The sequence below is a fragment of the Streptomyces sp. NPDC001732 genome, assembly GCF_053596315.1.
Genome location: NZ_JBSFFY010000009.1, coordinates 1 through 57,671 on the forward strand (window position 1 = coordinate 1; position 57,671 = coordinate 57,671).

At 71.1% G+C, this 57,671-nt stretch carries 45 protein-coding genes; 29 read left to right on the forward strand and 16 right to left on the reverse strand.

The genetic code is table 11. The features are described 5' to 3' along the window. Positions 1-156 precede the first annotated feature (156 nt). The gene (locus ACWCXX_RS12150) at positions 157-1,743 is read right to left on the reverse strand and encodes a S8 family serine peptidase (RefSeq protein WP_451126241.1); all 1,587 of its coding nucleotides are present in this window, start codon (positions 1,741-1,743) and stop codon (positions 157-159) included. 220 nt (positions 1,744-1,963) lie between these two features. On the opposite strand from ACWCXX_RS12150, the gene ACWCXX_RS12155 reads away from it, so the two are divergent. Both ACWCXX_RS12155 and ACWCXX_RS12160 read left to right on the forward strand, forming a co-directional pair. Beyond that, positions 1,964-3,073: a threonine synthase gene (locus ACWCXX_RS12155; protein ID WP_451126242.1), complete on the forward strand. Its 1,110-nt coding sequence runs from the start codon at positions 1,964-1,966 to the stop codon at positions 3,071-3,073. Positions 3,074-3,330: 257 nt separating this feature from the next. Then, entirely contained in the window at positions 3,331-5,994 is a 2,664-nt protein-coding gene (locus tag ACWCXX_RS12160) for a discoidin domain-containing protein (protein ID WP_451126243.1), read from the forward strand. A gap of 142 nt (positions 5,995-6,136) precedes the next feature. On the opposite strand, the gene ACWCXX_RS12165 is transcribed toward ACWCXX_RS12160, so the two are convergent. Together ACWCXX_RS12165 and ACWCXX_RS12170 are read right to left on the reverse strand one after the other, a co-directional pair. Continuing rightward, positions 6,137-7,024, reverse strand: a complete 888-nt coding sequence (locus ACWCXX_RS12165; protein WP_451126244.1) for a peptidoglycan recognition protein family protein — start codon at positions 7,022-7,024, stop codon at positions 6,137-6,139. A gap of 88 nt (positions 7,025-7,112) precedes the next feature. Then, complete coding sequence (locus ACWCXX_RS12170) at positions 7,113-7,283, reverse strand: hypothetical protein (protein ID WP_451126245.1); 171 nt, start codon at positions 7,281-7,283, stop codon at positions 7,113-7,115. Positions 7,284-7,320: 37 nt separating this feature from the next. Here ACWCXX_RS12170 and ACWCXX_RS12175 point away from each other — a divergent pair, with 37 nt between their 5' ends. The 3 genes from ACWCXX_RS12175 (at position 7,321) to ACWCXX_RS12185 (ending at position 11,045) form a co-directional block, all read left to right on the forward strand. Continuing rightward, positions 7,321-8,874, forward strand: coding sequence for an alpha/beta fold hydrolase (locus ACWCXX_RS12175; RefSeq protein WP_451126246.1), 1,554 nt, complete (start codon positions 7,321-7,323; stop codon positions 8,872-8,874). Between the two features lie 124 nt (positions 8,875-8,998). Next, a complete protein-coding gene (locus ACWCXX_RS12180; RefSeq protein ID WP_451126247.1) occupies positions 8,999-9,802 on the forward strand; it encodes a class I SAM-dependent methyltransferase in 804 nt (267 codons plus the stop codon). A 79-nt stretch (positions 9,803-9,881) separates the two neighbouring features. Then, positions 9,882-11,045, forward strand: a complete 1,164-nt coding sequence (locus tag ACWCXX_RS12185) for a hypothetical protein (protein WP_451126248.1) — start codon at positions 9,882-9,884, stop codon at positions 11,043-11,045. A 131-nt stretch (positions 11,046-11,176) separates the two neighbouring features. On the opposite strand, the gene ACWCXX_RS12190 is transcribed toward ACWCXX_RS12185, so the two are convergent. Then, entirely contained in the window at positions 11,177-12,595 is a 1,419-nt protein-coding gene (locus ACWCXX_RS12190) for an ATP-binding protein (RefSeq protein WP_451126249.1), read from the reverse strand. 620 nt (positions 12,596-13,215) lie between these two features. On the opposite strand from ACWCXX_RS12190, the gene ACWCXX_RS12195 reads away from it, so the two are divergent. The 4 genes from ACWCXX_RS12195 (at position 13,216) to ACWCXX_RS12210 (ending at position 18,867) form a co-directional block, all read left to right on the forward strand. After that, positions 13,216-14,460, forward strand: coding sequence for a helix-turn-helix domain-containing protein (locus ACWCXX_RS12195; protein WP_451126250.1), 1,245 nt, complete (start codon positions 13,216-13,218; stop codon positions 14,458-14,460). 317 nt (positions 14,461-14,777) lie between these two features. Beyond that, positions 14,778-15,569 carry a TIR domain-containing protein gene (locus tag ACWCXX_RS12200; protein ID WP_451126251.1) on the forward strand — a complete coding sequence of 264 codons (792 nt, stop codon included), beginning with the start codon at positions 14,778-14,780 and terminating at the stop codon, positions 15,567-15,569. Beyond that, complete coding sequence (locus ACWCXX_RS12205) at positions 15,566-17,542, forward strand: hypothetical protein (protein ID WP_451126252.1); 1,977 nt, start codon at positions 15,566-15,568, stop codon at positions 17,540-17,542. The genes ACWCXX_RS12200 and ACWCXX_RS12205 overlap by 4 nt, the downstream gene beginning before the upstream one ends. Beyond that, positions 17,539-18,867, forward strand: coding sequence for a hypothetical protein (locus ACWCXX_RS12210; protein ID WP_451126253.1), 1,329 nt, complete (start codon positions 17,539-17,541; stop codon positions 18,865-18,867). Before ACWCXX_RS12205 ends, ACWCXX_RS12210 begins: the two co-directional genes overlap by 4 nt. A gap of 440 nt (positions 18,868-19,307) precedes the next feature. On the opposite strand, the gene ychF is transcribed toward ACWCXX_RS12210, so the two are convergent. Further along, positions 19,308-20,396: a redox-regulated ATPase YchF gene (ychF, locus tag ACWCXX_RS12215; RefSeq protein ID WP_451126254.1), complete on the reverse strand. Its 1,089-nt coding sequence runs from the start codon at positions 20,394-20,396 to the stop codon at positions 19,308-19,310. Between the two features lie 416 nt (positions 20,397-20,812). Here ychF and ACWCXX_RS12220 point away from each other — a divergent pair, with 416 nt between their 5' ends. Beyond that, the gene (locus tag ACWCXX_RS12220) at positions 20,813-21,373 is read left to right on the forward strand and encodes a DUF6542 domain-containing protein (RefSeq protein WP_451126447.1); all 561 of its coding nucleotides are present in this window, start codon (positions 20,813-20,815) and stop codon (positions 21,371-21,373) included. A gap of 132 nt (positions 21,374-21,505) precedes the next feature. Here the strand turns inward: ACWCXX_RS12220 and ppgK are convergent, their stop codons facing one another. Both ppgK and ACWCXX_RS12230 read right to left on the reverse strand, forming a co-directional pair. Beyond that, the gene (gene ppgK / locus ACWCXX_RS12225) at positions 21,506-22,243 is read right to left on the reverse strand and encodes a polyphosphate--glucose phosphotransferase (RefSeq protein WP_451126255.1); all 738 of its coding nucleotides are present in this window, start codon (positions 22,241-22,243) and stop codon (positions 21,506-21,508) included. A 218-nt stretch (positions 22,244-22,461) separates the two neighbouring features. Next, positions 22,462-23,460 carry a 4-hydroxy-3-methylbut-2-enyl diphosphate reductase gene (locus ACWCXX_RS12230; RefSeq protein WP_451126256.1) on the reverse strand — a complete coding sequence of 333 codons (999 nt, stop codon included), beginning with the start codon at positions 23,458-23,460 and terminating at the stop codon, positions 22,462-22,464. Between the two features lie 74 nt (positions 23,461-23,534). Between ACWCXX_RS12230 and ACWCXX_RS12235 the strand changes: the two genes are divergently transcribed. From ACWCXX_RS12235 to ACWCXX_RS12250, 4 genes are all read left to right on the forward strand, one after another. Beyond that, positions 23,535-24,953 carry an APC family permease gene (locus ACWCXX_RS12235; RefSeq protein ID WP_451126257.1) on the forward strand — a complete coding sequence of 473 codons (1,419 nt, stop codon included), beginning with the start codon at positions 23,535-23,537 and terminating at the stop codon, positions 24,951-24,953. 221 nt (positions 24,954-25,174) lie between these two features. After that, the gene (gene xseA / locus ACWCXX_RS12240; protein WP_451126258.1) at positions 25,175-26,386 is read left to right on the forward strand and encodes an exodeoxyribonuclease VII large subunit; all 1,212 of its coding nucleotides are present in this window, start codon (positions 25,175-25,177) and stop codon (positions 26,384-26,386) included. Positions 26,387-26,498: 112 nt separating this feature from the next. Further along, positions 26,499-26,759, forward strand: a complete 261-nt coding sequence (locus tag ACWCXX_RS12245) for an exodeoxyribonuclease VII small subunit (protein WP_451126259.1) — start codon at positions 26,499-26,501, stop codon at positions 26,757-26,759. Between the two features lie 240 nt (positions 26,760-26,999). Then, positions 27,000-27,590 carry a malonic semialdehyde reductase gene (locus ACWCXX_RS12250; RefSeq protein ID WP_451126260.1) on the forward strand — a complete coding sequence of 197 codons (591 nt, stop codon included), beginning with the start codon at positions 27,000-27,002 and terminating at the stop codon, positions 27,588-27,590. Between the two features lie 135 nt (positions 27,591-27,725). Here the strand turns inward: ACWCXX_RS12250 and ACWCXX_RS12255 are convergent, their stop codons facing one another. Then, positions 27,726-28,244, reverse strand: a complete 519-nt coding sequence (locus tag ACWCXX_RS12255) for a DUF4245 domain-containing protein (RefSeq protein ID WP_451126261.1) — start codon at positions 28,242-28,244, stop codon at positions 27,726-27,728. A 145-nt stretch (positions 28,245-28,389) separates the two neighbouring features. On the opposite strand from ACWCXX_RS12255, the gene glpX reads away from it, so the two are divergent. Further along, a complete protein-coding gene (gene glpX / locus ACWCXX_RS12260; protein WP_124716631.1) occupies positions 28,390-29,421 on the forward strand; it encodes a class II fructose-bisphosphatase in 1,032 nt (343 codons plus the stop codon). A gap of 243 nt (positions 29,422-29,664) precedes the next feature. Here glpX and ACWCXX_RS12265 read toward each other — a convergent pair whose 3' ends face one another. Then, the gene (locus tag ACWCXX_RS12265) at positions 29,665-30,048 is read right to left on the reverse strand and encodes a WhiB family transcriptional regulator (protein WP_451126262.1); all 384 of its coding nucleotides are present in this window, start codon (positions 30,046-30,048) and stop codon (positions 29,665-29,667) included. Between the two features lie 373 nt (positions 30,049-30,421). Further along, positions 30,422-31,081: a DUF1707 SHOCT-like domain-containing protein gene (locus ACWCXX_RS12270; protein ID WP_451126263.1), complete on the reverse strand. Its 660-nt coding sequence runs from the start codon at positions 31,079-31,081 to the stop codon at positions 30,422-30,424. Positions 31,082-31,306: 225 nt separating this feature from the next. On the opposite strand from ACWCXX_RS12270, the gene ACWCXX_RS12275 reads away from it, so the two are divergent. Further along, the gene (locus ACWCXX_RS12275) at positions 31,307-32,971 is read left to right on the forward strand and encodes a fumarate hydratase (RefSeq protein WP_451126264.1); all 1,665 of its coding nucleotides are present in this window, start codon (positions 31,307-31,309) and stop codon (positions 32,969-32,971) included. Between the two features lie 91 nt (positions 32,972-33,062). Here ACWCXX_RS12275 and ACWCXX_RS12280 read toward each other — a convergent pair whose 3' ends face one another. Next, positions 33,063-34,061, reverse strand: a complete 999-nt coding sequence (locus ACWCXX_RS12280) for a LuxR C-terminal-related transcriptional regulator (RefSeq protein ID WP_451126449.1) — start codon at positions 34,059-34,061, stop codon at positions 33,063-33,065. Between the two features lie 211 nt (positions 34,062-34,272). Here ACWCXX_RS12280 and ACWCXX_RS12285 point away from each other — a divergent pair, with 211 nt between their 5' ends. Then, on the forward strand, positions 34,273-35,568 hold the full coding sequence (locus ACWCXX_RS12285; RefSeq protein ID WP_451126451.1) for an MFS transporter: 1,296 nt from the start codon (positions 34,273-34,275) through the stop codon (positions 35,566-35,568). Positions 35,569-36,040: 472 nt separating this feature from the next. Next, positions 36,041-37,342: a M18 family aminopeptidase gene (locus ACWCXX_RS12290; RefSeq protein WP_451126265.1), complete on the forward strand. Its 1,302-nt coding sequence runs from the start codon at positions 36,041-36,043 to the stop codon at positions 37,340-37,342. A 100-nt stretch (positions 37,343-37,442) separates the two neighbouring features. Here ACWCXX_RS12290 and ACWCXX_RS12295 read toward each other — a convergent pair whose 3' ends face one another. Further along, on the reverse strand, positions 37,443-38,972 hold the full coding sequence (locus ACWCXX_RS12295; RefSeq protein WP_451126266.1) for a ricin-type beta-trefoil lectin domain protein: 1,530 nt from the start codon (positions 38,970-38,972) through the stop codon (positions 37,443-37,445). A 104-nt stretch (positions 38,973-39,076) separates the two neighbouring features. Here ACWCXX_RS12295 and ACWCXX_RS12300 point away from each other — a divergent pair, with 104 nt between their 5' ends. The 4 genes from ACWCXX_RS12300 (at position 39,077) to ACWCXX_RS12315 (ending at position 45,120) form a co-directional block, all read left to right on the forward strand. Beyond that, the gene (locus tag ACWCXX_RS12300) at positions 39,077-40,501 is read left to right on the forward strand and encodes a class II fumarate hydratase (RefSeq protein WP_451126267.1); all 1,425 of its coding nucleotides are present in this window, start codon (positions 39,077-39,079) and stop codon (positions 40,499-40,501) included. 24 nt (positions 40,502-40,525) lie between these two features. Then, positions 40,526-41,227: a cytidylyl-2-hydroxypropylphosphonate hydrolase gene (gene fomD, locus ACWCXX_RS12305; protein WP_451126268.1), complete on the forward strand. Its 702-nt coding sequence runs from the start codon at positions 40,526-40,528 to the stop codon at positions 41,225-41,227. A gap of 371 nt (positions 41,228-41,598) precedes the next feature. Beyond that, positions 41,599-43,509, forward strand: a complete 1,911-nt coding sequence (locus ACWCXX_RS12310) for a SpoIIE family protein phosphatase (RefSeq protein WP_451126269.1) — start codon at positions 41,599-41,601, stop codon at positions 43,507-43,509. 141 nt (positions 43,510-43,650) lie between these two features. Then, positions 43,651-45,120 (forward strand): catalase, encoded by a 1,470-nt coding sequence (locus tag ACWCXX_RS12315; RefSeq protein ID WP_451126270.1) that lies wholly within the window; start codon positions 43,651-43,653, stop codon positions 45,118-45,120. Positions 45,121-45,209: 89 nt separating this feature from the next. On the opposite strand, the gene ACWCXX_RS12320 is transcribed toward ACWCXX_RS12315, so the two are convergent. Beyond that, positions 45,210-47,444, reverse strand: coding sequence for a transglycosylase domain-containing protein (locus tag ACWCXX_RS12320; protein ID WP_451126271.1), 2,235 nt, complete (start codon positions 47,442-47,444; stop codon positions 45,210-45,212). Positions 47,445-47,734: 290 nt separating this feature from the next. Between ACWCXX_RS12320 and ACWCXX_RS12325 the strand changes: the two genes are divergently transcribed. The 5 genes from ACWCXX_RS12325 to ACWCXX_RS12345 all read left to right on the forward strand — a co-directional run bounded on the left by ACWCXX_RS12325 (position 47,735) and on the right by ACWCXX_RS12345 (position 52,614). Continuing rightward, on the forward strand, positions 47,735-48,637 hold the full coding sequence (locus tag ACWCXX_RS12325) for an SPFH domain-containing protein (RefSeq protein ID WP_451126453.1): 903 nt from the start codon (positions 47,735-47,737) through the stop codon (positions 48,635-48,637). After that, the gene (locus ACWCXX_RS12330) at positions 48,634-48,924 is read left to right on the forward strand and encodes a hypothetical protein (protein ID WP_451126272.1); all 291 of its coding nucleotides are present in this window, start codon (positions 48,634-48,636) and stop codon (positions 48,922-48,924) included. The genes ACWCXX_RS12325 and ACWCXX_RS12330 overlap by 4 nt, the downstream gene beginning before the upstream one ends. 83 nt (positions 48,925-49,007) lie before the next feature. Continuing rightward, a complete protein-coding gene (locus ACWCXX_RS12335; protein WP_451126273.1) occupies positions 49,008-49,532 on the forward strand; it encodes a PadR family transcriptional regulator in 525 nt (174 codons plus the stop codon). Further along, the gene (locus ACWCXX_RS12340; protein ID WP_451126274.1) at positions 49,529-50,215 is read left to right on the forward strand and encodes an ABC transporter ATP-binding protein; all 687 of its coding nucleotides are present in this window, start codon (positions 49,529-49,531) and stop codon (positions 50,213-50,215) included. Before ACWCXX_RS12335 ends, ACWCXX_RS12340 begins: the two co-directional genes overlap by 4 nt. Then, complete coding sequence (locus ACWCXX_RS12345) at positions 50,212-52,614, forward strand: ABC transporter permease (RefSeq protein WP_451126275.1); 2,403 nt, start codon at positions 50,212-50,214, stop codon at positions 52,612-52,614. The genes ACWCXX_RS12340 and ACWCXX_RS12345 overlap by 4 nt, the downstream gene beginning before the upstream one ends. A gap of 102 nt (positions 52,615-52,716) precedes the next feature. Here the strand turns inward: ACWCXX_RS12345 and ACWCXX_RS12350 are convergent, their stop codons facing one another. Then, entirely contained in the window at positions 52,717-53,694 is a 978-nt protein-coding gene (locus ACWCXX_RS12350) for a hydrogen peroxide-inducible genes activator (RefSeq protein ID WP_451126276.1), read from the reverse strand. A gap of 132 nt (positions 53,695-53,826) precedes the next feature. On the opposite strand from ACWCXX_RS12350, the gene ACWCXX_RS12355 reads away from it, so the two are divergent. Together ACWCXX_RS12355 and ACWCXX_RS12360 are read left to right on the forward strand one after the other, a co-directional pair. Beyond that, positions 53,827-54,381: a peroxiredoxin gene (locus ACWCXX_RS12355; RefSeq protein ID WP_451126277.1), complete on the forward strand. Its 555-nt coding sequence runs from the start codon at positions 53,827-53,829 to the stop codon at positions 54,379-54,381. A 12-nt stretch (positions 54,382-54,393) separates the two neighbouring features. Then, entirely contained in the window at positions 54,394-54,927 is a 534-nt protein-coding gene (locus tag ACWCXX_RS12360; RefSeq protein ID WP_283853696.1) for an alkyl hydroperoxide reductase, read from the forward strand. A gap of 165 nt (positions 54,928-55,092) precedes the next feature. On the opposite strand, the gene ACWCXX_RS12365 is transcribed toward ACWCXX_RS12360, so the two are convergent. Beyond that, positions 55,093-56,526 (reverse strand): AI-2E family transporter, encoded by a 1,434-nt coding sequence (locus tag ACWCXX_RS12365; protein WP_451126278.1) that lies wholly within the window; start codon positions 56,524-56,526, stop codon positions 55,093-55,095. A gap of 139 nt (positions 56,527-56,665) precedes the next feature. Then, positions 56,666-57,370, reverse strand: a complete 705-nt coding sequence (locus ACWCXX_RS12370) for an aggregation-promoting factor C-terminal-like domain-containing protein (RefSeq protein ID WP_451126279.1) — start codon at positions 57,368-57,370, stop codon at positions 56,666-56,668. Positions 57,371-57,671: the final 301 nt, after the last annotated feature.

The following is a 57,671-nucleotide window of genomic DNA, read 5'->3' on the forward strand; positions in this document are numbered from 1 at the left end:
CTTTTCCCCCCCCCGTCCCTCCCCCCCCCCGTTTCCCCACACCCCCCCCCCCGTCCCCCACCCGGGCGGCCGGGCCCCCCCCGGGGCGGAAGGGGGGGGGGGGGGGGGGCCCCCCCCCCCCCCCCGCCCGGTCGGTGGGTCACCGACGGTCAGTCATCAGAACTGCAGGTACCAGGAGTTGATCTTCCCGGTGTCGCCCCACCAGTTGTCCTTGACGCGCAGCTTCCAGGTGCCGTCGGCCGTCTCGGACGAGGCGTCCACCGTGTACGTCTTCTTCACGTCGTCGGCGCTGCCGCCCTCGCCGAGCGCCTTGAGGTTGTAGACCGAACCGTCGGGCGCGACCAGGTCGATCGTCAGGTCACCGCTGTAGGTGTGCGAGATGTCCACGGCCACGCTCAGCGAGGCGGGCGCCTTGCCGGTGACGCCGGAGACGGTGATCGGCGACTCGACGGTGGCGTAGTCCCCGATGGAGTAGCTCGTCGTGTTCTCGAACTTCTTGCCGCCCGGCGGGGTGGTCGAGCCGCTGCCGACGTTCAGCAGACGGTTCGGCGAACCCGTTCCCGGGCTGGTCACCACACCGCTGCTGGCCGCGGCGACCAGTCCGGCGGAGACCTGGGCCGGGGTCTCGCCCGGGTGGTCCGCCAGGTAGAGGGCCGCGGCACCGGCGACGTGCGGGCTCGCCATCGAGGTGCCGGAGATGGTGTTGGTGGCGCTGTCGCTGGTGTTCCAGGTCGAGGTGATCGACGAACCCGGCGCGAAGATGTCCAGCGTGCTGCCGTAGTTGGAGAAGCTGGAACGGGCGTCGGTGTTGGTCGTGGAGCCGACCGTGATGGCCTCGGCGACCCGCGCCGGGGACTTCGTGGAGGCGTCGGTCGACTCGTTGCCCGCGGCCACCGCGTAGGTCACGCCGGAGGCGATGGACTTGCGCACGGCTTCGTCGAGCACGGGGTCAGCCCCGCCGCCCAGGCTCATGTTGGCGACGGCCGGCTTGACGGCGTTGGCCGTCACCCAGTCGATGCCCGCGACGACCTGCTCGGTCGTGCCGGAGCCGTTGTTGTCGAGGACCCGGACGGCGACGATCTTCGCCTTCTTGGCGACACCGTACGAGGTGCCGGCGACGGTGCCCGCCACGTGGGTGCCGTGGCCGTGACCGTCCTGCGCGGTGTTGTCGTTGTCGATCGCGTCGTAACCGTTCGAGGCCCGGCCGCCGAAGTCACTGTGGGAGATCCGCACACCGGTGTCGATGATGTACGCGGTGACACCCTCGCCCGCCTTGTCGGGGTAGGTGTAACTCTGGTTCAGCGGAAGGGACTTCTGGTCGAGCCGGTCGAGGCCCCAGGAGGGCGGCGAGGGCTGGGTGCCGGTCACCTTGAAGGTCCGGTTCTGCACCACGGACTCGACGGCCGGGTCGGCGGCGAGCCGCTTCGCCTGCTTCTCCGAGAGCTCCACCGCGTAGCCGTTGACTGCGGAACGGTAGGTCCTCTTGATCTTGGCGCCGTACTCCTTGGCCACGGCCCGGCCCTTCGCGGTGCCCGCGTCGGCCGCCGACTCGTCGAGCGTGACGATGTAGCTGCCGCTGATGGTGCCCGGGGCGCCCGCGTTCTGGATCAGCCCCTCCGCCGGCTGATCCGAGGCCGAGGCGGGGAACACCGCGGCGCTGGAGAGTGCGAGAGCCGCACCGGCTATGACACTCGCCGCGGCGAGTCTTCGGCGGGCGTGGGGGGTGTGACGCGTCACTGACATGTGGGGGGTCCTCCTCGATCACGACGCATGGGTGGGGGGTTGAACATGCCGTTCAGGACGGAACAGGCGCCGTTAAGCATGGGCATGACAATCAGCTGTCAAGAGACCCGTGCTTGCCCACGGCCCTGCCGACAGCGAAAGATTGACCGATTCTTGGGAATCACACAAGGGTGCGGTGGGGCGGGCCACACCATCGGCATTCCGCCGTCACACTCCTGACATGCTGTCGGCCATGCCCACCTACCTCTGCCCGCAGGACGGCACCCGGGCCGACACCACCGCTCTCACCTGGTGTTGTCCCGTCTGCCGCGGCCCCTGGGACCTCGATTTCGAACCCTCCGCCACCCTCTCTCCCAACTCCCTGGAGGGGCGCGTCAATTCACTGTGGCGTTACGAGGAGGTGCTGCCGCTCGACTCGCCCGCGACCACGCTCGGCGAGGGCCGCACCCCGCTCGTCCCGCTCACCGGGACCGTCTCGGCCAAGCTCGACTTCCTGATGCCGACGCTGTCCTTCAAGGACCGCGGTGCGGTGATGCTCGCCGAGCTGGCCCGTCGGCTGTCGCCCGAGCGCGTGGTCGCGGACAGCAGCGGCAACGCGGGCACCTCCGTCGCCGCGTACTGCGCGCGGGCCTCGCTCCCCTGCACGGTGTACGTCCCCGGGGGCACGTCCCCGAAGAAGACCGAGCAGATCCGGGCCCACGGCGCCCGGCTGGAGATCGTCCCCGGCGACCGCGAGGCCACCGCGCTGGCGGCCCGTGCCGCCGCCGACGCCCCCGGCACCTTCTATGCCTCGCACGTCTTCAACCCGTACTTCCTGCACGGCACGAAGACGTACGTGTACGAGCTGTGGGAGGACCTCGGCGGCCGGCTCCCGGACGCCATCGCCGTACCGGTCGGCAACGGCACCCTTCTGCTCGGCGCGGCCCTGGCCACCGCCGAACTCCACGCCCGGGGGCTGATCGAGAGGCGCCCGGCGCTGATCGCCGTGCAGGCCGAGGCCGTGTCGCCGCTGGCCGCCGCGTTCCGCGCGGGCGCGGCGGAACTGCCCGACGCCCCGCCCGGCCCCCTCTCCCCCACCCTCGCCGAGGGCATCGCCATCCCCCGGCCGCCGCGCGCCCGCGCCATCCTGGCCGCGGTGCGCGAATCGGGCGGCACCTTCCTCACGGTGACCGAGGACCAGATCCGCGAGGCGCAGCGGGACCTGGCCGCGCGCGGCTTCTACGTGGAGACGACGGGCGTCGCCTGCTGGGCCGCGGTCGGCGGCTGGACGGACCGGAGCGTCGTCGTACCGCTGTGCGGCGCGGGCCTCAAGACGGGTCTCGCGAACTGACCCGACGGATCGCGGCGCCGGGGGCGGGGACGGGGAGCAGGAGGTGCCGGGGAGCAGGAGAGCAGGGAGCGCCCCGGGGGCCGGTGCTCCTGGGAGCGGGGCATGCCCGAAGCAGGGTGTGCCCGGAGTGGGGTGTGCCCCGGGCGCACTGCGGCTCCTGCCGCACGCCCCTCCCCGCCCCGGCCCGCCCCGGCCCGTCGGCCGTTCGCCCGCGTGCCGTGCGCCACCGCGCGGGCCGCGTTTCCTACCTTCGTACGGTGAGCCTCTCGCGCATCCGTCTCCTCACGTCCCTTTCCCCCCTGGCCGCGAGCACTCTGGTCGCGTGCACCCTGGCCGCACCGTCGGCACCCGCGGCGCACGCGTCGCCGCCCTTGGCCGCCACGGCCTGCGGGCGGGACACCGACCCCGCCTGGGCACCGGCCTCCACCCGGTTCGGGGAGACGGCCGGTTACGACCCCTACGTCGGCAACGGCTACCTGGGCCACCGGGTCCCCGCCAGGGGCGCCGGCTACGCCTCCTCCGGCGAGCGGACCGGCTGGCCGCTGTTCACCCCGCGCTACGACGGCGCCTTCGTCTCCGGCCTGTTCGGGCGCGAGAAGGACCTGGCCGAGGGCCGCGAGGTGATCGCCGCGCTGCCGAGCTGGACGACCCTGGACGTACGCGTCGGCGACGAGACCTACGGCACCGGCACGCCCCCGGGCCGGATCTCGCACTACCGGCAGACGCTCTTCCTGCGCTGCGGCCTGGTGCGCACGTCACTGCGCTGGACCACGGCCGACGGGCGCGCGACGGACCTGACGTACGAGGTGCTCGCCGACCGTTCCGACGTGCACACGGGCGCGGTGCGGCTGCGCATGACACCGCGCTGGAGCGGCACCGCGACCGTCACCGGCCGCCTCGACCCGCGGGGCGCCCGCCGGATCGCCCTGGACGACGACGGCACGTTCCGCACCCTGGGCACCGGGACCGCGGGCGCGATCGTCCAGACCCTGCGCACCGGAAAGCCGGACCCCCGAGGCTCCGACGCGCCGGCCCCGGACGCCGGCACCGGCACCCCGGTCGCGGCGCGCAGTACGCACCGGGTGCGCGCCGGGCACACGTACACCTTCGAGAAGTACGTCGGGGTCGACACCGCGCTCACCTCGCCCACCCCGCGCGCCTCCGCCCGCGAGGCGTCCCGGCGCGCGGCCCGGCGCGGCTGGGCCGGGGTCCTCGCGGCGAACGCCGAGGCCTGGCGGCGGGTCTGGGCGGCCGACGTCCTGGTGCCGGGCCGTCCCGAGCTGCAGAAGTGGCTGCGGTCCGCCCAGTACGGGCTGGCCACCGCCACCCGCGCCGGTTCCCGCGACAGCATCGCACCGGCCGGTCTGACCAGCGACAACTACGCGGGCCTGGTGTTCTGGGACGCCGAGATCTGGATGTATCCGGGGCTGCTCGTCACCCGCCCCGAACTGGCCCGCCCGGTCGTCGAGTACCGCTACCGCACCCGTGGGGCCGCCCGTGCCAACGCCCGGGAGCTGGGCTACCAGGGCCTGTTCTATCCGTGGACGAGCGCGGGCCGGGGCGATCTCCGGTCCGAGTGCCAGAGCTGGGACCCGCCGCACTGCCTCACCCAGAACCACCTCCAGGGCGACATCTCGCTCGCCGTCTGGCAGTACTACCTGGCGACCGGGGACCGGGCCTGGCTGGCGGGGCACGGCTGGCCGCTGCTCAGCGGGATCGCCGACTTCTGGGTCTCCCGGGCCACCGGCAACGCGGACGGCAGCTACTCGGTGCGGAACGTCGCGGGGCCCGACGAGTACAGCAACGGCGTCACCGACGGCGTCTTCACCAACGCCGTCGCGGCCACCGCCCTGCGCAACGCCACCCGGGCGGCGCGCCTGCTCGGACACCCCGCACCGGCCGCATGGCAGCGGGTCGCGGACGGGCTGCGCATCCCGTACGACGCCAAGCGGAAGATCTTCCTCCAGTACGCGGGCTACAACGACTCGACGATCAAGCAGGCGGACACGGTGCTGCTGATGTACCCGCTGGAATGGCCGATGGAGCCGGGCGCCGCCGCGGCCACGCTCGACCACTACGCGGCGCTCACGGACCCGGACGGCCCTGCGATGACCGACTCGGTGCACGCGATCGGCGCGGCTGCGATCGGTGAGCCGGGCTGCGCGACGTACACCTATCTCCAGCGCGCCGTCCGCCCGTTCACGCGCGGCCCGTACGCCCTGTTCAGCGAGGCCCGGGGCACGAAGGCGGGCTCCCAGGACCCGCTGGCCGGCTTCCCCGCCGACGACTTCCTGACCGGGAAGGGCGGCTTCCTCCAGGTCTTCACGCACGGCCTGACCGGGCTGCGGCTGCGGGAGGACGGCGTGCGCCTCGATCCGATGCTGCCGCCGCAGCTGGGCCGGGGCGTCACCCTGACGGGCCTGCGCCACCGGGACCGTACGTACGACATCGCGATCGGGCCCCGTACGACGACGGTGCGGCTGACCTCCGGCGCCCCCTTCACCGTCCACTCCCCCGCTGGCCCGCGCACCCTCGACCGCACGCTCACCCTCCCCACCCGCCGCCCCGACCTCGCCCGGACCGCCGACGCGGCCCGTTGCCGCCCGGCCACGGCCACCTCGGAGGCCCCCGGTCTGTACGCGGTGGCCGCGGTGGACGGCAGCCCGGTCACGGCCTGGTCCCCGAACGGCGCGACGGGCGCGCTGACGGTGGACCTGGGGCGGGCGGACGCACTGGCCTCGATCACGCCGCGGTGGGCGGACGTGCACCCCTCCTCGTACCTCCTGGAGGTCTCGGCGGACGGCGTCCTCTGGCAGCCGTACCGGGCGGGGGCGGTGGCCCGGCTGGTACGGCTGACGGTCACGTCCGACGACGCGGAGAAACCCGTGGGCGTAGCGGAGTTGCGCGTCACCCGGCGATGACCGCCGGAGCGGACGCGGGGAGGTCAGCCGCGGGCGCGGAGCCTGTTGCCGAAGCCGTGGTACGGGCCGAGCAGCACTCCTCCCGGCGGGAGTGCCCTTGGGGCCTTCGGGAAAAGATCGGAACAAATTGCCCGATGCCCCGTCAATGCGCGTTGTCGTAAAGACTTCCCAGGCCCACCGGCAGACGGACCCCGGCGGGTGCGCGCCGGGACCGGCTCTGGAGTTCGGCGGCGGCCTTCCGGATCGCGGGGAGCCGCGCGGACAGCGCCTCTCCCGGGCAGTTGGTGGCGAAGCCGTCCCGGTGGCCGGAGATGGCGTCGAAGACCGCCGAAGTGCCCTTGGGGTAGCGGCTCTTGTCGTTCGTGGACGTGAGCCGCACCTTGCCCCTCGGGTCGACGCCGCCGAGGCCGAGCTTCCAGGCGGCGAGGGCCGCGATCGCCCGTTCCATGGCCGCCGGCACGGGCGTCCCCGCCCCGAAGGTGCCGATCGCCGCGATGCCGGTGGTGCCCTGGTTGAACCCGATGGTGTGGGAGCCGACGACGGCCCGCTCGGCACCGCCCGCCCGGCCCTCGTAGACGGTGCCGCACCTGTCGACGAGGAAGTTGTAGCCGAGATCCCCCCAACTCCGGTCCCGGGTCTGGCCCGTGTACAGATTGCGCAGGGTGCGGGGGACGTCCGCGCAGTCGTAGCCGTTGGGCGTGTCGGTGTGGTGCACGAAGACCGCCGACACCCCTCCCGCGTAGTGGGCGTGGGCGTCGCGCCGGGTCTCGTCGGCCCGCCACCGGCCGCGCGACACGATCGCGGGGCGGGGCGCGCCGCGGGCCAGGGAGACCGAGGTCGCCCCGAGGGCCGGGAACGACGGTGCGGAACCGACGGCCGGTCCGGGGACGGCGGCGGGCGCCCGTACGGAACGGGCGATTCCCGGAGCCGTCTCGTCTACGGCACCGGCCGCCGGCCCCCCGGCCGGCGCCACTATGAGGGGAATGGCCATCGGCCCCGTGACCCACAGCGCTATTCGATGGAAACGCACAGGGAAACCTTCTTCGTCTTCGCCGAGAGCACGGCGGGAGCGCTTACGCCCACAGCCTCGCGGCGGCCCGCCCCCGGCGCGCGCCGGGTTAGTGCAGGCGGGCGAGCACAGCGACGACGGCGACGACCCGTTTGGCGTACCACGAGTCGGGCGTGCCGGCCACGGGGCCGTGCCGACCGTGCTCGGGGTGGTGCATGTGGGGGGTGTGGGGGCGCGCGGGCGGCCGGAGCCCCTTGTTACGTTCCCACCATGTGCTCATGGAGGCACCGTCATACAGGACCGGAACAGTCACGCGCATGAACCCGAGCCCGCACGTGAACCCGATACCGAACCCACCCCCGTCCCCGTCCCCGTCCCCGAGGCGCCGGGTACTTCCCGCGCTCCTTCTCCTCGCCCTGTCCGCCTCCTCCTTCGCCGGCACCGCTCCGACCACTCCGGCCGCCCATGACAAGGCGGTCGCCCGGAAGGCTTCCGGCGCCACCACCCCCGTACCGCCGATCAGTTGGGGCACGTGTCCCGCGGCCGAACCGCCCTACCCCGACCCCAGCCCGCGGGCGCAGTGCGCGACGGTGAAGGTCCCACTGGACTGGTCGAAGCCGAAGGGCCCGAAGATCGGCATCTTCGTCGCCCGCCACCGGGCCACCGACCCCGCACGGCGGATCGGCGTCCTGATGTCGAACCCGGGCGGCCCCGGGGCGTCGGGGGCCGACGACGCGCTGTACGCGGACGACCCCATCGGCGGCTACACCCCGGCCATGCTCCGGCGCTTCGACATGATCGGCTTCGACCCGCGCGGCATCGGCCGCAGCAGCGGCGCCGTCTGCGACGAGACGATCACCGAATCGATCCCGGCCCGCCCCCGCGACGCGGCCGAGTTCGGGCGGCTGCGCACCCTGAACGGCCGACTGGCGGACAGCTGCCTGAAGCGGACGGGGCCGCTCGCCGCCCACATGGACGGCGAGAGCGTGGCCCGGGACATGGACGCGATCCGGGCCGCCCTCGGCGAGCGCCGGATCAGCTTCATCGGCCACTCCTACGGCACCTTCCTCGGCGAACGGTACGCACGTCTGTTCCCCGGCAGGCTCCGCGCGCTGGCCCTGGACAGCGCGATGGACCCGGACCGGCCGAACGCCGAGCGCTACCTCACCGACGGCAGCGTCACCATCGACAACGCCCTGAAGCGGCTCGCGGCCTGGTGCGAGAAGGACACGGCCTGCGCGCTCAGGGGCAAGGCCCTGGTCGCCGTCACCGACGAGCTGTTCGCCCGCGCCGACGCGGGCACGCTCCGTGATCCGGGCCCGAACGGCCCGACGCGCACCGAAGTGGGCGCCGACCAGCTGTCCGACTTCCTGACCTTCGCCCTCGGCAAGGGAGACCGGGAGGAAACGGCGAAGCAACTGGCCGCCCTGTACACCGGCCGGGGCGAGGTCGGCTGGATCCCCGCCGACGTCGGCACCGACATCGCCTCGCGGCTCGTGCTGTGCCGGGACTACGACTTCCGGATCCGCGACCACGCCCAGTACCGGGCCATCCTCAAGCGGGTCGCCAAGGCCGCCCCGCACGTCCGCCACAACGCCCAGTCGCTGGACATCGTCCTCGGCTGCCAGGGCTGGACCATGCCGCCCGAGCCCGGTCCCACCCGGGCGAAGGGCCCCCTTCCGCCCGTCCTCGTGGTCAACGCCACCCACGACCTGGCGACCCCTCTGCCCGGCGCGCGCCGCATGGCACGCTCCTTCCCGAAGGCGACCCTGTTCACGATGGACGTCGTGGGCCACTGGCTGTACTGCAGGGGCGGGACGGAGAAGGCGATGCGAGTGATCGACGCCTACCTCACCGCCCCGAAGGGCTGACCGAAACACTGCCCCGGAGGAACACGGAGTGGAGCGAGGGGACATCCCGAAGCCCCTCGCTCCACTCCCCCTTCCCGCTCCTGCTCCCCCTCCCCACTCCGTCCCCGTCTGCCAGAATCGCCGCATGGCCGAACACAACACCGACCGCGGCTATCTCCTGGACAACAGCCAGTCCGAGGCGGGCGTCCGCTTCGGGGCCCTGGCGGAGCTGTTCGACCCGGTGACGTTCCGGCACGTCGACGAGTTGGGGATCGGCCCCGGCATGCGGTGCTGGGAGGTCGGCGCCGGCGGCCCCTCCGTACCCCTCGGCCTGGCGGAACGGGTCGGCCCGACCGGGACGGTGGTCGCCACCGACATCGACGTGTCCTGGACCCGCGACATCGCCGACGACGTGATCGAGGTGCTGTCCCACGACGTGGCGGCCGACCCGCCACCGCCCGGCGGCTTCGACCTCGTGCACGCCCGGCTGGTCCTGGTGCACCTCACCGACCGCGCCGAGGCCCTGCGCCGCATGGTCCGGGCCCTGCGCCCCGGCGGAGCGCTGCTGCTGGAGGACGCCGACCCCGCGCTGCAGCCGCTGCTGTGCCCGGACGAGTCGGGCCCCGAACAACGCCTCGCCAACCGCCTGCGGTCCGGCTTCCGCACCCTGATGGCAGCACGCGGCGCGGACCTCGCGTACGGCCGGACCCTCCCCGGGGTGCTGCGCGAGGCCGGCCTGGAAGACGTACGGGCCGACGCCTACTTCCCGATCACCTCCCCGGCCTGCACCGTGCTGGAGGCCGCGACGGTACGCCAGATCCGCCACCGCCTGGTCGCGGAGGGCCTCGCCACCGACGAGGAGATCGACCGCCACCTGACGAACGTCGTAACGGGCCGACTCGACCTGGCCACCGCCCCCTTGATCTCCGCCTGGGGCCGCCGTCCGTAGCGCGGAGGGCCGGACGGAGCCGGCGCGGTCGCAGGCCGTCCGGCGCCCCGCTGTCAGTGGTGGCTGCTTCCATGGCGCCATGAGCACCGTGCACGAAATCGCCGCCCGCCTCCCCGACCCCGCCGAGCTCCGCGCCCATCTGCGCGCGTTGGCCGTTCTGGACGCCACGATCGGCGACGATCCGCGCTTCTGCTGCTACACCTTCGACCCGGCCTGGGGCGCTGGTGAAGAGGCAGCCCTGATGGAGAACGGCTCGGGAGACGACTTCTCCGTCCTTTTCACCCCGGCCGGCGTGCTCATACGCGGCTTCGACCACGAGTCGGAAATGAGCCCGTACGGGACGGACGACGAGCAGGTCTGGCCCGGCGTCATCGACGAAGTACCCACCGCACTGAGCCCTCTCCTGGACGAACCCGCCTTCCGCGAGGAGGGGATCGACGCCCCTCGCGTCACCGCCTGCCTGTGGCGGGAGACCGGCGACACGGCCTGGCGCACCGGCTCGGCCATCGCCTTTCCGCCGGGCAGCGAGGACCCGGACGGCTCCGGCTTCCTCTTCCGCCTCCTCGCCGACCGCTCCCCCGAGGCCGTCCGGGCCCACTTCGAGGACTACTACGAACGCCCCGTTCCCCTCGACGCCGTCCGTCACGTCCTGGCCGGACTCCCCCTCACTCCCGCGATCACCGCGGCCCTCGCCCCGGCCGCTCTCTCGGACGCCGCTCTGCTCCGCAGGATCACCGCACATCCCGCGGTCGCCTCCTACCTGGCCTGCGACGGCGAGTTCGACCTCGCCCGCACCGACCCGATCGAGTCGATCGCCCTGCCCAACGGCCTGCCGGTGGAGCCCGTCGCCGGCTGCAACGCCGGTGGCACCCACTACCTCTGCGGCCCAGCCGCCCCCGGCGGCCCCCGGCCCGTCCTCTACATCGACTCCGAGGGCCAGGCGTCCTTGATCGCCGAGTCCCTGGCCGAGGCCCTGACCCTCGCCATCGTCCTCCCGTCCTGGCACGACGCCCTGGCCGGCTTCCGCCCGCCCGCCCTCAACGCCGACTACCTCGACGACCACCCGGACCACCCCGACGTCCGCGACCGACTGCTCGCCGCCCTCCGGCTCCCCCCGGCCACCGAGCAGGAAGTCCTGACCCGCCTCCTCACCACTGCCGCCCGCACCGTCCCCGACGGCTTCCTCCCGCACGCCTCCGACGAGAAGGAGGGGGGCTCCTCCTTCGAACCGATGCTCAGGTGACCACGCGTCAGCAGGTTCGGCGCCCATCCGGCACGGGAACCGGCAAGGGGCCGAGGTCCGAGGGACTTCTCCGCAACATCTGCGGCCTGATCGCGCTCACCAACTCCCGTACCTCACCTGCAATCAGCCACTCACAGCGGCCAAGCGGTCAGCAAATCGCCGGGGCCGTAGGCGGCATCGGGGCCCGGAGAGTCGATGCCGCTGCGCGAGACCGCCACGACTGGAACGGATTCGTCGGTGAGGGCGGCCCGATGCCGATGAAGAGCTGCCAGGTCGTGCCGGTCGAAGGGTGACTGCTCCAGCCACTTGATGGAACCGAGGAAGAGCAGCTCCTTGGCAATGGGGGCGCGGTCCGCACCAACGATGTCGATCTCGACGTCGTTGGTGCGGGTCCAGTAGCCGCCCACTGCGGGGGCTGAGGGGAGCTGGTCGTCGGGCAGTATCCGGGCGAGCGCCTCACGGATGAGCGGCTCGATCGCCCGGCCGCGCCAGCTGGTCCAGTTCTCCCGGATCCGCGCCAAGGTCAAATCACCCCGCCCCCGCTCGATCTCCTCCATGGAGGAGCCGAGCAGGTGCAGCCAAAACCGCAGGTAGGGATCTGTCACCCGGTAGCGGCGATCCTTCGACGGGCGCAGCGATACGGGCAGCTCCGCAGCGACGATCCGCTTGTCCGTGAGCAGTTCCAACGCTCGCTGCAGCGGCGTGGCCCCGATTCCGCCGGCCGCACGGGCGATGTTGGTGAAGGTCCGCTCGCCACTGCCGATAGCCGCCAGCACCGTACGCGCCTGAGCCTGCGGGGGAAATTCGGCAGCCAGCGAGCGCTCGGCCGACACCAGCAGGGCCGAGACCGGGTCGCTCAGCGCCTCACCGAGGAAGTCCCACAGTCCTGCGCCCCGCGGCCACTCCGCGCAGATCAGCGGTAGCCCGCCGGTGACCAGCGCGGCGTCGAAGGCTTCCGCCGGATCCAGCCCGAGCATCCTCCCCACCTCAGCGGGGTTCAGCGGTCCCAGTACCATCTCCCGGCCTCGCTGATGGAAGGGTCGTCCGTAGCTGTTCAGAGCCTCCATCATCGACAGGTCAGAGCCGATGAGGACCAGCAGCACAGGCTTGGTCTCCAGCACCCGATCCCAGGCACGCTGCAGCATCCCTTCAAAGGCGCCATCAGCATCCATCAGGTACGGCACTTCGTCGATGACCAGCACGCTCACCCGGTCGGCGGGCAGCACCGCAGCCAGCACATCGAACGCGACATCCCAGCTCTCCGGCCGCGCGTTGGCCACCAGCCCCGCCAGCGGCAGCGTCGACGCCTGGGCGTCCCGGGCCAGCCGTGCCAGATCGTCCCTGGGGGACGCACCGGTCGCCGCGTAGAACAAGAACGGGGCTCCGGAACGCTCCGCAAACCGCTCGACCAGTCGTGACTTGCCCACCCGTCGCCGCCCACGCAACATCAGGCACCGCCCGGGCCGCTCCCCGCCAACCCCTGCTGCCACCTTCTGCAGCTCTCGCTCCAGCGTCGCCAGCTCCTGGCGACGACCTACAAAGTCCACCACGTCTACCGACCTCCATCCATGACACTAACGACGATGTTAGTAACATAAACGTTAGTAGACGATCTCGCGGACTGTCGCCCATGATCACGGGACGTGACCCTGCCCTTCGAGGACTGTGCGACACCAGGACGGTCGCGGAAAGCAGGGGCCAAGGCCGGCACTCCGAATGGGCGCGACGTCATCGGCAGCCGATCGCCCACAGCCTCCGCCCGCCGCGGCTCGACCACCTCGACAGTCTCGACCCGGCCACGCCGTCGCCACCCATCGGCACATCTCCCTTGATCAGGAATTGCACCGAACGATTCACGACCCCCTCCACATCGCGATCGACAGAGCCTCACCTCCTGCCATTCTCGATCGCTTTGTCCCGATCACGGTCGACTCCGATCACGGCAAGGATCAGGCGGGGGCAACAGAGAACGGAAGAGGCAACGGGCAACCCCGTCGAACCCCGATTCCCGAGGCGCGTCTCGTGTCAAACTCACTCTCGGATGCGAAGCGAAACGAACCCGTCACGGCGAGTGTTCGCCGTCGGTCTTCGCGTCGACCAGTGAACGTCGAACGAAAGTTCCCGCAAGGGTGCACGGCTCTCGCGGTCGCTGTTCAAGGGGAGGTTAGTAATGAGTACAGCTTTATGTTTTGGCCCGGAGCTTCGCCGTTTACGACAGGAAGCGGGACTGACTCTGACCGAGTTCTCCGTGGCACTCAACTACGACAAGGGACATCTCAGCAAGGTCGAGCGCGGGGAGCGTTCCGCATCCCGCGAACTGGCCCGGCGGTGCGACGCGTTCCTCGGCGCGGACGGCAAGCTGCAGCGCCTGGTCGTCCGTCCCGAGACCGACTCGGACCCCGTCGAAACCTCCAGCCCTCCGAGCCCCTGGCTCGTGGGGCGCCGGGCACTCCTCTCGGCCGGCACGGGGGCGCTGATCGACCTCGGCCTGAAACTCGGCGGTCAGGTGTCCTCTGCCACCAGCCCCCTCCTTCCCTCCTTCCGCGCGCAGTTCGACCTGCTACGAAAGCTCGGCCAGTCCACCGCACCGAAGGTCCTGCTTCCCCTGCTGGAGACGCAGACGCGCACGGTCGTCAGGCTGGCCGCCGATGCCCCGTCCGCCACTCGGGCCCCCATGCTCCTGCTCGCGTCGCGGTTCGCGGAGTTCACCGGCTGGATGGCCCAGGAGGCCGGGGACAGCAACGCGGCACTCGGCTGGACCCATGAGGCCGCCGAACTGGCGCGCGCCGGCGGCGATCCGCACCTCGGTTCCTACGCGCTCGTGCGACGCGCCCTGGTCACTCTTTACGGCGGGGACGCAGCAGGCACTGTCGCTCTGGCCCGCCGGGCCCAGAGCGTCGGGCTTCCGCCGCGCATCTGGGGACTCGCAGCCCAGCGGGAGGCGCAGGGGCACGCGCTCGTCGGCGACGAACGCGACTGTCTCCGCAGCCTCGACAAGGCGCGGGAACTGCTCGACAGCAACGACGCCCGCAGCGGCGCCGAACCCGTGATCGGCACCACTCACGTGAGCGATCCGGCGGCCATGACGACCGGCTGGTGCCTGTACGACCTCGGTCGCCCCAAGGCCGCCGCCGAGATCCTCGACCAGGAGTGCCTGCGGCTCCCGCCGCACGCGCTGCGCACTCGCGCCCGGTACGGCTTCCGCAGGTCCCTGGCCCACGCCGCCTCCGGAGAGGTCGAGCACGCGTGCACGATCGCCGGGGAGCTCCTGGGGGTGATGCCGACCGTGCCCTCGGCGACGGTGAACAGCGACATCCGGCATCTCGCGCGGGAACTCTCCCGGTTCCGGAGCAGTCAGGCCGTACGCGATCTGCAACCGGCACTGGCGCGGGTACTCGCCCCCGCGCACGACTGATACCACCTCCACAACCGCCACCGGCTCGAGCCGCCCGGCTCGCCGGCCCACCCGGTCCCTCCGGATCTCACAATCCCTGGCGGGGCCCCCTGATCCCCGCCCAACGCGTCGCACCGGCCCCCGACTTCTTCGGGCTGCCCACGATCAGTGACGCGCCGGGCGAGGCGTCTCCACCTGTACGCCCTCCCGTGGACGCCCCATGCCGTCACACGGTCGGGACCTCATGGTCCGGACGGGCCTGAGCCTCGGCGCGACGGTCCACAACCCCCGCGCTCGTACCCGTTCACGCCCGGCTTCCTCTCACGAAGGGAACCTTCATGTCCGATGTCTTCGTCAACTACCGCACAGGCGACGAGGAATCCGCAGCGACCATGATCGCTCGGGAGCTCACCCGGCGCTTCGGCCGCGAGCGGATCTTCTTCGCCAGCGACTCGATCGAGCCCGGACACCGCTTCCCGGCGGAACTGATCAGGGCGGCGGCGGAGTGCGAGGCGCTCCTCGCCGTGATCGGGCCGCGCTGGGCGGAGGTGCTGGGGGCCGATGGCCGCCCCGCTCTCGAAGCCGAGCAGGACTGGACCCGTCGTGAGATCCGGACCGCGCTCGACCGCGGGACCCTGGTGATCCCCGTGCTCGTCGGAAAGGCCACGCGGATCGACCGCACCGTCCTTCCGGACGATCTGCGGGAGCTGGCGGACTGCCAGTACAGGCGGTTCGACCACCGCAACTCGGAGTCGGACCTGACGGCGCTCGGCGACGCCCTCGCCCGACTGCTGCCCGAACTGGGCGCGACGGACAGCGACGCCCGCGCAGCGCGGGAGCGGGCGGAGGCGAAGTCCCGCAAGAAGTCGGCCAAGAACGCCGGAGACACCAGGATGCGGACGCGCGACGTCAAACAGCGTGTGCGCGGCATCGGAAATCTCAACGGAGACCTGTCCGGCACCTTCGTCAACGAGCCGCAAGGCCCCGTGAACACTGGTCAGGGCCCCCAATACAACGCTCCCCACTTCCAGGGCGACAACACCGGGGTCCAGTTCACGGCGGGCGACAACAGCGGTACGGTCCACCAGCGCTTCGAGCGCGAGCGTCGGCGCTCGGACGACGGACGATGACCGGGCAGAACCGTGTCACCGTCAACGATCCGCGTGGCCCGGTGAACAACGGCGTGGGGCCCCAGTACGTCTTCTACGGCGTCGGCGCGGATTGGATGATCCGCAAAGGGGTCGAGCCCCTCCGGATCGTCCGCGAGGACCGGGTGCGCCTGGCCGACCGGTTCGCTCCGCCGGTGGGCTACCGCGTCGCCGCCGACCGTCTGGAGAAGCCCGGATCGGTGGTGCTGCTGAAGGCTCCGCCCGGCAGCGGCCGCCGCGCCGCAGCGATCATGCTGCTGCACGGGCTCGGTGAGAACGGGGACGCCGACGAGGAGGGGATCCGGTTCGAGGAACTTCCTGCCACGGACAAGGACGAGGACCCTCTCGGCCCCGGCGAGGGGGACCGCTTCCTCCTCGACCTCTCCGGAATCGCGGACGAGGAGGCGTACGCCAAGGCCCAGCGCCTCCTGGCCGTGCGCCGGTCGCAGGTCCAGGAGGCGGGGGCCCATATGGTCGTCATCCTGCCGTCGGGCATGGAGCACGCCCACGCACCGGACTTCGAACCGGACACCGTGACGCTGGGGCGCCCCCGGGGCGTCGCCGTCGTCACCCGGTACCTCCGCATGGACCGGCTGGCCTTCCGCTCGGCAGACCTGGGGAGCGCCGACTTCCAGCGCCTGTGCGACCGCTCCCCCATGCGGGAACTGGTGCGGCTCGCGGGGCTGGTGAGGGCCGCTCGCGACAGCGGCCGGTTCGGCGCCGACTTCGCGGAATGGCTCGACCAGGCGATGCACGCGGTGACCGACCGTGCCGGTGAGGTGGGCCGGCAAGTGACCACGGTCCGCACCGCGCCCGAGCGGGCCCTGCTGCTCGCGACGGCGGTGTTCGAGGGGGCCCGCGCCGACACCGTCTACGAGGCGTGGCACGGCTTGATGAGGACGGTGGGGCACGAGGAAGAGGCGACGACCGAGCTCGCGCGAACGGATTTCGGGGAGCGATTGGCGGCGCTCGGGATCGAGCGGGAACCGGACGGACGGCTCCTCTTCAGGCGGCTGGCCTATGCCGACGCGGTACGGACGTACTTCTGGGCGAACTTCCCCGGGACGCGCGACGGCCTCAAGGACTGGATCGGCCATGCCGCCGGGCTCCGCGGTCTGACCACCGACGATCGGGTGAACGTCGTCGTCCGCTTCGGCGAGCGGTCCCTGGCTACCGGACGGCCCGACCACCTCTTCGATCTTGTGGTCCGCTGGGCGGACGGCGCGACCGGGGCATCCTGCGACCCGCGAGCCGTGGCGGCCCTCGAACTCGGCCTCAGCCACGAAAGATTCGGGAGCTGGTTCCGCAAGCGAATGTACAAGTGCGCGAGCTCCGGCCCCGTGTCGGACGGTCTCGTCCGCGTCCTGACCGCCGTCTGTTTCCAGAGCCTCAGCACGACACACCCGGAGCAGGCGGTGGTGCGGCTCCACCACCTCGCCGTGCGGAAGGGGGAGGCGGCGCGCGAGGCCCAGGAGGCACTTCTCGACCTCGTCGCCCGCGACCGTCGGCTCCACCGGCGGCTGATCGACCGCCTGCGGAACCGGACGCATCGGGATTCGCGCGAGGCGGAACCTCATCTCCGGCTGCTCACGGAGTTGTTGAGGAGCGACCGGGTGCCGGACCCGCCTTCCTGGCCGAACCTGTTCCTGGGCTGGGAGGCGGTTTTCTCCCAGCCGCCGACGGAGCTCTGGAACCCACTGGTGAGCAGCTGGCTGAACGCCGTGGCGGGCGACAGTACGGGGGAGATGGCGCTGGACGTGATGGTCAGAGCGACACACGGCCGCACGACCGCTCTCCACCGTCTCTACACCATCGCCTGCACCTGGGCGGGGCCTGCGCGCCACCCGTCCCGGGCGGCCGTCGCCGCTCTCTTCTGGCAACACATCGACCACGCGCAGTATGCCCGCACGGAGCGTGCAGGTACCGGACCACGGACCACGGAAGAGGCACGATGAAACACCGCTTTTCCAGCCCGCTGTTCGTCGCTCTCTGCGGCCTCGCACCGGCTGTGCTCGGAAACCTCCTGCACTGGTCGGCATGGCTGTGGGGCTTCATGTCCATGGTCACGGCCTCGGGCTCCCTGCTGCTGGTGTTAACGAACCTCAGCAGTGGCCGTGCGTCGACCGATCCGTACGAGCCCGGAGAACCTGAGCCGCCCGCGGCGCCGACAGAGCAGCCGTACCAGGAGACGCGGGTGATCGACGCGGCGCTACCGAGCGCGGCGGACGGCTACGACTTCCTCTTCTCCGCCACCGTGTGGTGGAGGCCGGTCCCCGACCGTGCCGACTGGTCCGACGGCGCCTCCCCGGCCCTCGCCGTGTCCTCGGTCGTCAGCCGGGCCCTGGAGATCGTCCGCCGCGAGGAGCCCGGCCGGGCGAGCTTCGCGCGGTATCTCCTGGAGGGAGAGTTGGGCGCCCCGCTCCCGGACCGGAGCGGACGGGTGAAGGCTCTGGCAGCCGATGTGACGCTGACCCTCGCCCCCGCCGACCGCGAGCGCCTGCGGAAGTTGAACGACCTTCGCAAGGACGAGGAGATCTGGGAGTACGAGCGTCAGCACGAACGCAACAAGCGGCGCTACCTCGGTGACGACGTGCTGGAGAGCACGGGCAGCGCGGTGGTGTGGTGGCTGGCCCGTCACGAGAACGAGATCGAGAAGGCGGTCGACATGATCGGCCCGCTCGCCCAGATCGCGGCGGCGGCCAAGAACGAGGAGGTGCCCGAGATCTTCCGGCACCTGCTCGTCCCGCCCGTGGGTGCGCGAAGTGAGGCTGCCTCCGGAGGCCCTCTGTGGGACGGAGACAGCCAGGGAGGAGGGATGTTCGACCGCGAGGAGGAAGTAGGGGTTACGGATCGGCTGCTCCTGTTGCTGGCGGCGGTGGGCCTGAAGCCGGACATGGACGAGTACACAGTGCTCGTTCACCGCGTGATTCGGAGTTTGGAAGCGACCGGGCTGAATGAGGCTGCCGAAGAGATCAAGCGGACCTTTTTCCCAACGCCCGAGGATGGTTGGGGCGAGGGGCCGGAGGATGGACCTTCGGGTGAGGGGGACACCACAGGGCCCTGGTCGCCGGACTTCCCTGGTCCTGAGGACTCTCCGTTCACCAATGCGGGTGCGTTCACGCCGGGGTCCGCGGAGAGCGGCACGGGCGAATGGAACCAACGCCGCCAGGAGACGAGCGAGGATGGCATGACACCTCCGCACCTCTGGGACACCTCGCACAGCCCGCGCCGGCCCGCCGCACCTCACGCACCGGACGAGGACAACGAGGACGGGAACTGACCTGGTAGACGGCTGGCGCTCCGAGGCTCCCCCTCACCGCACACTGTGGCGGGGGAGCTCTTTCCTCCCCCGATCCCTGGGCAAGACCATCACTCACTGGGACGCTGCCCCGGGCAAAGACCGGAAGGAGGAGGGAGCGGGAGGCGAACGAACTCAAGACACCGTGGTGGGCTGTCACGGCGACCGAGATCTATCCGGTTGGGTGTGGCCGATGAGGTCGACCGGACGATGTTTGCAGGAGCATGGCCCACGATCCAGCGCGGGGACCTCACCAGCGCCCCAGCGTGGTAGGGCGAGCAGAGGTAATGACGGGTGCCGAGAGGTCAGGTTTCTCAGCACCATATCGGCACGGAAAACAGCAAGGGGTCGGCTCCGGGAAGAGCCGACCCATCCGCCCTGCATGTTTGCCACGTCGGGCGACGTGGCGTCGTTTCATCCGCTCACACGTTGAAGCGGAACTCCACCACGTCGCCGTCCTGCATCACGTACTCCTTGCCCTCCATGCGGGCCTTGCCCTTGGCGCGGGCCTCGGCCACCGAGCCTGTTTCGACCAGGTCCTCGAAGGAAATGATCTCCGCCTTGATGAAGCCCTTCTGGAAGTCGGTGTGGATCACACCGGCCGCCTCGGGGGCCGTGGCGCCCTTCTTGATCGTCCAGGCCCTGGCTTCCTTGGGGCCCGCCGTGAGGTAGGTCTGCAGGCCCAGGGTGTCGAAGCCGACGCGGCCGAGGGTGGCCAGGCCGGGCTCTTCCTGGCCCATGGACTGGAGGAGTTCGAGGGCCTCGTCGTCGTCGAGCTCGATCAGCTCGGACTCGATCTTGGCGTTCAGGAAGATCGCCTCGGCGGGGGCGACCAGGGCGCGCTGTTCGTTCTTGAAGTCCTCGTCGACCAGCTCGTCCTCGTCGACGTTGAAGACGTAGAGGAAGGGCTTGGTGGTCAGGAGGTGCAGCTCGTGGAGGAGCTTGCCCTTCTCGGTGCCCGCGGTGATGCCCGCGGCGAAGAGGGTCTGGCCGGACTCCAGGATCTTCTGGGCCTCCTCGACCGCGGCGAGGACCGCGACCTTGTCCTTCTGGAGGCGGGACTCCTTGGTGAGGCGCGGGACGGCCTTCTCGACCGACTGGAGGTCGGCGAGGATCAGCTCGGTGTTGATCGTCTCGATGTCGTCCTTGGGCGAGACCTTGCCGTCGACGTGGACGACGTTCTCGTCCTTGAAGGCGCGGATGACCTGGCAGATCGCGTCGGACTCGCGGATGTTCGCGAGGAACTTGTTGCCCAGGCCCTCACCCTCCGAGGCGCCGCGGACGATGCCGGCGATGTCGACGAAGTCCACCGTGGCGGGGAGCAGCCGCTGGGAGCCGAAGATCTCCGCCAGCTTGTTCAGGCGAGGGTCCGGGACGCCCACGACGCCGACGTTCGGCTCGATCGTGGCGAACGGGTAGTTGGCCGCCAGCACGTCGTTCTTGGTCAGGGCGTTGAACAGGGTCGACTTGCCGACATTGGGCAGACCGACGATTCCGATCGTGAGCGACACGTTGGCGACTTCCTGAGGAGTGAGGAGGTGGTGGGTGAGGCGGCGGTGGGCGGGAGCGCGGTGGGTGGAACGGTTGCGGACCCGGTGGGCCGATTCTCCAGTTTACGGGCGGGGGCGACCGGGCAACCACGGGTCCGGTCGGGGGACGGGCGAGGCAGGTGGGTGAGCCGGGTGGACAGGGGGTCCGGGAAGCGGTACGGGCGGGGAGCCGGTCGGTTCCCGTTCGGCCGTGTGGCATCGAACTCATCGCCTAGGTCGCTCAAAGCGCGTGTCCCGCACCTGATTCCTCCCGTCCGGCGACCTACGTTGTCCCGGTGGAGCAGCACAGGACACGTCCCCCGCAGCGCAGGCAGGCTCAGCAGGCCCCGCTGTCCCCGCAGGGCACCATCGAGGAAACCGCGACCGTCTACCGGGTGATCAGGGCCCCCGAGGGGCGGGCCCGGCCGGTGCCGCCCGTGGTGCTCGCGCTGCGCAAACTGCCGAACCCGCGGCTGACCGGCATCGGCGCGGGGCTCTTCGCCGCCGCCTGCATGCTCGTGGTGGCCTGTCTCGACCTGCTGCTCCTCGACGGTTCGTCGGTCGTGTTCGGGGCGCTGTTCCTGCCGGTCAGCGCGCTGACCGCGCTGTGGGTGCGACCCGCGGACCTGGTGACCGCGCCGATCATCGTGCCGATCGCGTTCACCGTCGGCGTCGTCCCGATCGCCGGTGGCACGGGCGGCTTCGGCGGTCGGACCATGGCGGTCGTCACGGCACTCGCCGTGCACGCCGGGTGGCTGTACGGCGGAACGCTCATCGCCGGGGTCATCGCGACCGTACGGAAGGTACGGCTGATGCGGCAGCGCCAGCGCCGCCTGCTGCTCGCCGCCCAGGCCGCCCGGCCCGGCCAGGCGGCGGCACGGTCCGCGCAGACGCCGGCCCGGCCCGGCCCGGCCCAGAGCTCCCGGCCCGCGCAGGCACCGCGCCGCCCCCGGCGGTAACCGCCCGTACCCGCTCCCGCCCGCGCGTCCGCGCACCCGTCCGGGGACTGTGCTCGTACGACCTGACGACGGCGGCGGCCCCGGCGAGGGGCCGCCGCCGTCGTCAGGTCGTCGGTGGTCGGTGGTCGGTCCTCAGTGGCCGTCGGCCGCCATCGCCGCGCCCACGATGCCCGCGTTGTTCTGCAACTGCGCCGGCACCACCTCGGCCCGTACGTTCTCGATCAGCGGCAGGAACTTGGCGGCCTTGCGGCTGACCCCGCCGCCGATGACGAAGAGTTCGGGCGAGAACAGCATCTCCACGTGGAGCAGGTACTTCTGCAGCCTGCGCGCCCAGTGGGACCAGCTCAGGTCCTCGTCCTCCCGCGCCTTGGTGGAGGCGTGCTTCTCCGCGTCGCGGCCGTTCAGCTCCAGGTGGCCCAGCTCGGTGTTGGGCACGAGCCGGCCGCCGGTGAAGAGGGCGCTGCCGATCCCCGTACCGAGCGTCAGCACGATCACCGTCCCCTTGCGGTCGCGGCCGGCGCCGAACGTCATCTCGGCGATGCCGGCCGCGTCGGCGTCGTTCAGGATCGTGACGGGCATCCCCAGCCGGTCGCCGAGCAGCTCACGGGCGTCCAGGTCGATCCAGCCCTTGTCGACGTTGGCCGCGGTATGTGTGCGGCCCCCGGCGACGACGCCCGGGAAGGTGACCCCGACCGGCCCCGACCAGCCGAAGTGGCCGACCACCTCGGCCACGCACTCGGCCACGTCCTTGGGTGTCGCCGGGTGCGGCGTCAGTACTTTGTGGCGCTCCTGCGCCAGGTCTCCGCGATCCAGGTCCACGGGAGCGCCCTTGATCCCGGATCCGCCGATGTCCACGCCGAAGATCTGCATGCGGTCCACGGTACGGGCAGCCGGACCGGCGCACTCCCCGGAACGCGAGGACGTGTGCGCCGGAGGACCTGTGTACCGGAGGGCGTGTGCGTCGAAGAGGAACGCGGACGTGGACGTGGACATGGAACGCGGGAAGACGTCGGCGCCGACGGCACCGCCGGGGGAAACCGGGGGCCGTCGGCGCCGGGAGCGTTGCTTCTCGGAGCGTGCCGGGGGCGCTACTTCTCGGAGGTTCCGGAGAGCGCGGCGGCCTCGGCGCGCAGGTCGCGGCGGAGCTCCTTGGGCAGCGAGAACGTGATGGACTCCTCGGCCGCCTTCACGATCTCCACGTCCTCGAAGCCGCGCGCGGACAGCCACTCCAGGACGCCGTCGACCAGCACCTCGGGCACGGACGCGCCGGACGTGACACCGATCGTGGAGACGCCCTCCAGCCATGCCTCGTCGATCTCGTCGGCGAAGTCGACCAGATGGGCGTCGTTCGCCCCGGCGCCGAGGGCGACCTCGACCAGGCGGACCGAGTTGGAGGAGTTCTTGGAGCCGACGACGATCACGAGGTCGGCGTCCGCGCCCATCTGCTTCACGGCGATCTGGCGGTTCTGCGTGGCGTAGCAGATGTCGTCGCTGGGCGGGGAGACCAGGAGCGGGAACTTCTCCTTGAGCGCGCCGACCGTCTCCATCGTCTCGTCGACGGAGAGCGTCGTCTGGGAGAGCCAGACGACCTTCGACGGGTCGCGCACCTCGACACCGGCGACGTCGTCGGGGCCGTCGACCAGCGTGATGTGGTCGGGGGCCTCGCCGGAGGTGCCGATGACCTCCTCGTGGCCCTCGTGGCCGATGAGGAGGATGTCGAAGTCCTCCTGCGCGAAGCGAACCGCTTCCTTGTGGACCTTGGTGACCAGGGGGCAGGTCGCGTCGATCGTGGCGAGCTTCCGCTCGGCCGCCTCCTGGTGCACGGTCGGCGCGACGCCGTGCGCGGAGAACATCACGATCGAGCCCTCGGGGACCTCCGCCGTCTCCTCGACGAAGATCGCGCCCTTCTTCTCCAGGGTCTGTACGACGTACTTGTTGTGGACGATCTCGTGGCGCACGTACACCGGGGAGCCGTACTGCTCCAGGGCTTTCTCCACGGCGATCACGGCACGGTCCACGCCCGCGCAGTAGCCACGGGGAGCGGCGAGCAGGACGCGGCGGGGTGTCGTAGCAGTCATGCGTCCCATCGTAAGGCCGAGCAGGACGCGCGGAAGATCGGCACTGTCGCGAGACTGATCCGTACGCGAACAACGGAGGGCTCATGGCGGAGACCGGCGGCAACGGGGGCAGCGGCGGCGGCATCGGCGGTACTGGCGGGGACGCGGAGGCGGAGGGCGCGGCGGGGTCGCACCAGGAGGGCGGCAGGCTGCGGCGGACGCTCGGCTTCCGGGATCTGGTGGTCTACGGGCTCCTCTTCATCGCGCCGATGGCGCCCGTCGGTGTGTTCGGCACGCTCGACGCGAGGTCGGACGGTGCGGTCGCGCTGGTCTACGTCGCGGCGACCGTGGTGATGGCGTTCACGGCGTTCAGCTACGCCCAGATGGTGCGGGTCGCGCCGCTGGCGGGCTCGGTCTTCGCGTACGCGCGCAAGGGGCTCGGGGAGGGGCCGGGGTTCATCGCCGGGTGGATGGCGATGCTCGACTACCTGCTGATCCCCGCCGTCGCCTATCTCTTCTCCGGGATCGCGCTGAACTCGCTCGTCCCGTCGGTCTCGCGGTGGGTGTGGACGGCGCTCGCGGTCGTCGTCACCACGCTGCTCAACCTCTGGGGCGTACGGGCCGCCGCCCGGGTCGGTTTCGCGGTGCTCGCGATGGAGATCGTCGTGCTGCTGGTGTTCCTGGTGTCGGCGGTGGTGGTCCTCGTGCGGGACGGGGCGCAGCGCGGCTGGCTGACCCCGTTCACCGGGGACACCGTCTTCTCCGTGTCGGCGGTGGTGGGGGCGGTCTCGGTGGCCGTGCTGTCCTATCTCGGCTTCGACGCGATCGCCTCGTTCGCGGAAGAGGTGACGGGGGGTTCGGAGAAGGTGGCGCGGGCGGTGCTCTTCTGCCTGGTGCTCGCGGGCACGCTGTTCGTGGTGCAGGCGTACCTGGCGGCACTGCTGGAGCCGATGACGTCGGCGGAGCTGGCCGCCGATCCGGCCGCGCAGGGGTCGGCGTTCTACGACACGGTGGACGCGGCGGTCGGGAGCTGGCTGCACGACCTGGTGGCGGTCAGCAAGGCGATCGGCGCGGCCTTCGCGGCGCTGGCCGGGCAGGCGGCCGCGGGGCGGCTGCTCTTCGCGATGGCCAGGGAACGGCGGTTGCCCCGGGTGCTCGCCAGGGTCGACCCGGGGTCGGGGGTGCCGCGGGTCGCGATCGTGCTGGCCGCGACGGTGACGCTGGTGGCCGCGGTGTGGGCGGCCCGGCGGGCCGACGGTCTCGACCATCTGGTGTCGGTCGTCGACATCGGCGCCCTGACGGCCTTCGTGCTGCTGCACGCGTCGGTGGTCGGCTGGTTCGCCGTACGCCGGATGGAGGGGCCGCCGAGCTGGTGGCGGCATGTGCTGGTGCCGGTGGTGGGCGCGGGGGTGCTGATCGCGGTCATCGTGGAGGCGACGGCGAGCGCGCAGGTGGTGGGGGTGTGCTGGCTCGGGGTGGGGCTGGTGGTGCTGGCGGCGCAGTGGGAACGCCGCACGGTCTGAGGGAGCGACCGGGGAAACCGAAGAGGGAGCCGAAGGAAAACGCCGGGGGTTCTCCGCGGAGAAGTCCGCGGAGACCCCCCGGGAAGGGTGCTGACGGTTACCGGCGTGGGCGGCCGTGTGTCGGTGGGGCCGTTTGCAGGGGGCCGTTCGTCGGGGCCTTTGTCGGTGGGGCCGTTTGTCGGTGGGGCCGTTTGTCGGTGGTGGCGGATACGCTCCCTCGCATGGCTCTCCAAACGTCCGCGGAAGCTCCGCTGCCCGTCGGTGAAGTGTCGCGGCTCATCGGCGGCTGGATCGACCGGCTCGGGGCGGTCTGGGTGGAGGGGCAGATCACGCAGCTGTCCCGTCGGCCGGGTGCCGGAGTGGTGTTCCTGACGCTGCGCGACCCGTCGCAGGACATCTCGGTGGGGGTGACGTGCTTCCGCCAGGTCTTCGACCGGATCGCCGACGTGGTGACGGAGGGGGCGCGGGTCGTCGTCCTCGCCAAGCCCGAGTGGTACGCGCCGCGCGGCCAGCTGTCCCTGCGGGCCACGGAGATCCGGCCGGTCGGCATCGGTGAGCTGCTGGTCCGGCTCGAACAGCTGAAGAAGTCGCTGGCCTCGGAGGGGCTCTTCGCGCCCGACCGGAAGAAGCCGCTGCCGTTCCTGCCGCAGCTGATCGGCCTGGTCTGCGGGCGGGCGTCGGCCGCCGAGCGCGATGTCCTGGAGAACGCCCGGCGGCGGTGGCCCGCGGTCCGCTTCGAGGTGCGCAACACGGCGGTGCAGGGGGTCCACGCGGTGAATCAGGTGGTCCAGGCGGTGAAGGAGCTGGACGGCCTTCCCGACGTCGACGTGATCGTCGTGGCTCGGGGCGGCGGCAGCGTGGAGGACCTGCTGCCGTTCTCGGACGAGCAGTTGATCCGGGCGGTGGCCGCGTGCCGTACGCCGGTGGTGTCGGCGATCGGCCACGAACCCGACTCCCCGCTGCTCGACCTGGTCGCGGACCTGCGCGCCTCCACTCCGACGGACGCGGCCAAGAAGGTCGTGCCCGACGTGGGCGAGGAGCTGGACCGGGTACGGCAGTTGCGCGACCGCGCGCTGCGGACGGTACGGGGACTGCTGGACCGGGAGGAGCGCGGGCTGGCGCACGCCCTGGCCCGGCCGTCGATGGAACGCCCCCACCGGATGGTGGACGAGCGCGCCGCGGAGATCGACGCGCTGACCGGCCGGAGCAGACGGGTGCTGGGGCATCTGCTGGACCGGGCGGACTCGGAGCTCGCCCACACCCGGGCGCGGGTCGTCGCCCTGTCGCCCGCGGCCACGCTGGAGCGTGGATACGCGGTGCTGCAACGGGCCGACGGCCATGTCGTGCGGTCCCCCGAGGACGCGGGAGCGCCGGGCGACGCGCTGCGGGCCCGGGTCTCGGGGGGCGAGTTCACCGTACGGGTGGACGAGTGAGCGGGCCCGGCGCCGGTGCGCACGGGTTCGGCGGTGCGCCCACGGGTGCACCCGAAGGCAGGAACGGACGAGGTCACAGGCTCCTGACGGGCCGGAGAGCAGGGTGGAACGCATGACGGAGAAAGCGACCGGGACGGCCGACGCCGCGGACACGCTCGGCTACGAGCAGGCCCGCGACGAGCTGATCGAGGTGGTGCGCCGCCTGGAGGCGGGCGGTACGACGCTCGAGGAGTCCCTCGCGCTCTGGGAACGGGGCGAGGAGCTGGCGAAGGTGTGCCGGCACTGGCTGGAGGGCGCACGCGCACGGCTGGACGAGGCACTGGCGGGACCGGCCGGCTCCCGGGGCGACGGCGCGGCGGCGGACACCGACTGAGGCGCGGGCGGAGGCAGCGGCACGAGCGGAAGCGGGACGACCGGGACGGGCAGGACGGGACGGGACGACAAGCCGATCGGCACGGGCGCTGCAGAAGACGCGCTGCGGAACAGGCGCTGCGGGACGGGTCCTGTGGAACGGATCACTCCCTCTCCACCTTTAGTTGAAAGTTAACCTACTTCTCCCGTACGGTGGTCCTCGTTGATCGATCCCGTGTACGCCCGGAAGGTAATACGCACGATGTCCCTCGCTCTTGACCCCACCGCCCAGGACCTCCTCTTCCGCGAGGCCCGCACCGCCAACACCTTCACCGACGAGCCGGTCAGCGACGAGCAGGTCCAGGCGATCTACGACCTGGTCAAGTACGGCCCCACCGCCTTCAACCAGTCGCCGCTGCGCGTCGTCCTGGTCCGCTCCGACGAGGCCCGCGCGCGCCTGGTGAAGCACATGGCCGAGGGCAACCAGCCGAAGACCTCGACCGCCCCGCTGGTCGCGATCCTGGCCACCGACAACGAGTTCCACGAGGAGCTCCCGGCGCTGCTGCCGCACTTCCCGCAGGCCAAGGACGCGTTCTTCTCCGAGCGCCCGGTCCGCGAGTCGGCCGCCGCGCTGAACGGCGCGCTGCAGGCCGCGTACTTCATCATCGGCGTCCGCGCCGCCGGCCTGGCCGCGGGCCCGATGACCGGCTACGACGCCGCGGGCATCGAGAAGGAGTTCCTGGACGGCGACCACAACGTGCTGATGGTCGTCAACATCGGCAAGCCGGGCGAGGACGCCTGGTTCCCGCGCCTGCCGCGCCTCTCCTACGACGAGGTCGTCACGACCGTCTGACCGTCGCCGCGTACACGGGGAAGGCCCCGGAACCCACAAGCAGTGGGTTCCGGGGCCTTCCCCGTACGCATACGCACATGCACCCGCACGGAGGACGGGGTACACCCGCTCGGGCGGCGCGTCCTCCCGGTGGCGTCAGGATCCCTTGAGCGCCGCAGCCATCTCCGCCAGCCGCTCCGTCGAGGCGGAGCCCGTGACCACCGTGGTCGAGCCCTTGTCGAGGCGCACGAGGGCGTCGTACTTGTCACCCTTCCAGTGCTGCCAGCTCTCGCCCGCGACCTGCCGCGTACGGCCGGTGTTCCTGGCGTCCTGGCTGACCTCGGTGACGTACTTCTTCGCCGGGGACGTGGACTGCTCCACCGCGACGTACTTGCCCTCCGGGTCGAGGAAGCCCAGGTGCCAGCTGTTGTCCGCCTTGCGGTCGTAGCTGACCGAGGTGGGCTTCCAGTCCTCGGTCAGCCCGTCCGGGGCGGCCACGGGGTACGGCGCCGCGCGCCGCGCCGTCAGCAGCTCCACCCGGTAGTCGATCGGCTGGACCGGGTTGGCGTTCTCGTCGTGCGGAATGAAGATGTAAGCACTCCCCGCGACGGCGGTGATGACCGCCATCGACAGGAACATGTCCCGCACCGTCTGCTTGCCTCGCTTGCTAGCCACGGACCCATGGTCGCATCAGGCCCGACGGGTCCGACTCCGGGGGCAGCCGCTCATAAGTGACCCGGTCTGCTCATTTTGTCGACCTGACGATAGAGTCGCAGCACCCTCCTCTTCCGGTCGTCGCCGTACAGAAAGGTGTGCTCCGATGTCCGAGCATCATCTGCCGTCTCAGCTCGAGGTCTCCCCGGAGGCCCCCGACCGCAACCTCGCCCTGGAGCTGGTCCGGGTCACCGAGGCCGCCGCGATGGCGGCCGGGCGCTGGGTGGGCCGCGGCGACAAGATCGGCGCCGACGGCGCCGCCGTGAAGGCCATGCGGACCCTCGTCTCCACCGTCTCGATGAACGGCGTCGTCGTCATCGGCGAGGGCGAGAAGGACGAGGCCCCCATGCTGTTCAACGGCGAGCGCGTCGGTGACGGCACCGGCCCCGAGGTCGACATCGCCGTGGACCCGATCGACGGCACGACCCTGAACGCCAAGGGCATGCCGAACGCGATCGCCGTGCTGGCCGCCGCCGACCGCGGCGCCATGTTCGACCCGTCCGCCGTCTTCTACATGGACAAGCTGGTCACCGGCCCCGAGGCCGCCGACTTCGTCGACATCAACGCACCCGTCTCGGTGAACATCCGCCGTGTCGCGAAGGCGAAGAACTCCGCCCCCGAGGACGTCACCGTCGTCGTGCTCGACCGCCCCCGCCACGAGGGCATCGTCAAGGAGATCCGGGAGACCGGCGCCCGGATCAAGTTCATCTCCGACGGCGACGTCGCGGGTTCCATCATGGCCGCCCGCGAAGGGACCGGCGTCGACCTGCTGATGGGCATCGGCGGCACCCCCGAGGGCATCATCTCGGCCTGCGCCATAAAGTGCCTCGGCGGTGTCATCCAGGGCAAGCTCTGGCCCAAGGACGAGGCCGAGCGGCAGCGCGCCCTGGACGCCGGGCACGACCTGGACCGGGTGCTGTCCACCGACGACCTGGTCAGCGGCGACAACGTGTTCTTCGTCGCGACCGGCATCACGGACGGCGAGCTGATGCGCGGCGTGCGGTACCGCGCGGAGACGGCGACCACCGAGTCGATCGTCATGCGGTCCAAGTCCGGCACCATCCGGAAGATCGACTCCACGCACCGGCTGTCGAAGCTGCGCGCCTACAGCGCGATCGACTTCGACCGCGCGAAGTAGGCCCCACGGGTCTCACGGGTCCCGCCGGCCCCGCGGGAGCCGTACGAGCCATGCCGGAAGAAGCGCGAAGAGGCGCCCCCCTGTGCGGTGGGGGCGCCTCTTCGCGTTGTCCGGTCCGGGTCTCGCTCGATCCGGGCCGCTCGGTCCAGGTCTCACTCGGGCCGGGTCGCTCACTTTGGGTCTCGCCCGGTCCGGGTCGCTCGGTCCGCGCCGTCCCGCCCGGGGCGTCCGGTACCGGTGCGGTCAGCCCGCCGCGGCGATGCGGCCCGTCGCGGTGGAGGACGCGGACGACGCCTTGAGCTCCATCTCGCGCCGTCTGCGCCGGGCGAGCACCACGCGGCGCTCGGCGGCGGTGAGGCCGCCCCACACCCCGTACGGCTCCGGCTGTATGAGCGCGTGTTCCTGGCACTCGATCATCACGGGGCAGCGTGCGCAGAGGCGCTTCGCCGACTCCTCGCGCGCGAGTCTGGCAGCAGTCGGCTCCTTCGACGGGGCGAAGAACAGCCCGGCCTCGTCCCGGCGGCACACCGCCTCCGAGTGCCAGGGGCCGGCCTGGTCCTCCCGCGCGGGGGTGCGCTGGGGAGGAACGGCGGCGACCTGCAGGGGCTGATGCGGCAGTTGCAGCACGGTCTACTCCTGACGACTTCGCGAGCGGGAGACGATGCAGCATCCCCTACCCGTTGTGCGCACACCTATGCACTGAGTGGCCCTTCGTTCCGGTCCGCCAAATCATGTCCGACCGACCTTTTGGCTTGTTCTCGAAGGGGTTCGAAGAAGTTCGAATGCACTCCGGGAAACCCGGAGAAACCGGGATTCGCCCGGGACTTTCCAGAGCGTTTCGGAGAAGTCCGGAACCGTCCGGAGGGCTTCACGGAACTTCGGGACACCCAGGAGAAGTGCGACAAGAACAGGAAAGGTTCGGCACGGGCGGATCGGCCGGAATTCGGGGACGGCACACCCCGCCACCACCGGGGACCCACCGCCGCTGCGGGCCGCCCTGTCAGCCGAAGTGTTTGCGCAGCCGGTCGTGGAGATCCGCGATGAACTTTCCGCGCTTGGGCTTCGCCTCGACACTGCCGAACACCGAATAGCCGTTGACGACGACCACCGGTGCTTCCGGATTCGCGGATTCCAGCGTGGCGACTTCGAAATTTCCGAAGACACCCGTGCCACTGCCGCGCAGCGAGATGTTCTCGGGAACCCTGATATCGACGCTTCCGAAGACGGAAGTGGCGTTGATGACCGTGAGCCTCTGGCCGAAAAGAGCCTCGGTCAGATCGATCTCCACACTGCCGAAGAGCGCGAAGGCGTTCGTGCGGCTGCCGACCCGCCAACGGCCCTTGCGGGTGGACCCGCTGAAGATCGCCACCAGGTTCTCGGCCGGGCCCACGGGGCTCTCGTGGAGGGGGGCACCGGCGGCGGCCGGGCGGGAGGCGGCCGAGGCGGCGGGCAGGTCCCGCACCAGCGGTTCGAGTTCGCCGACGGTCTTGGCGCGGTAGACCGCGTCGACCCGCTCGGCGTGCTCATCGGCGGTGAGCCGGCCCTCGGCCATGGCTTCCCGCAGGATGTCCGCGATCCGGTCCCGGTCCGCGTCGGAGGCGCGGATGTCGGCCGACTCCGCGGGGGCTACGGGCTGCTGGGGGTGCTTTTCGAGGTCCACCGACCCAGCGTACCGAAACGCGATAGATCGCGACTACCCCCCGCGACCCTGTCGTGTCGCCCCGCCCACCCCCACACCCCCCATCCCCGCCGTACCACGGACCCGTCCCGGAAGGGTGGAACTGAGCCTTACCTCACAGCTTCGGCGCCCGTGCGGCGTTCTACCCTTGTGGATGCGCTGCCCAAGGGAGGTCAGCCGCCGTCTGCCGAGTGAGGAATGGCCGTAATGCCAGAGTTTGCGTACTCCGATCTGCTCCCCCTGGGCGAGGACACCACGCCGTACCGTCTGGTGAGCTCCGAGGGTGTCTCCACCTTCGAGGCCGACGGTCGTACGTTCCTCAAGGTCGCTCCGGAGGCGCTGCGCACCCTGGCCGCCGAGGCCATGCACGACATCTCGCACTACCTGCGCCCCGCCCACCTGGCGCAGCTGCGGCGGATCGTGGACGACCCCGAGGCGTCGTCCAACGACAAGTTCGTCGCGCTCGACCTGCTGAAGAACGCGAACATCGCCGCGGCGGGCGTCCTGCCGATGTGCCAGGACACCGGCACCGCGATCGTCATGGGCAAGCGCGGGCAGAACGTCCTCACCGAGGGCGGTGACGAGGAGGCCCTGTCGCACGGCATCTTCGACGCCTACACCAAGCTCAACCTCCGCTATTCGCAGATGGCTCCGCTCACCATGTGGGAGGAGAAGAACACCGGCTCGAACCTCCCCGCCCAGATCGAGCTGTACGCCACCGACGGCGGCGCGTACAAGTTCCTCTTCATGGCGAAGGGCGGCGGCTCGGCCAACAAGTCGTTCCTCTTCCAGGAGACGAAGGCCGTGCTGAACGAGGCCTCCATGATGAAGTTCCTGGAGGAGAAGATCCGTTCGCTGGGCACGGCCGCCTGCCCGCCGTACCACCTGGCGATCGTCGTCGGCGGCACGTCGGCCGAGTTCGCGCTCAAGACCGCCAAGTACGCCTCCGCGCACTACCTGGACGAGCTGCCCGCCGAGGGCTCCCCCACCGGTCACGGCTTCCGGGACAAGGAGCTGGAGCAGAAGGTCTTCGAGCTGACCCAGAAGATCGGCATCGGCGCCCAGTTCGGCGGCAAGTACTTCTGCCACGACGTGCGGGTCGTCCGCCTTCCCCGGCACGGCGCCTCGCTGCCCGTCGCGATCGCCGTGTCCTGCTCGGCGGACCGCCAGGCCACTGCGAAGATCACCGCCGAGGGCGTCTTCCTGGAACAGCTGGAGAAGGACCCGGCGCGCTTCCTGCCGGAGACCGAGGACTCCCACCTGGACGCGGGCGAGGTCGTGAAGATCGACCTGAACCAGCCGATGGACGAGATCCTGGCCGAGCTGACCAAGTACCCGGTCAAGACCCGGCTCTCGCTGACCGGCCCGCTGGTCGTGGCGCGCGACATCGCGCACGCCAAGATCAAGGAGCGGCTGGACGCGGGCGAGGAGATGCCGCAGTACCTGAAGGACCACCCGGTCTACTACGCGGGCCCGGCGAAGACGCCCGAGGGGTACGCCTCCGGCTCCTTCGGCCCGACGACGGCCGGCCGCATGGACAGCTACGTCGAGCAGTTCCAGGCGGCGGGCGGCTCCAAGGTGATGCTGGCCAAGGGCAACCGCTCCAAGCAGGTCACCGACGCGTGCGACGCGCACGGCGGCTTCTACCTCGGCTCGATCGGCGGCCCGGCCGCGCGCCTGGCGCAGGACTGCATCAAGAAGGTCGAGGTCGTCGAGTACGAGGAGCTCGGCATGGAGGCGGTCTGGCGGATCGAGGTCGAGGACTTCCCCGCGTTCATCGTCGTCGACGACAAGGGCAACGACTTCTTCACCGAGCCCGCCCCGGCCCCGACGTTCACCAGCATTCCGGTGCGGGGCCCCGGCCTCGCCTGACACACCGGCACCTCGCGCCCGCGGGGGCGTACCGGCGGCACGACGTCCGGTACGCCCCCGCGCGCCGTTCCCCGGTCCCCTCCGGCTCCGCTCACTCCTCCAGCGGGCCCGACAGCAGGCCCGACGTCGCGACCAGGTAGCCGAGTTGGGCCCGGCCGTTGCTGCCCAGCTGCTCGGAGACCTTCCGCACGTGCGCGACGACGCTGCGGCGGCTCATGCCGAGGCGGCGGGCGATCGACTCGTCCGTCTCACCGCCCACGACCGCCTGCAGGATGGTCCGTTGCAGGTCGGAGGTGACGACCGGGGTGCGCAGCGGCACCCGTTCCGGGCGGACCGGTACCGCGCGGGCCCACGCCTCGTCGAAGTGGCGGGCCAGGAAGCGGACCAGGGAGGGGTGCTGGATGCGCAGGGCGCTGTGCGGATCGTCGGAGAACGGGATGAGGGCGAGATCCCGGTCGAAGACGATGATCCGGTCGACGACTTCGGAGAGCGTCCTGACCTCGGCGCCCTCGGTCGTCACCCGTTCTATGTAGGCGAGCGTCGTACGGTCCGAGCGGACGGTGTGCTGGTAGATGGTCCGTTGCCGGATGCCGCGGCGCAGGTTGCGCAGGTCCCGGGGCAGCGCCTCCTCCAGCGCGTGTGCGGGACGGCCGCCGCCGGGGTGGGCGGTGCGGACCTCCTCGCGGCAGCCCGCGACACCCGCGTCGAGCGCCTTGCCGATGACCGCCTCGCCGGAGAGCCGGGTGAGGGCAGGCGGTTCGAGCCGGTGCAGATCGACGTACAGGTCCTCGAACGCGGCCAGGACGGCACGGGTCGAACGGAGTGTGCGGCGCTTGTGGGCGATCGCCTCCTCGATGGGGCCGAGCGCGTCGAAGGAGGCGGTCTCCGGCGGTACGGGGACGAGGTGTCCCGGGGCGTTCCGGTCCTCCACCATCAGATGCAGGGTGATCAGGCAACCGGGCACCTCGTCCGCCGGAAGGCTGCCCTCCGTGAGCGCGCGCCGGTAGGCCGCGAGGGCCGTCCCGCACACGTGGTCCGGTGACGATTCGCGGCAATCACACGCCCGTGGGCCGGAATGATCGTCCTTCACAACCATGCAGATTACATTCGCGCACCCGGCAGACCGCGGGTGAACGCGGTCGCTCGGTGACGATGGGCCGGTGACGCGCGACATCGAACAGACGGGCGACCGGTCGGGCCGGGCACCGGGCGCCGATCCGGTCGGCACGGCACGCGGGGAGCGCCGTTATCGGTTCCTCGTCGCCGGGTACGCGCTGTCCTCGTACGGCACCTTCCTGAACATGGTGGCGCTCAACCTGTTCGTCTACGAGACGACGGGCAGGGCGCTGGCGATGGGTCTGTTCATGACCGTGCGGCTGGCGTCCGGCTTCGTCGCCGGGCTGGTCGCCGGCGGTCTGCTCGCCCGGTTCGCCGCCAAGACCGTCATGCTGTGGACGAACGTGGCGCAGGCCGCGGTGATGCTGCTGCTGGTCCTCGCGCCGCAAGGAGCGCGGACGGCCGCACTGACGGCCGTCTCCGTGGTGGTCGGCGGCTGCGGGACGCTGTTCATGGTGGCGCTGCGCAGTTCCATTCCCGAAATGGTCGGCGAGGAACGGAGGTCCTGGGCCAACTCCCTCTCCATCACGGGCCGTTCCCTGGCGATGGTGGCCGGTTTCGCCTCGGCGGGCGTGGTGGTCTCGCTCGTCGGTTACACCGCCGCGTTCGTGGTGGACATGGCCACCTTTGTGATCTGTGCCGCGACGGTGGCACTGCTGCCGATGGCGGGCGGGGAAAAGGAGAGAGGGAAGGGGCGGGAGAAGGAGAAGGGTCGGGAGGCCGGCGGGGACGCTCCGGGAAGCAGTACGGAGGGGGAGCGGCCCGGGAGGGGACGGAACGGGCGGCGGTGGCGGATGCCCGGCGCGTTCCTCGCGACGGCCGCCGTGCCCGGTCTGGGCCTGATGGTGGCGCTGCGGAGCGTGGACGCCCTCGGTTCCTCCTCCCACAACGCCGCGCTGCCGGTCCACTCGGCCGCGCTCGACGCCGCGCGCCCCGCCGTGTTCGTCAGCGCGTTCTGGTGTCTGTGGGCGCTGGGCAACGTGGCCGCGCAGCAGGTGATCCAGCGGTACGTCGGGCGCACCGGGCGGACGGTGGGCGCGCCGGGGTTCGGGTACGGCACGTGTCTGATGTCCGGGGCGTTCATCCTGGCGTTCGCCGGGTTCCCGGTGGCGGCGACCGCCGTGATCGCGCTGGCCGCCGGAGCGGCCGACGGGCTCACCGAGGTCTCGTACACCTCTCATCTGCAGACGCTCTCCCCCGATCTGCGCGGCCACGCCTTCGGGCTCTCCGCGACCGTGGAGAACCTCGGCTTCGGCGTCGGCATGATCCTGGTCTCGGCGGCGCTGGAGAGCCACGGCCCGCTGACCGTCGTCGCCTGGTCGCACGGGGCGGCCGTCGTGGTCGCCGTGGTGTTCCTCATCAGGGTCCCGGGACTGCGGAAGCGCCCCGGCACATCCGACGCGTCGGATGTGCCGGAACGGCCCGACGCCTCCGGCACCCACTCCGCCTCCGCCTCCGAGCATGACGGGCAGGCCCGGTGAACCCTCGCATCCGACGAAATCAAGCCAATTTCGAGCGCCCCGGCAGCACCCCCCGTACCGGGCCCGGCACCGGCTCTCTCCGGCACGGGACTCAATCCCTCCGGCACGGGGCGCATCCGTCCGGCGCGGAGTCCGGCGCGGCCGTGTCCGGCCCGTGGTCCGGCACCGCCGCTTTCACGCAGCGGGCCACGGACCGGACTTGCGCCCCACCGGGCCGCTGCGATGGGTTGTCCGACGTTCCTGAAGTACTCCGCCGACCCGGCGGCCGGCGACCCGAGCCGGGAGCCGGGAGAACGACCCGGCAGCCGGTTGCCCCCGACCGGAAGCCCGGTCCGGTCACCGGGAGACCCACCCCGGCCGACCGGCCCCGTCGGCCGGACACCGCACCGCGCCGCAGCCGCCGCACCGGGCCGAGCGGCCCGGTACCGATTCCTCCACCCTCACCGTCGAACACCGGAAAGGCGGACGCCGAATGACGCCGCTTCCCCACCTCAGCCACACCGACGACCTGCTGTCCTTCATCAGCTCCGCCCCTTCCCCGTACCACGTGGTGGCGAGCGCCGCCCAGCGCCTGGAGAAGGCCGGCTTCCGCGAACTGCGCGGCACGGACGACTGGACGGGAACGACGGGCGGCAGCTTCGTCGCCCTCGGCGGTGCGCTGATCGCCTGGTACGTCCCCGAGGGCGCCCCCGCCCACACCCCCTTCCGGATCGTCGGCACCCACACCGACTCCCCGAACCTGCGGGTCAAGCCCTCCCCCGACACCTCCTCCGCGGGCTGGCGGCAGATCGGCGTGGAGATCTACGGCGGCGTTCCGCTGAACACCTGGCTGGACCGCGACCTGGGGCTGTCCGGGCGGCTCGCGCTGCGCGGCCCCGACGGCACGACCTGCTCCCGGCTGGTGCAGATCGACGAACCGCTGCTGCGGGTGCCCCAGTTGGCGATCCATCTGGACCGTACGGTCAACGAGGGGCTCTCGCTCGACCGGCAGCACCACCTGGCCCCGGTGTGGGCGCTCGGGGAGCGCGAGGAGGGCGCCCTGCTGCGTCGGGTCGCGGCGGCGGCGGAGGTGGAGCCGGACCGGGTGATCGGCTGGGACCTGATGCTCCACGACGTCCAGCCGCCCGGATACCTGGGCGCGGACCGGGAGTTCGTGGTGTCCGCGCGGCTGGACAACCTGGTGTCCGTGCACGCGGGCGTCACGGCCCTGGCGGCTGCCGCGACCGCGGCCGAGGAGCCCTCGTACGTGCCCGTCCTGGTCGCCTTCGACCACGAGGAGGTCGGCAGCGGGTCGGAGACCGGCGCGCAGAGCCCGTTGCTGGAACGGGTGCTGCACCGCTCGGTCCTCGCGCGCGGCGGCGGTTCGGAGGACTGGTCGCGCGCCCTGTCCGGAGCCTTCTGCGTCTCCGCCGACATGGCCCACGCGGTGCACCCCAACTACGCGGAGCGGCACGACCCGGACCACCGTCCGCTGCCGGGCGGCGGCCCCACCGTCAAGGTCAACGCCAACCAGCGGTACGCCACCGACAGCACCGGCTTCGCGGTGTTCGTGTCGGCGTGCGAGCGGGCGGGCGTGCCGTGGCAGCCGTTCGTCTCCAACAACGCGATGCCGTGCGGCACGTCGATCGGCCCGCTCACCGCGGCCCGGCTGGGCGTGGCGACGGTCGACGTGGGGGTGCCGGGGCTGTCCATGCACTCGGCGCGCGAGCTGTGCGGGACGGCCGACCCCGGTCATCTGTGCGCCGCGCTGGGCGCGTTCATGACGTCGGGCTGAGAGCCTGCCGGGCGGCCTGCGCTCGGGGGCGTCCCGGAAACCGCCGGGGGCGGAACGGCAGCCGCCGTTCCGCCCCCGGGGCGTTCACCGGAGGGACCGGTCACACGAACCGCTGCTGTGCGCTGCCGTCGCAGCTCTGCAGCTTCAGCGGGTCCTTCGCCCCCGCCAGCGTCAGGCACAGCCCGGTGGAGGCCGCCGGGCGCAGGGTGCCCGACTGCTTCACGAACTGCTGGTTGGCCGCGCCCGAGCAGTTGTACAGGATGGCCGTGGCGCCCGCCCTGTAGTCGGCGCCCGGCACGTCGAGGCAGCGGTCGTGGCTCAGCGCCGTACGGAGGGTCCTGGTGCCGGAGTCGTACCACCAGCCCTGGTTGCGACCGCCGTGGCAGTCCCAGCCGCCGACCTTGGTGTCGTTGCGGGTCACCGAGGCGGGAACGTCCACGCAGGTGCCCGTGGCCTCGTTCTTCAGGGGCTCGAAGAGGTCGTCCCACGCCCCGGCCTGCAGGACGGGCTTTCCGGTGCTGGCCGGGTCGGCGCAGCTCGCCTCGCGCAGGTTCGAGTTGTAGACCTGCGTCAGGCAGGAGGCGAAGGCACCGTGGCCGCTCGCGTTCGGGTGGTAGGACTGCCGCAGCGAGTTGGAGTCCGGCGGGAAGTGCCCGAGGTCGATGTAGAGGCCGCGGGCCCAGGTGGACTCGCTGCAGACCTCGTGTCCGTGGAAGAGCCGGGAGTTGTCGAGGTAGACGGCTCCGGTGTCCGCGGCGACCTTGCGCATGCCGCGCTCGAAGGCGGGCACGGCGGCGTTGCGGCCCCAGGCGGCGTCGGAGTCGTAGCCGGCGCAGCCGCCGGGAAGCTTCCCGGGGAAGTTCGGGTTGTCGTAGAAGTCCGGGCCGATGGGGCTCGGGTAGCCCATGACGACGAGCTTGTAGTCCTTGTCGGCGTAGCCGGCCCCGGACATGACGGTCCTCAGGTCGCGCACCGTCTTCTCGACCTTGGGGACGAGTCCGTCGACGCGCGCCTGCCAGCCGCCCTCGTACTTGGGCTGGCAGGTGCCCTGGGAGAACACCCAGCGCGTGACGCAGTCCGTCATGACCGGGCCGAACTGGAGGTCGTCGTTGGCACCCGCCACCAGCACGATCATCTTGATGCGGGTGTTGCGCGCCTTGATGGCGAGGTTGTCGCTCTGCACGAGCTCGTCGGCGTACTGCTTCGAGCCGCCGATCACGATGTTGCCGGTGTACGCGCCGGAGCAGGAGACGTTGTACGTGACGTCCGCCGGGATGCCGGTGCGGTGGATCGCGGAGTCGGGCGAGCGGTGGCACCAGTTGTCGGGGCCGTTGGTGCCGGCCTCGTACGTGCCGACGCCCTCGCCGGAGATCTCGCTGTCGCCGAGCGAGATCAGCCCCGTCTTGCGCTCGGCGAGCGGGCGCTCGGCCGGGTCGCCGTACAGCCGGGTGGCCTCCGCGGCGCGGATGGCCTCCAGCTCCGGTGACAGGGGGGTGGATGCGGTAGGGGTGGTACCGGACCGTTCCGCCGCGCCTGACGGTCCTGCGGCGGCGACCGCGCCGCCGAGCGCCGCCGCCATGGCCGCGGCGGTCGCGACCGTACGGCGAAGCCTGTGTCTCGTGCGCCTCATTGCGCCTCCCGGGTTGTGGTTACCCCCGGTATTTACTGGTCGGTAGCCCTCTTGGGAATAGAAACAACAAGACAAGTGCTCAACTTTTTCAGGAGGTTGAACCCATGAACGAGTCACAGGGCGGCGCACCGGCCCCCGCGGACGGCACGAATTTCCGCGTCGAGCACGATTCGATGGGCGAGGTGAGGGTCCCGGCGGACGCCAGGTGGCGGGCCCAGACGCAGCGCGCCGTGGAGAACTTCCCGGTCTCCGGACAGCGGCTGGAGCGGGCCCACATCGAGGCCCTGGCCAGGATCAAGGCCGCCGCCGCGAAGGTGAACGCCGAACTGGGGGTGCTCGACCCGGACATCGCCCTGGCGATCCAGGAGGCCGCCGAGGAGGTCGCCGACGGACGGTGGGACGACCACTTCCCGGTCGACGTCTTCCAGACCGGCTCGGGCACCTCGTCCAACATGAACGCCAACGAGGTCGTGGCCACCCTCGCCGGCGAACGCCTGGGCCGCGAGATCCATCCGAACGATCACGTCAACGCCTCGCAGTCGTCCAACGACGTCTTCCCCTCGTCCATCCACATCGCCGCGACCGCGGCCGTCACCGGCGACCTGATTCCGGCACTGGATCACCTGGCTTCCTCCCTCGAACGCAAGTCCATCGAGTTCGCGACGGTGGTGAAGTCGGGGCGCACCCACCTGATGGACGCCACGCCCGTCACCCTCGGCCAGGAGTTCGGCGGCTACGCGGCGCAGATCCGGTACGGCGTCGAGCGGCTGCGCGCCTCTCTCCCCCGTCTCGCCGAGCTCCCGCTGGGCGGCACGGCGGTCGGCACCGGCATCAACACGCCGCCCGGCTTCTCCGCCGCCGTCATCGCCGAGGTCGCCCGGGTCACCGGACTGCCGCTGACCGAGGCCCGTGACCACTTCGAGGCGCAGGGCGCGCGGGACGGCCTGGTCGAGACCTCGGGCCAGCTCCGCACCGTGGCCGTCTCGCTCACCAAGATCTCCAACGACCTGCGCTGGATGGCGTCGGGGCCGCGCACCGGCCTGGCGGAGATCGCCCTCCCCGACCTCCAGCCGGGCTCCTCGATCATGCCGGGGAAGGTGAATCCGGTCGTTCCCGAGGCCGTGCTGATGGTCGCGGCCCAGGTCATGGGGAACGACACGACGGTCGCCGTCGCGGGCGCCGCGGGCAACTTCGAGCTGAACGTGATGCTCCCGGTCATCGCGAAGAACCTGCTGGAGTCGGTGCGGCTGCTGGCCAACGTCTCGCGGCTGCTCGCGGACCGCACGGTCGACGGGATCACCGCGCACACGGAACGGGCCAGGGAGTACGCCGAGTCCTCCCCCTCCGTCGTCACCCCGCTGAACAAGTACATCGGCTACGAGGAGGCGGCGAAGGTCGCCAAGAGGTCCCTCGCCGAGCGCCGCACGATCCGCGAGGTGGTGCTGGACTCGGGCTACGTCGAACGCGGCGACCTCACCGTGGAACAGCTCGACGAGGCCCTGGACGTACTGCGGATGACCCGCCCGTGAGCCGCGCCCCTCTAAGATCCGTCCATGGCAGGTACAAGTAGCGGAGAGACCGAGCACTGGGCGCCGGGGGACCACGTCCTCTGGCGCTACCGCCGCAACGGCCCGCCCCCGGAGCCGGGGCAGGAGGACGCCCCGGCCCCGTTCCACATCTGCCGCCCGGTCACCGTCGTCCAGGACACCGACGAGTTGCTCGCCGTGTGGGTGGCGCCGGGCACCGAGTGCGTGAAGCCGGTGCTGGCGAACGGCGCCGACGTGCACGCCGAGCCGCTCGCCACCCGCTACACCGCCCCGCGCACCACTGCCCGCACCAGCTGGCTCGGCAACGGCGTGCTGAAGCTCGCCCGGCCCGGCGAGCCCTGGTCGGTCTGGCTGTTCTGGGAGCCCGTCTGGCGGTTCCGCAGCTGGTACGTGAACCTGGAGGCACCGCACACCCGGTGGGAGGGCGGCGTCGACTCCGAGGACCACTTCCTCGACATCTCCGTCTACCCGGACCACAGCTGGGTGTGGCGCGACGAGGACGAGTTCGACATGGCCCAGCGGGCCGGTCTGATGAGCCCCCGGGCCGCCCAAAAGGTGCGGGCCGCGGGCCTCGCGGCCGTCGAGACGATCCGGCAGTGGGGCGCCCCGTTCCGGGACGGCTGGGAGGACTGGCGGCCCGATCCGCGCTGGCAGGTTCCCGTGCTTCCGGATGACTGGGACCGTACCCCCACGCGCATGCCGTCGTGAGACCCTTGATGCATCCCAGGGGGACAAACGTAGGATCGTCCTCCGGAGGGCCGCCCCACCCCAACCGGGAGGCGCGGCGCAGCACCTGACCACAAGTCATCGCACGAGCACCGCGCACTGCATGAGCTGTATGAGCCGCATCAGTCGTATGAGTCGTATGAGCCACTACGAGGGGGTGGAGACGTGCTCGCCGTTGCCCGCCCCGTCGCCGGAGACGTCGTCACCGACCCACCCCGCAGGCATCCGGTTTCAGCCCCTTCTCCCGGGGCATCCGGTGACAGCCGTTGTTGTCGCCGCCCTTGCCGGGGCACAGTAACGCCGCACAAGGTGATTGCCTCATACAACCGGCCCGGACGGACGGAATCCCACGCGTGACGGAGCACCCCACCTCCCACGAAGGCCGGCAGCCTCTCGCTTCCCGGTCGCAGGAACGCACCCGGCCGCGGCAGCAGGACGCCGTACCGGCCGCTTCCCCTGCCGCCGCCGCGATCCCGGGCCCGGCCACCGGGCCCGGCCCCGCGGCGGCCACCGGCCCCGCCGGACTCGATCCCCAGGCCGCGGCCCGTCGCGAGGGCGACCGGCTGCGGTTCGTCGGCGCCGCCACCCGGCGGATCGCCCGGGGCATAGACCTGGACGAGATCGTGCTGGGCCTGTGCCGGGCCAGCGTGCCGACGTTCTCCGACGCCATACTGGTCTACCTCCGCGACCCGCTCCCGGTGGGCGACGAGCGGCCGGTCTCCCCCTTCGTGCTGCGGCTGCGCCGGTCCGACCGGCTGCGGCTGAACGAGGAGGGCACGGACAGCGGCTCGGAGATCGAGCGGCTGCGGCTGCCCGTCCTCGACCCGCACAGCGACCTGATGCCCGCGGCCGAGCTGTGCGAGGTCCGTTCCGGCGGCGCGCTGGCCGAGGTGCTGCGCGGCGTACGGCCGGTCTTCGGGGACTCCGCCGCGGCCCGCGCCGCGCTGCCCGAGCTGCTCGGCGCCGACCGCGCGGTGCCCACCGGGCACCGCGCGATCCTCGCCCCGCTGCGCGGGCGGCGGCGGGTGATCGGCGCCGCCGTCTTCCTGCGCGGCACCGAACGCCCCTCCTTCGAGGCCAACGACCTGCTGGTCGCGGCCCAGCTGGCGACGCACACCGCGCTCGGCATCGACAAGGCCGTGCTGTACGGGCGCGAGGCGTACATCGCCGACGAGCTCCAGCGCACGATGCTGCCCGACTCGCTGCCGCAGCCGACCGGCGTCCGGCTCGCCTCCCGCTACCTCCCGGCCGCCGAGACGGCCCGGGTCGGCGGCGACTGGTACGACGCGATCCCGCTGCCCGGGAGCAGGGTCGCCCTGGTCGTCGGCGACGTCATGGGCCACTCCATGACGTCCGCGGCGATCATGGGCCAGCTGCGCACCACCGCGCAGACGCTGGCCGGGCTCGACCTGCCGCCGCAGGAGGTGCTGCACCACCTCGACGAGCAGGCGCAGCGGCTCGGCAGCGACCGCATGGCGACCTGCATGTACGCGGTGTACGACCCGGTCGCGCACCGGATCACCGTCGCCAACGCCGGGCATCCGCCGCCCGTTCTGCTCCATCTCGGCGGCCGTGCGGAGGTGTTGCGGGTGCCGCCGGGGGCGCCGATCGGGGTCGGCGGGGTGGATTTCGAGGCGGTCGAGCTGGACGCGCCCGCCGGTGCCACGCTGCTGCTGTACACCGACGGCCTCGTGGAGTCGCGGCTGCGGGACGTCTGGACCGGCATCGAGATGCTGCGCGAACGGCTCGCGGCCACCGCCCGGCTGACCGGCCCGGACCACTCGCCGCCGCTGGAGGCGCTGTGCGACGACGTGCTGGACATGCTCGGTCCCGGTGACCGGGACGACGACATCGCGCTGCTCGCCGCCCGGTTCGACGGGATCGCGCCGAGCGACGTCGCCTACTGGCACCTGGAACCGGAGGAGACCGCCCCGGGCCGGGCCCGCAGGCTGGCCCGCCGGGCGCTCAGCCGGTGGGGGCTGGACGACCTCTCCGACGCGGTGGAGCTGCTCGTCAGCGAGGTGGTCACCAACGCCGTCCGTTACGCGGAGCGACCTGTTTCGCTGCGGCTGCTGCGTACCGACATCCTGCGCTGCGAGGTCGGCGACGACGCCCCGCAGCTGCCCCGGCAGCGCCGGGCGCGGGACATGGACGAGGGCGGTCGCGGCCTGTTCCTGGTGAACCGGCTGGCCAGACGGTGGGGAGCGACCCGGCTCTCGACCGGCAAGGTGGTCTGGTTCGAGATGCCGACCCGGTCCCAGTAGCAGCGACGGAACCGGGCGGGGCACCGGGAAGAATCCCGCACGGACAGTGACGAAATGTTGCCGACCTCCTGTCGGAGGGTTTGACTTCAGTCGTGAACGAGACGACCTGACCGAAAACCCCACTGACGGGAGGACGCGCTCGTGTCCGAGGAACCGAAGACCAGGAACACCTCCTACACCACGAACAACGCCGGAATCCCGGTGGAGAGCGACGAGCACTCGCTCACCGTCGGGGCCGACGGTCCGATCCTGCTCCAGGACCACTACCTCATCGAGAAGATGGCCCAGTTCAACCGCGAGCGGGTCCCGGAGCGGGTGGTCCACGCCAAGGGGTCGGGCGCCTACGGCACCTTCAGGGTGACCAACGACATCAGCCAGTTCACCAAGGCCGACCTCTTCCAGCCGGGCAAGCAGACCGCCATGCTCGCCCGCTTCTCCACGGTCGCCGGTGAGCAGGGCTCCCCCGACACCTGGCGCGACCCCCGCGGATTCGCCCTGAAGTTCTATACCGAGCAGGGCAACTACGACATGGTCGGCAACAACACGCCGATCTTCTTCGTGCGCGACCCGATGAAGTTCCAGGACTTCATCCGTTCGCAGAAGCGCCGCCCGGACAGCGCGGTGCGCGACCACGACATGCAGTGGGACTTCTGGACCCTGTCCCCCGAGTCCGCGCACATGGTGACGTGGCTGATGGGCGACCGGGGCATCCCGAAGACGTACCGCCACATGAACGGCTACAGCTCGCACACCTACATGTGGGTGAACGCGGGCGGCGAGCGGTTCTGGGTGAAGTACCGCTTCAAGACCGACCAGGGCATCGACTTCTACCCGCAGGACGAGGCCGACCGGATGGCCGGGGTGGACGGCGACGTCCACCGCCGCGACCTGTTCGAGGCGATCGAGCGCGGCGACCACCCGAGCTGGACGCTGTACGTCCAGGTGATGCCGTTCGACGACGCGCCGGACTACCGGTTCAATCCGTTCGACCTGACGAAGGTGTGGCCGCACGCCGACTACCCCGAGATCGAGGTCGGCCGGATGACGCTCGACGAGAATCCGGAGGACTTCTTCGTCCACATCGAGCAGGCGTCCTTCGAGCCGTCGAACCTGGTGCCCGGCATCGGCCCCTCGCCCGACAAGATGCTGCTCGGCCGGCTGTTCTCGTACCCGGACACCCACCGGTACCGGATCGGCCCGAACTACGCTCAGCTGCCCCCGAACCGCCCGCGCTTCGGCCGGAACTCGTACGCGAAGGACGGTCCGATGCGGTACGAGCCGAGCCGTACGGGAGCGGTCTACGCGCCGAACTCCTACGGCGGCCCGGCCGCGGACACCGAGCGCTTCGGCGACCCCGCGGGCTGGGCGACGGCGGGCGAGATGGTCCACGAGGCGTACAAGCTGCACCGCGAGGACGACGACTGGGGCCAGGCGGGCACGCTGGTGCGCAAGGTTCTGGACGACGCGGCGCGCGAGCGGCTGGTGAGCAATATTTCCGGCCATCTGCTGGACGGGGTGAGCGCACCGGTCCTGGAGCGGGCGCTGCAGTACTGGCGCAACGTGGACAAGGACCTCGGCGACCGGATCGCCAAGCAGGTCAACGGCGGCTGAGGCCACGCGGAAGACACAGGAGAAACAGGGCGGGGGCGGTGCCGGCCGGCACCGCCCCCGCCCCCTGCGCTCGTCGCCGGCTCAGTCGCTCACTGCCCGGGAACGTGGTTGACGAGGCCGCTCTCGTTGCCGTCGGCCGGTTTGCCGGGGATCCCGCCGGTCGGCGGCTCCGGGGACTGGCTCGGCGGCACGTCGGGCGACTGGGTCGGCGGCACCTCGGGCGACTGACTCGGCGACTGGCTGGGCGACTGGCTCGGGCTCTGCGCCGGTGCGGAGGGCGACTGCGTCGTCGACGGGTCGGTGCTCGGCGACTGCGAGGGGCTCTGCGACGGCGGCAGGGTGACCTCGCCCTGCTCGACGTCCTCCAGGTCGAACGTGGCGTGGGAGCCGTTGAGCGCGCCGAGCGTGTAGTCCGCCCAGATCTCCGCGGGGAAGCCACCGCCGTTGGCCCGGCCGGAGTTGGCGGTGCCGGTCAGGCTGACCTGGCCGCCGCCCTCCTTGGGCGACTCGCCGAAGAGCGCGACGACCGTGGTCAGGTCCGGGGTGTAGGCGGCGAACCAGGCCGACTTGTTGTTCTCCGACGTACCCGTCTTGCCCGCCGCCTCGTAGGCCGAGGCGTTGGCCGCCCTGCTGCCGGAGCCGTTCTTCACGACGCCCTGCAGGACGGAGGTGACGGTGTCGGCGGACTTGCGGCTGATGACCTGGCTGCCGATGCCCTCGACCGGCTCGACCGTCCGCTCGCGGTGCTTGGCGGACTTCACGATGAACGGGGTGACCTTCTTGCCGTGGTTGTCGAGCGTGGCGTACGCGCCCGCCATGTCCCAGGTCGAGGCGTTCATCGTGCCCAGCGTGATGGCGGGGCGCTCGGGGAAGTTCTTGTCGGGGACGCCGAGCGCGAGCGCGGTCTTCTTCACCGCGGCCGGGCCGACGTCGACGACCATCTGTGCGAAGGCCGAGTTGATCGACTTGTTCATGGCGGTCTGCACGGTGACGTCGCCGTAGCTGACGTCGTCCTCGTTCTGCGGGGCGAACGGGGTGTCGCTGCCCACGACGGGCCGCTTGCTGGTGCCGTCGTAGCGGGTGTTGACGCCGATCAGGTCGCCGCTCTGGGTCTTGGCCTCGTTCTCCAGCGCGGAGGCGAACACCAGCGGCTTGAAGGTGGAGGCGGGCTGGTAGTCCTGGCGCGTGGCGTTGGAGTAGTAGTGCTTGACGTAGTCCACCCCGCCGTACAGCGCGACGACGGCGCCGGTCTTCGGGTTCACGGAGGTGGCGCCCGCCTGGACGGTCGCGTCGACCTTGTTGCCCTCGCGGTCCAGCTTGGACTCCAGCTGGCGGTCGACCGACGCCTCCAGCTGCTTCTGCCGCTTCTTGTCGATGTTGAGCGTGAAGGTCCAGCCGCCGGCCTGCCGCATCTCCGCGGTGACGCCCTGCTTCTCCAGCTCCTTGTTGGCCGCCTCGACGAGGTAGCCGGTCTGGCCCTCCATGCCCTTGGCGGGCTTGGGCTTCTGCGGGACCGGGAACTTCAGCTTGGCGCGCTCGGCCTTGTCGAGCCAGTGCATCTCGACCATGTTGTCGAGCGTGTAGGCCCAGCGGTCCTTGACCAGCTTCTTGCCGGTCTCCGACGCGGTCGCCCAGTCGTACTGGCTGGGGGCCTGGAGCACGGAGGCCAGGTAGGCGCCCTGGGAGACGTCGAGGTCCTTGGCGTCGACCCCGTAGTAGGCCTGCGCCGCGGCCTGGATGCCGCTCGCGCCGCGCCCGTAGTACGCGGTGTTGATGTACCCGGCGAGGATGTAGTTCTTGCTCTTCTTCTGGTCGACCTTGAGGGAGATCACCAGTTCCTTGAGCTTCCGGCTGATCGTCGGGTCCTGCGTCAGGTAGTAGTTCTTCACGTACTGCTGGGTGATGGTCGAGCCACCCTGCTTGCCCTTGCCGCTGAGCGTGTTGAGGATGCCCCGGGCGGTGCCCTTCAGGTCGATGCCCTTGTCGTCGTAGAACGTCTTGTTCTCGGCGGCGACGAAGGTGTGCTGCACGTCCTTGGGAACCTCCGCCAGGTCCACGATCTGGCGGTTGACGCCGTCACCGGTCCGGGTCAGCAGGGAGCCGTCGCTGTACTGGTAGACGTTGCTCTGCCGCTCGGCCAGGGCGTTGGCCTTCGGGATGTCCACGTACATGTAGAGCGCGACGAAGGCGCCCATGAGCAGCAGGCAGAGCCCGAAGAAGGCGCCCAGCATCTTCTTCCAGGTGAAGAGTCTGCGTATGCCGCCGCTCCTGGAGGCCCGCCGCGCTCCGCGCCGCTGGGCTCGTCGCGCATCAGCTCGACCCATCGCTGTGTTGCTCCCGTTTCTCTGCTGGACCGGATCCACTCGGCCCAGCCAGCTAACACCTTAGGCGAGGACAAAAAGCAAGCGATGCGGTCTTCATCGGACGTGACAATCAGCACCCGTTCTGTAGGGAACCGACTCACGAGAGGTGTCCAGGGTTGCGAGGAGCTGTAATGTGTAATCACATTGCTAGCACGAGTCGACCGCACGAAACGGGGGATCTCATGACCGATCACAGCAATCCGCACCAGGTGGCGACCCTGCCCGCAGAACTCGCACCCGACACGCCACAGATGCCCGAACCGCAGGTGAGAGAGGTGACGGCGCACAGCATCCCCGGCGGTCTCGGCCTGCTGCTGACCGTGCTCGGGGTGATCGCCGGCATCGGCCTCGCCGTCATCGGCGGCGTCGTCGGCTCGAACGGGAACAACGGCGTGGGCGTCCCGGTCTGCATCTTCGGGGTCCTGCTCGTCATCGCCTCGTTCTTCTGCATGACGGGTGTGAAGATGGTCGCACCGGGCGAGGCCCGGGTGATCCAGCTCTTCGGCCGGTACGTCGGCACGATCCGCGCGGACGGACTGCGCTGGATCAACCCGCTCACCAGCAGCCGGAAGATCTCCACCCGGGTCCGCAACCACGAGACCGCGGTCCTCAAGGTCAACGACGCCTACGGCAACCCGATCGAGCTGGCCGCGATCGTCGTCTGGAAGGTCGAGGACACCGCGCAGGCCCTCTTCGAGGTCGACGACTTCCTGGAGTTCGTCGCCACCCAGACCGAGGCGGCCGTCCGGCACATCGCGATCGAGTACCCCTACGACGCCCACGACGAGGACGGCCTCTCGCTGCGCGGCAACGCCGAGGAGATCACCGAGAAGCTGGCCGTGGAGCTGACCGCCCGGGTGCAGGCGGCCGGGGTCCGGATCATCGAGTCACGCTTCAGCCACCTCGCGTACGCCCCCGAGATCGCCTCCGCGATGCTCCAGCGCCAGCAGGCCGGAGCGGTGGTCGCGGCCAGGCAGCAGATCGTCGAGGGCGCGGTCGGCATGGTCGAGATGGCGCTGACCCGGATCGCCGAGCAGGACATCGTCGAGCTCGACTCGGAGCGGAAGGCGGCCATGGTCAGCAATCTGATGGTGGTGCTGTGCGGGGACCGCGCGGCGCAGCCGGTCCTCAACACGGGCACTCTCTACCAGTGACCGAAGAGACCCCGGCGCGCGGGAAGCCGCCGCAGCGCAAGCAGATGCTGCTGCGGCTGGATCCCGCGGTGCACGACGCCCTGGCCCGCTGGGCCTCCGACGAACTGCGCAGCGCGAACGCCCAGATCGAGTTCCTGCTGCGCCGCGCGCTGGCGGAGGCGGGCCGGCTGCCGGGCACGGCCCGGCCGATCCCGCGCCGGGGACGCCCGCCGAAGAACTCGCGGGAGGCGCCGGGGCCGCAGGAGAGCCGGGAGCCGAGTGAGCCGCGGGAGCCGCCGGAGGCCTGAGTTCCGGGGCCCCGCGGGGCGGCGATCGAGGTATGCACCGGGGGTATACATCGCGGGTATACACACCGTGTACAGTTCTCCGCATGTCTATCGGCCACACCCTGCTCGGGCTCCTGGAGTCCGGCCCCCGTCATGGCTACGACCTCAAGCGCGAGTTCGACGAGAAGTTCGGCCATGACCGCCCCCTGCACTACGGGCAGGTCTACTCGACCATGTCCCGGCTCCTCAAGAACGGCCTCGTCGAGGTCGACGGCATCGAGAGCGGGGGTGGCCCCGAGCGCAAGCGGTACGCGATCACCGAGGCCGGGATCACCGATGTCGGCGCCTGGCTCGCGCAGCCGGAGAAGCCCGAGCCGTACCTCCAGTCGACGCTCTACACCAAGGTCGTCCTGGCCCTGCTCACCGGGCGCAGCGCGGAGTCCCTGCTGGACACCCAGCGCGCCGAGCACCTGCGCCTGATGCGCATACTCACCGACCGCAAGCGCTCGGGCGATCTCGCCGACCAGCTGATCTGCGACCACGCGCTCTTCCACCTCGAAGCCGATCTGCGCTGGCTGGAACTGACCGCCGCCCGGCTCGACCGACTCGCCATGGAGGTGGGCGCGTGATCCCCGCCGGTTCCCTGCTCAGCGCCGACAACCTGCACAAGACGTACGGCCGGACACCCGCGCTCGACGGCGCGTCCTTCTCCATCCACCCCGGCGAGGTCGTCGCCGTGCTGGGCCCCTCCGGGTCCGGCAAGTCGACCCTGCTGCACTGCCTCGCGGGCATCGTCACCCCGGACAGCGGCACGATCACCTACGCGGGCCGCGAGCTCTCCGCCATGTCGGACGCCGAGCGCAGCGCCCTGCGCCGTACCGAGTTCGGCTTCGTCTTCCAGTTCGGCCAGCTCGTCCCGGAGCTGACCTGCGTGGAGAACGTCGCGCTGCCGCTCCGGCTGGCCGGGGCCAAGCGCAAGGAGGCCGAGCGCACCGCCCTGCACTGGCTGGAGCGGCTGGAGGTCGAGACCGTCGCCGCCAAGCGGCCGGGCGAGGTCTCCGGCGGTCAGGGCCAGCGCGTCGCCGTGGCCCGCGCGCTGTCCGCCTCCCCGAAGGTGATCTTCGCGGACGAGCCGACCGGCGCCCTGGACTCGCTGAACGGCGAGCGCGTGATGCAGCTGCTCACCGAGGCCGCCCGGTCCACCAACGTCGCCGTGGTCCTGGTGACCCACGAGGCGCGGGTGGCCGCGTACTCCGACCGTGACGTCACCGTGCGCGACGGGCGGACCCGCGACCTGGAGCACATCGGATGACCCTGCTCGACGAGAAGAACCCGGCGGCCCCGCCCGCCGCCCCTCGCCCCACCGCCCCCACCGGCCTCGCGGCCTGGATGCGCGACCTCGGCCTCGGCATGCGCTTCGGCGCCGGGGGCGGTCGCGAGGGCTGGATCCGCACCGCGCTGACCGCCGTCGGCGTCGGCCTCGGCGTGGCCCTGCTGCTGACCGCCGCCTCCGTTCCGCACATGCTCCAGCAGCGCACGGACCGCAGCGCGGCCCGCGCCCCGAGCGTCATCGACGACTCGCCGGGCAAACCGGCCCCGAAGTCCGATGTCTCGGTGCTGCGGGCCGACGTCGAGACGGAGTTCCGCGGCCGCGTCGTGGAGGGCCAGCTGATGCGAGCGGACGGCGCGCACCCGGTGCGCCCGCCGGGCGTCGACCGCTTCCCCGCCCCGGGCGAGGCCGTGGTCTCCCCCGCGCTGAAGGAGCTGCTGGACTCCTCCGACGGCAGCCTCCTCAAGGACCGGCTGCCGTACCGGATCATCGGCACGATCGGCGACCCGGGCCTGGTCTCGCCGAGCGACCTGGTCTATTACGCGGGCAACGACACCCTGACCGCCGACCACAACGGCCAGCGGATCGCCGGGTACGGCGACCGGAACATGGGCGAGGAGATGCCGCCCGTCCTGATCGTGCTGATCATCATGATCTGCGTGGTGCTGCTGATGCCGGTCGCGATCTTCATCGTGACCGCGGTGCGGTTCGGCGGCGACCGCCGTGACCGCAGGCTCGCCGCGCTGCGCCTGGTCGGCACGGACATCCGGATGACCCGGCGGATCGCGGCGGGCGAGGCCCTGTTCGGGGCGCTCCTCGGTGTGGTGACGGGTGTGGTGTTCTTCTTCGTGGGCCGGGAGTTCGTCGGCGGCGTCGAGGTGTGGAACGTCAGTGTCTTCCCGGCCGACCTGGTGCCCGATCCCCTGCTGATGGCGCTGGTGGTCGTCGCGGTGCCGCTGACGGCGGTGGTGGTGACGCTCGGCGCGATGCGCGCGGTGGTGATCGAGCCCCTCGGCGTCATCCGCAACGGCCACAGCCGCAAGCGGCGGCTCTGGTGGCGGCTGCCGGTGCCGGTCGCCGGTCTGGCGGTGCTCGGCCTGACCGGCAAGGTCGACGCGTACGGTCCGGTCAACCCGTATCCGATCGCGGGTGGGGCGGTGCTGGTCCTGGTCGGGCTCGCGCTGCTGCTGCCCTGGCTGGTCGAGGCGCTGGTGAACCGGCTGCACGGCGGCCCGGTGCCCTGGCAGCTCGCCGTGCGTCGGCTGCAGCTGAGCAGCGGGGCGGCCTCCCGGGCGGTCAGCGGCATCACGGTGGCGGTCGCGGGCGCGGTGGCGCTGCAGATGATGTTCGCCGCGATCGGCGACGAGTTCAACAAGGTGATCAGGCAGAACACCTCGAGGGCCCAGTTCTTCTCGTACTCCGCGAAGGTCACCTCGGACGGTGCCACCAGGACCGCCGAGGCGCTCCGGGCCACCAAGGGCGTGAAGGCGGTCGTCGGCAAGGTCAACGTGTACGTCACCCACCCGGGCAGCTCCGACGACGAAGAGGTCCAGCGGACCACCAGCCTGACCGTCGCCGACTGCGCGAGCCTGCGCGAGATGGCCTCGATCGGCGCCTGCAAGGACGGCGACACCTTCGTCTCCCACCCCGCGAAGAACGAGGGGATGTCGCGGTGGATCGACAAGACGGCCCGCAAGGGCGAGGACGTCCTGATCGAGGCGGGTGGCGCCGGGAAGTCGGTGCGGTGGACGTTGCCCGCCGGTTCCCGGACGGTCACGGCCCGGGACAGCGCGCTGGGCAACGAGACCACCGGCATCCTGGCGACCCTCGGGGCGGCGGACCCGAGCACCCTGCCGGGCGCGACGACCGAGACTCAGGTCGAGGTCGACGAGAGCGTGCCGGACGTCGCGGAGTACGTGCGGAACACGGTGGCCGGGATCGACCCCACCGCGCGGGTGTCGACCTTCCAGTCGGTGGCCCGGGACAAGAAGTACGCCAGCGTGCAGCGCGGCCTCCAGGTCGGCGGGACGGTGACGCTGCTGCTGATCGCGGCCTCGATGCTGGTCTCGCAGCTGGAGCAGTTGCGTGAGCGCAAGCGCCTGCTGTCGGTGCTGGTCGCCTTCGGCACCCGGCGCTCCACGCTGGGCTGGTCGGTGCTCTGGCAGACGGCGGTTCCGGTGGTCATCGGGCTGGCGGTGGCCATCGCGGGCGGGCTCGGCCTGGGCGCGACCCTGATCACCATGCTCGACAAGGAGGTCACCAACTGGTGGCTGTTCCTGCCGCTGACGGGTGCGGGCGCGGCGCTGATCGCGCTGGTGACGCTGGTGTCGCTGCCTCCGCTGTGGCGCATGATGCGACCGGACGGGCTGCGCACGGAGTGACGGAACGGTGAGCGGGTGAAGGGGTGCGGGTCCTGCGGGACCGCACCCCTTCGCGTCGCCCTCGTCCGCCTTTCCCCTCGGCCGCCACGCCCGTCGGCGTCGTCAGCCGCCGTGTCCGTCCCGTACGCCGTCGGTCACCCGGACCGGCAGCGCCGCCATCGCCTCCCGCAGCGCCGCCGCGAACTCCTCGAACTCCTCGTGCCGCGCCGCCCCCGTCCGCATCGCCAGCGCCACCCGCCGCGACGGGGCGGGCTCCGCGAAGTACCCGGTGGCCAGCGCGTCGTTGCGGCCGGTCTCGACCGGCACGGCGGTGCGCGGCAGCAGCGTCACCCCGAGCCCGCCGGCCACCAGCTGCACCAGCGTGGAGAGCCCGGCCGCGGTCGTGGTGACCGGCGCCCCTTCCGTGCGTCCCGCCTCCCGGCATATGTCGAGGGCCTGGTCGCGCAGGCAGTGCCCCTCGTCGAGGAGCAGCAGCGGCAGTTCGCGCAGGGCCTCGCGCGGAATGTCGGCCCGCCCGCCCAGCCAGTGGTCCCGCTCCATCACCAGCACGAAGTCCTCGTCGAACAGCGGGAGTTCGGTGACTCCGGGCACCCCGAGCGGCACCGCGAGCAGCAGCAGGTCCAGCCGTCCCGCCGCCAGCCCCTCCAGCAGCGAGGAGGTCTGCTCCTCGTGCACCTGGAGGTCCAGTTCCGGGTAGCGCTCGTGGACCAGCCGCAGCACGGTCGGCAGCAGATACGGGGCGACGGTCGGGATCACACCGAGCCTGAGCACTCCGGTGAACGGCGCCCGGACCGCCTCCGCCTCCTCCATCAGCTCACCGACGGCCTCCAGCACCGCCCGCGCCCGCCCCGCCAGCCGCTCCCCGGCCGGCGAGAGCAGCACCTTGCGCGTCGTACGCTCGATGAGCTGGACACCCAGTGCCTCCTCCAGTGCGGACACGGCCCCGGACAGCGCGGGCTGACTCATCCCGATTGCTGCCGCGGCATCCCTGAAGTGCAGATATTCGGCGACGGCCACGAAGGCGCGCAGCTGCGAGAGGCTGGGCTGTTTGGGTCGATTGCCCTGAATCCCTTGCGCCACTGATAGGCACCTCCGATCATCACAGCAAAGTGTAGCTATTTCCGTGATCAATGCACCCTGTGCCAAGGTGGACTTTGTCCAACCCTCAGGAACTCCCCCAAAAAGGGAGTTCCAACGCTGCAAGGAGAGCGCGTGCTCACTGTCGGTGACAAGTTCCCCGAGTTCGATCTGACTGCCTGTGTCTCGCTGGAGAAGGGCAAGGAGTTCGAGCAGATCAACCACAAGACCTACGAGGGCAAGTGGAAGATCGTCTTCGCGTGGCCCAAGGACTTCACCTTCGTGTGCCCCACCGAGATCGCCGCCTTCGGCAAGCTGAACGACGAGTTCGCCGACCGTGACGCCCAGATCCTCGGCTTCTCCGGTGACTCCGAGTTCGTGCACCACGCCTGGCGCAAGGACCACCCGGACCTGACCGACCTGCCCTTCCCGATGCTGGCCGACTCGAAGCACGAGCTCATGCGTGACCTCGGCATCGAGGGCGAGGACGGCTTCGCCCAGCGCGCCGTCTTCATCGTCGACCAGAACAACGAGATCCAGTTCACGATGGTGACCGCCGGTTCCGTGGGCCGTAACCCCAAGGAGGTCCTGCGGGTCCTCGACGCCCTGCAGACCGACGAGCTGTGCCCGTGCAACTGGACCAAGGGCGAGGACACCCTCGACCCGGTCGCGCTCCTCTCGGGCGAGTGAGCTGACGGCGACATGGCACTCGACGAACTGAAGGCCGCCGTACCGGACTTCGCCAAGGACCTGAAGCTGAACCTCGGCTCGGTCATCGGCAACAGCGAGCTCCCGCAGCAGCAGTTGTGGGGCACCGTCCTCGCCTGCGCGATCGCCTCGCGCTCGCCGAAGGTGCTGCGCGAGCTGGAGCCGGAGGCGAAGGCCAACCTCTCCGCGGAGGCGTACTCCGCCGCGAAGTCGGCCGCCGCCATCATGGCGATGAACAACGTGTTCTACCGGACCCGGCACCTGCTGTCGGACCCCGAGTACGGGACGCTCCGGGCGGGCCTGCGGATGAACGTCATCGGCAAGCCCGGCGTGGAGAAGATCGACTTCGAGCTGTGGTCGCTCGCCGTCTCCGCGATCAACGGCTGCGGCCAGTGCCTGGACTCCCACGAGCAGGTCCTGCGCAAGGCCGGCGTGGACCGCGAGACCATCCAGGAAGCCGTCAAGATCGCCTCGGTGATCCAGGCGGTCGGCGTGACCCTCGACGCCGAGGCCGTGCTCGCCGAGTAGACCGGCAGTACCCTGTGGTGCGAGAAGGGCCCCGTGGACGACCGACCGTCCCCGGGGCCCTTCTCGCACCCGCCCGCCGGGCCGTTCACCGCGTACCGCACCCGCCCGCCGGGCCGTTCACCACGTGCCGTTCACCACGGCCGTTCACCGGCCGCCGGGCCGGTCCTACGCGTCGACCCCGCCGTACACGCCGTCCCCGCCGTCGCCGGAACCGGAACCGGCCTTCCCGGCGGACGGCACCGGCGCGGGCGTCGGGGCGACGTCGACGGCGCTCGCCCCGCGCGGCTGCGGCGCGTACCGCAGGGCCTCCTCCCGGCCGAACGTCCGCAGATAGCCGACCACCGTGTTGGTGACCGCGACCAGCGGCACCGCGACGACGGCTCCCCCGATGCCGGCGATGAGTCCGCCGGCGGCGACGGAGAGCACGACGGCCAGCGGATGCACCCGCACCGCCCGCCCCAGGATGAACGGCTGCAGCACATGGCCCTCGATCTGCTGCACGGCGAGCACCACCACCAGCACCATCAGCGCGGTGAACACGCCCTCGGTGACCAGCGCGACGACCACCGCCAGCGCCCCGGAGACCACGGCGCCGACCAGCGGGATGAAGGCGAAGAGGAAGATGAAGACGGCCAGCGGCACCGCCATCGGCACATCGAGGAAGAAGATCCCGAGCCCGATGAAGATCGCGTCGATCAACGCCACTATGACGGTGCCCCGCACATAGGCGGTCAGCGTCTGCCAGGCGCGCGGCCCGGCACCCGCGACGCCCGGCCGTGCCTGGGCGGGCACCAGCTTCAGCACCCACTCCCAGATGCGCTTCCCGTCGTACAGCAGGAAGAGCGTCGAGAACATCGCCAGCAGCATCCCGGTGAGGACCTCCACCATCACGGTGACGCCCTCCAGCCCGGCGGAGGTGATCTGTTCGGTGTTGGTGCCGATGGTGTCGCTGAGGTTCTTCGCGATGTCGTTGATCTGCTGCTCGGTGACGTGGAAGGGGCTGTCGAGCAGCCAGCGCTTCAGCTCGTCGATGCCGTCCCGCACCCGGTCGGAGAGGGTGTCGAGGTTGTCCATGACCTGCCATACCACGAACCAGCCGACCAACCCTATGACGACGAAGCCCAGGACCGCGGTGACCGCGGTGGCCAGCCCGCGCGGCAGCCCGCGCCGCCGCAGCCTGGCGACCGTCGGCTGGAGCATCGCGGTGACGAGCAGCGCGGCGACGAAGGCCAGGACCACCAGCTCCACGGTGCTGATGATCCGCATCAGCACCCAGAGCGTGCCCGCGAGGACGAGCAGCCGCCAGCCCGCCTCGGCCGCGACCCGCATCCCCCAGGGGATCGCCGCGACCGGATCGGGCCGGGCGGCCACGGAAGGCGCGTACGAGGGCGGCGGCGGCACATGGTCGGTGTCGGCCGCGGCACCGGGCCGGGCGTCGTCCGGTACGGCTCCGGCGGACCCGGCGACGGCCTCGGCCGGTTCGAAACCGGGCCGCAGGGTTCCGTCCCCCTCGGCCTCGGCCCGGCGCTGCTCCAGCCGGTCGCCCAGTTCGGTCAGTTCGGCCCCGAGCCGGCCGAGCCACCCCGGAATCTTCGACATGATCGTTCCTCTTCCCCCGTCTTCTCTCCGCCGCTCCCCCACCGACGGTTCGGACCGACCGTACACGCGCGAAGCCCCCCACCGTAGGACGGCGAGGGGCTCTGCACGTTCGAACCGCGAACCTCGAAGGGCTCCGGATCTAGTACCAGTGGTTGGCCTGCCAGAAGGACCAGGCACCACACGGGCTGCCGTAGCGGCCGTTCATGTAGTTGAGGCCCCACTTGATCTGGGTGGCCGGGTTGGTCTGCCAGTCGGCACCGGCGGACGCCATCTTGGAACCGGGCAGCGCCTGGACGAGGCCGTAGGCACCGGAGGACGGGTTGGTCGCCCGGTAGTTCCAGGTGGACTCGTGGTTCACGATGTTGCTGAAGCACTGGAACTGGTCGCCGGGGATCATCTGACGAGCCATCGCCTGGACCTCGGCCACGGTGTACGAGCCCTGCGTGGCGAAGGAGGAGGCGTCGCGGACCGAGGAGCGGCTGGCGCGCTCGGCGCGCTCCTTCTTCTCCTGGCGCTCCTTCTCCAGCTTGTCCTCGGCCGCCTGCTTCTTCGCCTTGGCGTCCTTGGCGGCCTGGATGCGGGCCGCTTCCTCCACGGACTTCTTCGCCGCGGCGTCGGCCGCGGATGCCTGGGCGTCGGCCTGCTGCGTCAGCGAGGCGGTCTGCACCTGGGCCTGTTCGCCCGCAGGGATGTCGGCGAGAAGCGTCGTGTCGGCTGCGGTCGCCTCGAAGTTGTTGTCATCGACAGCGGGAGTGCTGCCCGAGGCAACGCCTACGACGGCGCCGACGGTGGTGACCGCAGTGGCAGATGCCACGGCGAATCCCCGGACCGAGATCCGGCTCACACGGTGTCCTTCCAGCATCGCCCGCTTAGGTGACCTCGCGGACGCAATCGTGCCCCTGGCGCTGGCCTCCCCACTGCTTGGGTCACGGGAGGCACGGGCCCGGTGGGCGACTCCGCGAAGGAGTGCCGCGTGGTACTCGCGGGCGGCATACGGACGGCATTTGTTGAGTTGTGTGGTGCGTGGCACCTCTGGAGGTGCTCATGTGCCGTATGCGGGGCCTGACGGAAGCAAGACTCTGCCGGAACGGAGCACCGGGAAGCAATTCTCCGTTGCGTGTGAAAGCTCACACCTCGTTCGGAGC

What these genes read in the sequence shown, in the direction of transcription:
- ACWCXX_RS12325 (WP_451126453.1), top strand. Translation starts at nt 47,735, where the DNA reads ATGCCCGAACCGCAGGTGAGAGAGGTGACGGCGCACAGCATCCCCGGC.
- ACWCXX_RS12170 (WP_451126245.1), bottom strand. Translation starts at nt 7,283, where the DNA reads ATGAGCACATGGTGGGAACGTAACAAGGGGCTCCGGCCGCCCGCGCGC.
- ACWCXX_RS12230 (WP_451126256.1), bottom strand. Translation starts at nt 23,460, where the DNA reads ATGGGACGCATGACTGCTACGACACCCCGCCGCGTCCTGCTCGCCGCT.
- ACWCXX_RS12235 (WP_451126257.1), top strand. Translation starts at nt 23,535, where the DNA reads ATGGCGGAGACCGGCGGCAACGGGGGCAGCGGCGGCGGCATCGGCGGT.
- fomD (WP_451126268.1), top strand. Translation starts at nt 40,526, where the DNA reads ATGGCAGGTACAAGTAGCGGAGAGACCGAGCACTGGGCGCCGGGGGAC.
- ppgK (WP_451126255.1), bottom strand. Translation starts at nt 22,243, where the DNA reads ATGCAGATCTTCGGCGTGGACATCGGCGGATCCGGGATCAAGGGCGCT.
- ACWCXX_RS12285 (WP_451126451.1), top strand. Translation starts at nt 34,273, where the DNA reads ATGGTGGCGCTCAACCTGTTCGTCTACGAGACGACGGGCAGGGCGCTG.
- ACWCXX_RS12205 (WP_451126252.1), top strand. Translation starts at nt 15,566, where the DNA reads ATGACCGGGCAGAACCGTGTCACCGTCAACGATCCGCGTGGCCCGGTG.
- ACWCXX_RS12250 (WP_451126260.1), top strand. Translation starts at nt 27,000, where the DNA reads ATGTCCCTCGCTCTTGACCCCACCGCCCAGGACCTCCTCTTCCGCGAG.
- ACWCXX_RS12210 (WP_451126253.1), top strand. Translation starts at nt 17,539, where the DNA reads ATGAAACACCGCTTTTCCAGCCCGCTGTTCGTCGCTCTCTGCGGCCTC.
- ACWCXX_RS12335 (WP_451126273.1), top strand. Translation starts at nt 49,008, where the DNA reads ATGTCTATCGGCCACACCCTGCTCGGGCTCCTGGAGTCCGGCCCCCGT.
- ACWCXX_RS12150 (WP_451126241.1), bottom strand. Translation starts at nt 1,743, where the DNA reads ATGTCAGTGACGCGTCACACCCCCCACGCCCGCCGAAGACTCGCCGCG.
- glpX (WP_124716631.1), top strand. Translation starts at nt 28,390, where the DNA reads ATGTCCGAGCATCATCTGCCGTCTCAGCTCGAGGTCTCCCCGGAGGCC.
- xseA (WP_451126258.1), top strand. Translation starts at nt 25,175, where the DNA reads ATGGCTCTCCAAACGTCCGCGGAAGCTCCGCTGCCCGTCGGTGAAGTG.
- ACWCXX_RS12155 (WP_451126242.1), top strand. Translation starts at nt 1,964, where the DNA reads ATGCTGTCGGCCATGCCCACCTACCTCTGCCCGCAGGACGGCACCCGG.
- ACWCXX_RS12180 (WP_451126247.1), top strand. Translation starts at nt 8,999, where the DNA reads ATGGCCGAACACAACACCGACCGCGGCTATCTCCTGGACAACAGCCAG.
- ACWCXX_RS12245 (WP_451126259.1), top strand. Translation starts at nt 26,499, where the DNA reads ATGACGGAGAAAGCGACCGGGACGGCCGACGCCGCGGACACGCTCGGC.
- ACWCXX_RS12185 (WP_451126248.1), top strand. Translation starts at nt 9,882, where the DNA reads ATGAGCACCGTGCACGAAATCGCCGCCCGCCTCCCCGACCCCGCCGAG.
- ACWCXX_RS12300 (WP_451126267.1), top strand. Translation starts at nt 39,077, where the DNA reads ATGAACGAGTCACAGGGCGGCGCACCGGCCCCCGCGGACGGCACGAAT.
- ACWCXX_RS12275 (WP_451126264.1), top strand. Translation starts at nt 31,307, where the DNA reads ATGCCAGAGTTTGCGTACTCCGATCTGCTCCCCCTGGGCGAGGACACC.
- ACWCXX_RS12195 (WP_451126250.1), top strand. Translation starts at nt 13,216, where the DNA reads ATGAGTACAGCTTTATGTTTTGGCCCGGAGCTTCGCCGTTTACGACAG.
- ACWCXX_RS12345 (WP_451126275.1), top strand. Translation starts at nt 50,212, where the DNA reads ATGACCCTGCTCGACGAGAAGAACCCGGCGGCCCCGCCCGCCGCCCCT.
- ACWCXX_RS12320 (WP_451126271.1), bottom strand. Translation starts at nt 47,444, where the DNA reads ATGGGTCGAGCTGATGCGCGACGAGCCCAGCGGCGCGGAGCGCGGCGG.
- ACWCXX_RS12200 (WP_451126251.1), top strand. Translation starts at nt 14,778, where the DNA reads ATGTCCGATGTCTTCGTCAACTACCGCACAGGCGACGAGGAATCCGCA.
- ACWCXX_RS12290 (WP_451126265.1), top strand. Translation starts at nt 36,041, where the DNA reads ATGACGCCGCTTCCCCACCTCAGCCACACCGACGACCTGCTGTCCTTC.
- ACWCXX_RS12365 (WP_451126278.1), bottom strand. Translation starts at nt 56,526, where the DNA reads ATGTCGAAGATTCCGGGGTGGCTCGGCCGGCTCGGGGCCGAACTGACC.
- ACWCXX_RS12175 (WP_451126246.1), top strand. Translation starts at nt 7,321, where the DNA reads ATGAACCCGAGCCCGCACGTGAACCCGATACCGAACCCACCCCCGTCC.
- ACWCXX_RS12360 (WP_283853696.1), top strand. Translation starts at nt 54,394, where the DNA reads ATGGCACTCGACGAACTGAAGGCCGCCGTACCGGACTTCGCCAAGGAC.
- ACWCXX_RS12295 (WP_451126266.1), bottom strand. Translation starts at nt 38,972, where the DNA reads ATGAGGCGCACGAGACACAGGCTTCGCCGTACGGTCGCGACCGCCGCG.